We start from the raw sequence: 57,671 nt of genomic DNA, 5'->3' as shown, positions 1-57,671 counted from the left end.
ATTACCAATGAGTATAAATTTGCAAGTTTTCTTAAAGCCGCTTGAAGCTTCTTACAAGGACTATTGGTAAGGACCTCACCAAAAAAATGGCAGCATTAATCCTGAATACATCTTATTGAGTATCCTCCTCTTTTTACCGAACCACCAATACTTGCTTCCGAAGAACTTGAATATAGGGGAACGTCATAATTGCCATACAAGGAAGGACTTGATGACCAAAAAATAGTATAGATCCCCATATTAATAAACCGTGCATCTCCGGTATACCTGGAACCAGCCCCAAGAGCGGTAAAGCCACTTGTATTATCAGCTTCAGTATTTCCACTATTCCAATGATCATAACCAGCCTCTTTCATTTTACCCCCTGCAACCTCTTTGCCTCCTAAGCTTTCAAAAAGACTTTCCCAGTCTTCCTTGGTTGGAACATGCCAGCCGTCAGGGCATACCTCACCATTTGTAACTACATATCCATTATATAGGGCTCCGTAAGGATCTTCGTATGCCGTCTGGTCGTTGTCATAATAGCACATAGCTCCGGTAGTAAGCTCATACCACGTTGTTTGATCTGTAACAACAGGTATTGCATCCCCATTTTGATACCTGGTTACCTTTAAGTTTTCACTCATCCAGTTTTGCGTACCAATTACTACAGTGCTGTAAATATTCCCATCTGCATCCTCAACCGTACCGGTGGTGGAAATCATAGTAGCAAATGACAGCTCTTCTCCATAGGCTGTACCTACATTATTCGTTGCATATGCTCTAAGAAAGTAGGTTGTGCCAGGGGTTAGTCCGGTTAATATTCTGTAATAGGTCCCGTTTCCCCCGCCATCTGCAGTTTTGTAATCGTCTATGGTGGGAGTCGGAGTTGTACTCCAACATAATCCCCTGGCCAATATTGTGGCGCCTCCATCTGAAGTAATATTTCCCCCTGCTTCAGCAGTAACGTTAGTAATATTGTAAATGGATGTTGTTGTTACTTCAGGTAAGGTAGTGACCACAAAATCAGACTCGGACTCAGTTGTAAGGCCGTTGCTGGTGACCGTTAAGAAACCTGTAGTAGCCCCTGATGGAACTATTGCAGTTAGTAAGGTGATCGAAGAAGTAATTACCTCTGCCGCAACATTGTTGAATTGTACAATATTGTCCTGAGCATTTGAGCTGAAATTATTACCCAAAATCGTAACCTCAGCACCCTCCGGACCCATTACAGGTGAAAAAGACTCGATGATGGGAGAGCTGATAACAGTAAAATAATCCTGCGATTCTGCTGTAAGACCATTGCATGTAATACCAATACTCCCTGTTGTTGCTCCAACTGGCACTGTGACCTTGAGAGAAGAGGCCGTAGCCTCGACAACATCTGCTAAGACCCCATTGAACTTTACCTCATTGTCCTGAGCATTTGAACTGAAATTATTACCCAAAATCGTAACCTCTGTACCCTCCGGACCTATTACAGGTGAAAAAGACTCAATGACGGGGGTATTGATAATGGTAAAATGATCCTGCGATTCTGCTGTAAGGCCATTGCAAGTAATGCTAATACTCCCTGTTGTTGCTCCAACTGGCACTGTGACCTTCAGAGAAGAGGCCTCAGCCTCGACAACATCTGCTAGCACCCCATTGAACTTTACCTCATTGGCCTGAGCATTTGAACTAAAATTATTACCCAAAATCGTAATCTCCGCACCCTCCGGTCCTATAGCAGGTGAAAAAGACTCGATGACGGGGGAACTGATAACGGTAAAATGATCCTGCGATTCTGCTGTAAGGCCATTGCAAGTAATGCTAATGCTCCCTGTTGTTGCTCCAACAGGCACTGTGACCTTCAAAGCAGAGGGCGCAGCCTGAACGACATCTGCCAATACCCCGTTGAACTTTACTTCAATATTTTGAGGACAAAAATTACTGCCTGCTATTGTAACTTCTGTTCCTGCTGTTCCTTTTTCCGGCAAGAAAGATTGAATTATTGGCGCATAAATAACCTTAAAACTATCACTGGAGACCGTTGTTTGTTGATTATGAGTAACTGACAGTAACCCTGTTTCAGCGCTATCGGGCACCTTCACAGTAAGCCTGGAAGAAGAAGCATCCGTCACTTCGGCAATAATATCACCAATACTCACTATATTCCTGGAAGGAACATTGCCAAAATTCTTTCCAATAATTACAAATGTTGACCCCTCGACCCCCTGTTTCGGCTCAAAGTCCTGAATTATCGGGGAGGGCATTTGTTCGTCATCCCTACAGGAAAATAACAGAAGAAAACATGCTAATAGAAAATATATTTGTTTTAGTCTCATCTTAATCATTAAACTTAGTTAGTGTCTGTAAGAAAACTCTTGTCGTCATCGCGCCTGCCCAGGGCTTGCCACGGGGAGGAATCGAAGCGATCCCCTCTTAATACACGCCAAAGGAGGGGGGATTGCCGCACTTCGTTCGCAATGACGATAAGTCGTGAGTTTTTTTAGAGGCACTGGTTAGAAGGATATAACTGCCCACTTAAGTTCTTTTTTCAAAAAGAGTTTAGAGCAGGCCATAGTTATTAACGAGCTCCATAAAACAAGAACTGTGACCATGGCACTGCTTCCTAACCCAAACTTACATTTGTTTCTCTCTTAAGCATGAACCCCAAAAGCCAGGTAATCAGACGGTTGCAACATATATTAGATTCAAGATAAAATCCTTTATCTTATTATTTCCGATACTTGTATACTTTTCGGAATTTCATTGACTATTGATTTTATATTCTTGACTTTTGAAACGTCTTCATGATTATTGCCAGAGCGCTTTCGCTGCCCCGTTAAAATCCCAAAGCATGATCTGGTATAATTCTCCCATTAATATGGAAAGTAAAACTGTTTTTACTTGTGCCATTAATCCCAACATCACGAACACGCGATACCTCCCATGGTTTTCCCCATACAAATGCACCCACATGATAAACTGTAAGCACCCCACTATAAGCCCTACCATGATCCAGCCATAAATTGTTCCTCCACTATTGAGCAACAGAAGTGCAACAATAAATACACCTACTATTATATCTGTCGTTAGGTGTGCATACTTCAATCTATTTTCGGATGAAGGTTCACCTCTTTTTACAATGCTCCGAGCAAATATGCCGTATAGTTGCCCGCTTCCATATTCCGACATTTGCTGCAGAAAAACACTGCACAACACAGAGCATATAACTCCAATCAAACCCAGTGAGAATTGTAAAATGATATCAGACATAAAACGCTGGATTACTCTGCTACACCTTTAAAAACCATCAGTATCCAAACAAACCAGGTCAACATAAAAAAAACAAAGACTATTACCCCTGTTAAAAACTTAGTATCTGATTTCATCATCTAAAATTTTCTTAAGCCAAACAATTATATTTCAAAGTTATAATCCCATCGCCTGAGGAACAGGTAATATTTTCTCTTTCTCAGGTAATTTATATTTACCAGCAACAAAAGCTTATTGCCCTCAACCGATTGGTTAAGCTGCGAAGATTTTTCTTTGCTTTCCTACCATTCCCTTGTCATAATTAATTCTTCTATATCAGCATCTTCAAACCCATATACGGCGGCAACAAATTTAAAATCTGCACCAATAGATTCTCTCGCTACCGTTTCAAGTTCGGAACCATGTTCATAGAACTCCTCTTGTAAGTCATTGAATTCCTTTGTAGCTACATGCGTCAATACATACAAGTCTTTCAAATCATTAGGTGCCTGCTGTTCAATTTGCAAACAAAGATCCAAAAGAATTATCTTCCCTTTGTCTACAAGGTGTTTGGGGAAATAATCATCGTCATACATGTGCTTTATAAATACATGCCTCCCAACTGCGCTATTAATAGGGCCACTGTTATCTTTTATCATTTTTTATCGAGGTTAAAAATCAGTCACTACTTTTTCTTCTTTTTCTTCTTGTATGCCCACTCATAGCCGAATCTTAAGTTAAGCTTATCCAGGTAGTAAGTAGTTTCAGAAAAGTTGTGAACATTGTAAAGTAGTTGTATATAACCCTTGCAGCTCTTAAAGACGCTAAAATCCTTCTTAATCCCAACTAAAGTACTCCATCACCATTGCCTTTGGCCCTGGAGTTTCTTCATTCAATAATAAAGGTGGACTTTACAATGCCTTCTTCTTTACAAAAAAGCGTGTTGGCCTTGCCAGACACTCCTGCCACTTGGCATAAAGCCTGCGCATTTCTTGCTCATTATATCTTTTCATGCAGGAAGTAATTTCTGGAAATTTAGGTTTAACAGAGGGATACATTTCAACGCCAACTCTGCAAAACCCGATTTCCCAGCTACCAAAGGACCCATTTCGTTCCCACTCGGATTAAAGCAACAATTTACCTCGTTTATGCTCATCATAGCAACGATTTCCTTGCCCGCTATTACTATATCTCCTTAAAACAATTGGGAATCTTCTCACCCTCTGATTCCCAATCGTCTTTTTAAAATTAATAATGCATGCTCTAATTCACCTTGAATGCTGCATTGGTCAATCTGTTCACCCTGTCGTATTGATAATTATAGAATGCAGACTTACCTGATCCGGTCAGACTTTCAATATAGGGAGTGGTAAATTGTTGGCTACTAATGTTGCCATTGAATTGCGGTACATTTGCCAAACCATTGCTGGTATCATAGAAATATTTGAGATTCAAAAGGTTTTGATAGTCAATGCTGGTCAACCACCCACGAATATTAAATTCATTGTTAACAGTTTGTAAAAAGTTGACACCGTTGTCTTCAGAATGCATATTCTTTTTTACTACCTGCCCAAGTTCATTGTAAACAACGTTCTCAACCAGTATTTCTTTCCCAAAAGAAATAGATGCAAGTGTAGTAGCTTTTTTGGTAGTACCAGGATAGGTAGCCACATCTACTAACAGATCAGAGTCAGAGGTAACGGTAGAAGTATAAACTACTGCTCCATTGACCTCGTAGGTTATGGTCGTTCCTGTCCGCCTGATAACGAACTCATCTGTTGCTTTCCTGCTTGAGAATGAAGCTTTAAACGAACCATTTTCCAAAACATAATAAATTGCATTTCCGTTTGCGTCAGGTCTCACATAAAAGGCGTAGTCTATTGTATTATAATGAGCATCCACATTACTGTCACTCAACCCGGCTACGATGTACTGATCCGTTTTCGGAAAAATAAATTTCACCCAACCGTCTGATCCTGCCGCCAGTTTCTCTTCTGAAGCCGCGCCGGAGGTTCCCCAACCGCTCGTTGATGTTTCATTTCTATTAAGTACTCCGGGATTATCAGCATAAGTATTAACCAAATCCACCCATGTTGGGGTACATAATTTACTAAAAACGCTGGTGACGCGCTTTGCATGATCGTATTCGGTCCTTCCTTGGCTGGTGATATAAGCCCCCTCCTGATAGTTTTCATTATGGGTGGCTACGCTTTTCAGCACGTTGCCTGTAAAGTCGAATTGAAATGAAGTTCTATCTATACCTTTCATGATATTATCACTCACTCTTTGCACAACCCGATGAAATTCATCAACATAATTTACGGCTTTAACAAAATCATTGCTAGCCAGAACGCGGGATATGGAGGCCGTTGTTTTGCCCATAACCTGAGTATTATAGCTATTCAGATCTAGAGTGGGCTCGGCCTTGAATTGATACGCCTCCCCCCAGGTATTGACAATATCATAACTATCATAATAGGTGACAGTAAAAACTTGGTTGATATCCGTTAATACCGGGTAAGTATCATTACTATAGCCATAGTAAACTGCTTCTGTATGATAATGTTCATGAAAATCGTTGGATAATTGATAAAAATCATCCACGGCAGTCTGGACGTCCTCTCTTGTACCAGAAACTACTACTTCGCCTTCAAGTATCGCCCTGCTTAGTTGATCGTACTTGGTAAAAGTCCATCTATTATTTTTACGCTGATTCCCATCCTGGGCCAAAACCAGCCTGTCGAGTGGATCATACACCATATAAAATGGATCCTGACCTGGTATTCTTTTCTCTACAATTCTGCTGCGATTGTCATATTTGTAGCTATATATCTGCGATTGCGCAATGATGTCCTGTGCTACAATCAACAATGAGAAGGCCGTGCACAAAAGCGCTTTATTAATTAAGCAATTAGTTTTCATATTTAAATAGTTTTGAAACAAAAATCAGTTAGCAACTTTTGGTGGTATTACATATAGTAACTGGCCCAAATCGTTAAAGACAAAGTACGTATCCAGATAATCCCCGGCACCTAGCACCCTTCTTTTTAGAACGGTGTTTCCTTCTCTGTTGCTGAATTCCAGACTTACATTACCATCCTCGCTCTCCACCTCTACCACGTTCAGTACTCCCTCCTCATAGGTTTCAGTAGATGACGGCACATCGTTTGTTACTGTCCATATCTTTACATTATCTGTCGAGGTGTTTGTTCTATAAGTTGTCTTTACCGTATTTCCCGTCCCAATTTGCCAGTTCTCACCAACCTCACCGACTTCTAATACCCGATCTAACGGAGATGCTTCAAACACTTTTTGAGCATAAGGAACTGAGGTGTTGGGAATATTGTCATTTTCACCCTGATAAAACTGATATAATTCATTATTTACATCGGTCATATCAATATATTTATACAAACCGTCTGTTGAGTTTCGGACAAAAGGAAGATATTGCTTCTCTTCTCTGCCAAACGCCCCATAATCTTGTACTGCAACTATATCCTTTTTCATAGGTGAAGCCTGCTTACTGATAGTCTGGATAGGACGCCCGATACCATCGAAATATTGCCGTGACACCGATACATCTTCTATCGGGGATGACTTAAGGGTAGTTACATCCTTTATTCCCTCAATTTGTGCGGCATAAGTAGTAACCGAGTTTACATCAGCACGTGTATCAATATTAATTTCATTTGAAAGCAGCCTGGTGGGGTTTGATCCTTTGGTAACAGCAGATGCCATATATATGCCCGACTCATCTACAGTGATAGTTGGGCCGGTTTCCCCCGAAATTAATACCCCATCCTTGTACCATTCATAGGGTTGATTAGGATCAAAGTCGTAGTAATTCTCGATTTTAATAGTCGCATTAAGGATCAGTGGATGATCAGTGGCCATATACGACACCTGCAAGTCTGAGCCAAAGACAATAAAGTAAGTCCCTATACTACTCCTTTGTGTACCTGCTTTAAAGGTGGGCGTAATGGTGTACAACCCCGGTTCTTTTAAACCGTTGTAGCACGCAGATGTTTGGTTTGATAGGATCCTTCCGTTCTTCTTCCACTCTATTGACTCAATGTACGTATCTACATTACTGGTATAGCAAAGGTTAACCGAAGATTTTCCCTCGCCCAGTATCACTTTACTTCCATGCACATAATCACCACCATTAACAGTGAACTTCTGTTCAAACGGTGCTATGTAGATCATACCCAGTACACCTTGATTCTGTGTTCCTGCTGAATTAAAATCCATCAGGTAGTATCTGCCCGGCTTGTAAGCCTCCAGCTCAGTGCTGCCGCTTACTACTTTTCTGCCACTGTACGTACTGATCCACCATGGGTTTGTGGCATCTGTGCACGTATGAGACAGGGTATGCGTCATACCGGGAATATTGGTAGATATTCCAGATGTCATTACAGCGCAACCGGTTTGTTCAGAACCTATCAGCACGGTAGATGTCACCACCTCAGCAACTTGAAGACCTACTTCGTATTTGACCCGCGCGTATATTCGCTGGCCCTCTGTGTTAGCGACATAAGTATTTCCTGTACCAACCAAGGTATAGTTATCGTGCGTTCCACTGTACCACCTTACGGATTGAAAGGGAAAGTTGCTGAAAATGCTCAATGTTGAGTTAACGGGTATATTACCGGTAGTTCCGTTGGAGTGAATATACTGTACCAATCTGGGCAGGTAATAAGATCCTATTTTTTTATTACGGTCTTCACCAAAATTGGGATCATACTTTCTGCCGTAAAGGAAATAATATCCTGCGCGAGCATCGTTGAAAGTAACAGCAGCGTTAGCATTCTCTGTTGTTCCGTTATAGGTAGTTTTCGGCGACTTCCAAAAAAGATCAAGATAAGGGGGATCGTACCCTGCGCACGCACCGGCAAGCCCTAGCTCAACAGCCATTCCAGGGATAGCCACTGTTACTCCGTTTGTTACAGAAATGCAATCGTTCTGATCAATAAAAATGCTATTGGTAGAAACATAACTGGTGTAGCCGTCATGTTCAAATGTTACGCGGGCATACCATTTACCTCCCTGGTAAGCTATAACAGAGGTTAATCCATCAAAGCTATTATCCTGCATCACATCGTTATTATACCACCTGATTTCCGTTATGTAAGGCTGTGCTGCCGGATTGTAAGTCAAATTGATGGTTGAACCGTAAGCATCACCCGTTGAAGATAACTGCAAACCATGCCCAGGCAAGTAAGTACTTCCTGCCGTCATTGTTTCATCCTCAGGGTTACAGCTTCCGTTGGGCTCTCCATTTTCACAGTAGCACTTACTGCAAGGGTCAGGTATGTACCGAACATCTAATTGATACCAACCGGGTGCCTCAGCCACCACTGTGGCTGGTGCATCTCCCCCTCCGCCACTTCCGCTGGGGGTTGTCCAATAGGTATCTAATATCTGGCCATCAGGGCGCGTACAATCGCTGTAGACAGACCAGTTTTGCCGGATAGTGGTGGGTATTCCCGGTATGTACACACCAGGCCCGCTCTCTTTTACGACACATGCTGCAGGAGATTCAGGAGGATTAGCAACCCAAATTTGTCCGGTTGCAACTTTGTAAGAGTACTTACCCTCATAATAATATGTAACCTTTGCCATATAATATTTACCCCCTACTAATGGAGTATACGTATTTCCATCGAATTGATTAAACAGAAATATCCAACTGGTGCCATCCTTCCTGTACCAGGATATCGAGTAGATCATAGAACTGGCGTTGCTGTTAACCTTCAGCGTTACATCAGGTGCATATAAAAATCCATTGTTTACCTTCACCAGGCTTTGGCTTAGCGGAGTGACATAGTAGCTCCCTGTTTGCGCCCATTTATCCTCAGGGTTACAACTTTCTGGTGGAACTCCATTTTGGCAAGGGCACACTTTACACTGATCTGGAATATAATTAAGCCATGTCTTATACGTACCGCCTTTATCGGAAGTAATATAATTTGTATTGCCTTTACTGCCACCATAAGTTCCATCAGGAAAGCGCCAGTCATGATTTAATTCCTGTCCATAATCATAAAAATCACTAGGATAAGGGCAACTGTTCCAATTTACTTTCAGCTTAAAGTTTAGTCCTGGGATAGCGATATTAGGCCCTGAATAATATTGTATACAGGCTGTTTGCGCGCTCAAAAAACTTATCGAGCAGACAAACATTACCAATGTTAATAAATGTTTAACTTTCATTTTCTTGTGTGTTTTGATGAATTACTCCGGGTGGGAACTTACTCTTTGGTAACTTCCTCCCTGAGTTTATATTCCACTGATGATACTATATCTTTATTTTGATTTCTGATGGTAACCAATCTTCCAAACTCATCATATTCATAGTAAATGGTTTGATGATTAGGATTGGTCGAAGAAGTAATTCCCATTCCTGGTTCATACGTATAAGTAGTCACCAAGCTGTGTTCAGGGTATACACGAATTTCATCAATACGTTCTGCACCTAGCTCATTAATAGTTGCAACATAGGGCACATCTGCCTTGAGCATCCACTCTCCGCTCAGGTAGTACCAGTAGCTCATTAGATAAGTCTGCCCATCTGCAGGCGGAGTGAAGGAAAGCGTATGGCTTCCAGATGAGAGGTACCGGTTGCCCGCCCTGGCACCAGAGGCATCCAGAGTGGCTCCCTCAGTTTCCTCAAAGGATTCATAAAACAATTGCTCCTGACGGGCGTTTACTGCACTCACAACAGGCAATGTCTCGTTATATCCCCACAAATAGCTTATGGGTGCCTCATCTTTAATCGCGTAAGTCATTAGTTGGTTGTATTGATTGTATTGGTCAAATACCTGTACGGTCTCCAGCATACTATCAAAACGCTGATAGCGGTTTGCTGTACTATATGTTTCACCGGAAGGCACACTGGCCACGGCTACTGAATCCAACTGTAGATGGCCGTACACATTTTTGCTAAAGTAGCGCATGGTACCGCCTACCAATAAAGTTTCTCCATCAGGGCCAAGTCGGTAATAGATGGTAGCTATCGGAGACCACATTTTTATACTATTCATATCAGAAAGCACCGAGGCATTATAAGAAATACCTGTTGTACTAAAATCGTAAGGGTACCAGTACTCTTTTACCAACGGGTGATACAAATTCTCCCCAAGCACAACCGACTTTTTATCAGATTTAATGTACTCCTTCTTCACATGGTTATAAGAAGTATAGTAGGTCTTCTGCTTGCTTTCAAAAGGTTGCGATGCTAATGGCTGGTTGCCATACTGATAAGTGATAACACTGTCCACTTTTGGCGCCTCTACAATGGCCACATAAGACCTACGGGCTGCATAGAGTGTAAACGGGCGGTCTGTTTTATCTTCAAAATTGGACGGTTCCTGATCCGCAGGGTTATTAGCTTCATTAAAAGCAATTGGATCAGTATACAGGTTGGGGGTTAGTGTCAAAATCTTGTGCTTAATACTGGAATTAATGTTAAGCCCGGAATACTTCGTTATATCCTCCCTAACTAGTTGGTTAGTCTCATTAAACGTTTTCATCGCATACACTAATCCATGCAAATGATCCATGCTGATAATGGGAGTAATCTCGTCATTATAAGTATAATCCGGTGTAATCCAGTTTGTTCCTATAGATGCTAGTATATTTTCCCCTAATTGATCGGGATAATCGGCCGGAGTGGTCATATAGTACTCTGTTTTTCCTCTGTTGCTTCCTTCATAAATCTCCTGAACCGTCACTTTGCTATACCCGATCTCTCCACCCTTTGTCGAATGAATCATAAAAGGGTTATTAGACATATTTACCGGACGGAAGTTAAGTGGCTCCATAGTGTGTTGTTTAGAGAACAAAGGCTTAAAAGGTTGATAATTAGCCTCATAAGTGTATTGGGTTTTTAACTCTTTCAAATCAGTAGGATAATGAGGTTTAGCTGTTAATTCTTTTACTCTTAGTCCGCCAATATCATTTCCCTGATTATCTTTATTTAATTCATATTCAATTTCAAATGCACCACTCTCGGGTAAGACAAAGTGCTTTAAATTCCCTATACGAGCTCTTTGCAGGCTGGGAGAACGATCTGCTCCACCTCCGGCACGATAGTAGCCATAGTTGGGTACATCCCAACCGAAAAGGTGATAAGGATAACTTGTAGCGTCCCAGGAATTGCCATGAGACAAAGCTGGCTGTGTTGAGCCGTCAAATGCAGTATAGGTAATCTGGGGGATTCCTGACGAGCATCCGTTTTCGTTAAAATAGCCCCATGCATCCTGTTGAGGTGAAAATTTTCTAGGGAGAATTCCCCTATAATACTCAAATTCATAAGGTGGGTAAGTATTGCCGTTACTACCAACCTGCTCAATACGCGTCAGAAAAAGACGAGCAAACTGTGAGGGAAGCATCCTGGTATAAAATGTAACTGAGTCCAGATGTTGATCATGCAAGAATTCAAACTCAGTCATTGCTACTATTTCACGATCAGCCCCTCTATCCAAAGATTCATACCCGAGCAAGTACATCCTTTCATCCCATGAACCTGTCTTTGCCTTTTTTACATCATAGGTAAATTTCAGTTCCTTGACCTTTTGACCATTCTGGAACAACTTAATTCCGTCCAGATATTTCGCACCCGGGGTTTCCGGATGTTCGGTATTAGCCTCAAAAACCAACCGATCTCCTGTAGAACTTTCAATTCGCTCCAGTTGTACCAACTCATGCTTCAGGTAGCTCACAGATAAGCTGGTCGATATACGCTTCGGAGGTAGCCACGCCTTTGCCCAGTTTCCACTTGATGTGAAATAACTACGACCATTAAGCGACACTTCTTTAAAATTCGATATTGACACACTCTCGGAATAGCTTTGTTGAGTAACAGCTACATCGGGCTCTTTTCTGTATACAAAATCTATAAAATCATTATCTGCCAATCGTTCGATCTTCGTAAGGTACCAAGCTGTAGTATGCATATCGCTCGTGGGCGAGAGTACATTTTTATCAATAGCATGCTCTTTGTGCAAATGCGTTTTTAAGTGCATTTCTTTGTAATAATATTCGTAAGGAGCCAGATTAGATATGGTGCTAAAGCCGATATCCGGATTACAATCAGAACCTATATCTTCACACAAAAGATACGGCTGATTATTTTCCTGAACTCTTATATAGTCAAGTCTGGTTTGATTAAAAATCTTCACAGGATCCAGGCTGTTTTTTGCCAGTTGGCCTACGCTTGTCCGGGAGCCATAGGACTGGAGATCAAAAGATGAAGTATTTGATAAACTCCAACTTACTTCCAGAGCTTTGGAATCAACAGTACCAGCAAATGTGTATTTACATCCCTCATCAGTCGTTACTTCAAAACCAATAATAGAGTGTTCCGGAAGTACATTTCGCTCAGAAAGAAAAAAGGGAGTTACATCCAGCCCGGGAATCTCAGGAGTCACGTGAATACTACCATCGGCATCAAATACAAAAGTCCCTGAAATTCCTCCATTTCCCTGGCACGAGGGAATGAAAAACTGAAACAAATCCGGTTCGGAATCCACCACGTACGTCTCAGGGTCGATAATCTGATCAGTTGATAAATCTGCATCAGGGTACTTTGTACCGTAGATGTCTGCCTTGCGCATATATTCTGCACGCAGGCTGCCAGCCATATTTTCCCAGTTTTTTAACGTATTGCCCGCCCCTCTGATGTAGCCCGTAAGCTGAGCAGTGGCCATATAGTAATCTGCTTCTACCCTTATATTTGATACTAGCTCATCGGCTCCGCCTCTGACAGTCCGGCTGATGGCACCGGTTCTCAGGGCAAACCCCTGCCCCACGGGCCCTGCGTACTGATCAAGCTTAATGCCGGACGAATATGACAATTCAAGACCGTAAGAAATGTTTCTGCCTTTTAGGCTTAACAAGGGTATATTTAGGTTGAACTTCCCGGTGTAATGATCAACATCACTTTTATATTCACTGGTGATACCGGCCGCGGTGGGTGATGGAAAAGACTGCCACTTATACTCCTTCGCATAGGTTCTCTGGATTTCTGTAAATCGCTGTGCCAGCAATGACGTGCTTTGTAAGACAGCAAGAACCAACACCAGGCTTAAGCCAAGGATTTTCTTTGGGGGTACTTCTGGATATTTCATTGTAATTACAGTTGTTTTTAACATTGTTAAGCTTAGCTAAGATCTTTCTTAGCTTATTTATTTGTGATTCGAAATTAGTATCGAACCAAATGACACTCCGGTAATAATCTCCTTCATTCATGTAAATTTGTAGTCAGCAAACTTCTGTAACAGGAAAAGCGTAGAAGCCGGAGCAGTTTCGTAGAAATCAAGTTGTCCATAATTGGATATTCATCATTAAAGACTGCCTAATAAACTTATGTGCTGAAGGATTTGGTCCAACCGGCTATACGCGGCAGGGCACATTTCAAACCAATATCATTTCCTTTCCTCGGTTGATCTAAAAAATCAGTGGAATAGAATCAACTGGAGCACTAATTCCTCCATAGCTATAGGCCTGAGTAAGATGACACAGTATCGCGCACTGTACCTTCCACGAAGCATTACAATGAGTCATCGTGCGACATCTGGTTAGCTAAACGCTAGATACCAAGGTTGACGTATCCGCATATCACAATAATTATCGATCTTATCGGAATGTTCAGGCTCTGAATCACAGGTACTTTGCCGATCTGTATATTTTCAATTGCACCAATCTCACACCTCCTGTTAGTATTATCTATAGTCAGCCAGTCCAGCCATGTTTCGCGATCAGTATAAATAATTAGCAGCGCTATAAATAATCCGCTGCACGCGCTGGCCAATAGATGCCAGTCCGTACTGAAAAAATACCCCGTCCCGGTCTCCTCTTTAGGGAAAGAGCCTTCCGTACCTCTTCGCAAAGACACATACTCTAATATGCAATGAAGGGTGACTTCTATTAAACATATCGCTACCCCTGTGAAAATGGTCATCCAGACTCCCATAAATACTAATTGATATTACGGAGATCCCGTTTACTTGCGATTCTTTTTCTTAAGCCGTAGTTCGTAACCAAACCGCAGATTAATTTTGTCAAGATAAAATGGCAAATCATTAAAAGTGTATGCATTATAAAGTAATTGCACATACCCTTTACAGCTTTTAAAGGCGCTAAAATCCTTCTTAATCCCTACTAAAGTACTCCAGCCCCACTCTTTCTGTAATTCATCGGTTGCTGTTTGTTTTACCAGCAATGACGAAAACCCTCGGCCATACATACCATCACCAACCATTATCACGCTCAATCCCTTACTCCACTTATACTCTCCTATTCCCCTTAGGCCATGTCCTTCTTGTTTAGCCTCAGTTTCAAATTTATGGGTATCTACCGCCAGACGATAAGTCCAGGCCGCTCCGAAAATAATTCTTTTATTGACTTTATAGCTCATTGAAGGACTCATATCCAACCACAAAATGCCTGGCTTTTGTATCTGAAATGTAGCTGCCAGCACTATTCTTTCCAGCGCCGGTTCATCAGCAAGGCTATGAGGCCGTTTTTTTGAAACATCTTTCAAACTGGATAAGTCACTATATTTTGACTTCAGCTTCCTAACTCTGTTCATAGCCTCCTGAAGGGCCTCGTGTTTTCCATTAAAATGATCTATAGCCTGCTCCCTCACCTTATCTTTCATTACCTGCTGAAGCTCCTCTGAGTTTTTGGGTAGATCTACGCCCTCTACCCCTTGCAAATCCATACTTTCTGCTTCTCCTTTAAGCGCTTCAAACTCCTTGACTTCTTTTATTTCAATATTATCCTGCAGGTTCATTTCCAGCATCTGCACATCAGATAAGTCTGTAGCGGGTAGTTTTTTTATGCCATCCAGACTCGGAACATCAGCCGGGATTCCGTCAAGGCTTACATCATCCATCCCAATATCACCCAATACATTATCGTCTAAACCCATTTTATCCTTTACTTGTGATAATTCCGCCTGAGGCAGTTGACCCGATATTTCATCGGGTAGTTTGCCGGCAATTTCAGCATCCACCTGCCTGACTTCACTTTCCACCTTGTCAATCGGTGCTCCTGCCTTTTCCCTGGTGGCTCCTTCAATACTCATAAGACTGTCCTTTGCGCTCTGCACGTGGGAGTTTAAGTTTGCTTTCTCCTGTTGAAGGCTATCCACAGCGCCCGGCTTTTTTAACCGCGTGGAAATACTGTCGTTAATAGCTGTGTCTGTTCGAACCAAACTTGCAACAGAGTCTGCCTGAGTATGCAAATGTTGTACTAAAGACAAATTATCGTTAACCATTTGTGGTTTTTGCTGCGCTCGGGCTTTGATAGCAGCTATGGTAATGAATACAAATACAACGTACTTCAGTTTCGACATGAGAGTTCTTTATGAATTTCCAATTTCAAAGGCGCTTACGAGATAGCCAGTCACTGCGCTTTTTCAAACGTTTTTCTTGTGTAGAATCAGTGTTGGCTATCAAGTAAAAATTCGCCGCCCCTTAAAGGACCCGGAAACTACTTCCATAACCTCCAGGTCAGTTTTTAACTTACTGTGCTTATTAATTAATGCTACCTCTTGTCATTGATAGAATCAACCCCTATAGCCATTCCTCCACAAGCACTTGATCCTGGGGTACACTTAGGAGAACCCAACAATGCCTTCTCAAACTCTCCTAGCACCTTTTTCTTTTCAGCATCAAGTTGCTGAACTACTTCGCTAATAACCATCATGGCGTTTGGAGTTTTACTTTGGATATTATGCTCATCCGAAAGGGTTTGTCTATTACCAGCTCCTACAACATTATCCAATCTATTCCTTACTTGTTCCAAAGTTACCGGGCTGCCATCATCATTAGGAGCCATCAAACCCATATTTTGAAGAGCTTTTTCCTCAGCCCTAATCGCTATCAATTCCGGCGTATATGTCTCAATCGCTGCGGTTACTGACGCTTCAGTTAGTGACAAACCACTTTCACCAAGACTTAGTAGTTCTTCAGAGTTATTAACATGATTAACGAGATCTTGTTGCACCTCACCAACAACGGCTATTTGGTCATTCTTAGATAAATTCGGGGCATTTTCTTTAGCCTTATCGCGTAGTGCTTGTTGATAGGAGCGAGCGTCAACCCTGCCATATGCATGGCTCGGGAGATTCCAAAATCCACTCCACGCCCTAGATATTAAACTTGAGGCCTCCTGTTTATAAACTTGCCCATACTTTTCTGCAACCTTTGCCCCAAAGTATTGCCCAACTATTCTACCCAGTATAGCTACTACAGGGTTCCGGCCGTCAGGATCTATCATATTCACAGGATTGTTCATTACATAATTATATGGGCTCCAGGAAGAATATTCTTCCGCCAATGGATCTATAGCATGCCAACGAGCAAGTTGCGCATCGTAATGTCTTGCTCCATAGTCATGCCATTGTGTAGCGCTATCCAACTCCTTTCCATTATACAGATAATCGTTTTTGGCTCCCTCCCGGGTATAGCTCAGGTCTGTTATTGCTTCTCCGAAAGGGTAGTAGTGGGTCTCCTGTACAACAGGGGATTGCTTATGCTCGACCTGAAGATCGTCAAAGTAGACATCCTGTATGAAGTTATTTTCGTTGGAAAGGTAGATGTACAAGTAGCCCGGCTGAGTAATTACTGCCTGCAGATGTAGCCGCTCATGCACTGATGTGCCCGAGCCATCTTCCTTACTTGCTTCGCTGATACGGTCATAGCCCATGTCCACCAGATTATAATTTCGGTCAAAATACAAATAGTTGAGGTAAGCAGCCGGCGGATCTCCGTCCGCAGTACTATTATCTACTATAGGGCCGAAGCCAAACAAAGCCTCAAATGTCTCATAAATTATCTCACCCTCTCCCCCGGGGTCAGCCGTTATACCAAAAGCCGAAGTGATAGCAGAAAGCATATTACTGGCTATATTTGTGGCGCCTCCTGCATTAGCGAAATATTTTGCATACACTTCCATACGCACCGTATCTCCGGGAAATACTGCCAGCGATTTGGCCAGCCCGATGGTTTCTCCATCTACTCCACTCAGGCGCCCGGAATAGCTGCCGCCTGTCGTATTGTTATAGAGGGTGCTGTTTACTCTTTTTACAGCTCCATAATTGGCAAAATCATTGTCGGTGGCGTCTTCATAATCTGCTGTAAAAGAATCAGTTTTTATATCCGGGGTGATCACCATCCGGTTGTTGCCCAAATGGTCCTGAAGGAAGTATTGATACCCGGCCTTGACACCTTGTTCATTTTGCTTAGTAAAAGCGATTTTTCCAAAAGACCCTAGAACCTCTTCGGCAACTGCATCACTATACACCACATTCCCAGAATACTTTTTTAGGCTAACCCGCTTACCACTGCTACCCAGCACCTCATGTTTTATCTTTGTACCGTTGGACAGATAGGTATACACCACTTTCCTTCCATCATTGAATATTACAGTATCCGGGAGGTTTAATATATTGTAATAAATGGTATCAATCTCCTTATTCAGGTCTTTTACCATATTACCATTGGCATCGTACATAAATTCTTCCATTGCCGATACCCGGTCATTAAAAATATCACTGCTCCCCATATCTTTCACTATTTTAAGCTGATCACCTGTATAGGTGAAGTAAAGATCATCCAGTATTGAGGCTGTACCATTTATCAGCCCCTGCCTTTTCAAGGTGTTGATATTTCCGTTCTTGTCGTAAGTAAGACTATTTACATCATAGACCCCTGAGGTAAGGGTGAGGCCCTGGCTGTAGAGTTGGATTGAAGTAGTCCATAAGCATATTGCTAGCAGAATTTTATGATTTTTCATTTTAATTTCTTTCAGTTGATTACATTTTCAGGAAGTATAATTCTCACAATCGGATTTTTTCCTAAGAAAAGTGTTGTCGGTGCTCATGTTATGTCCTAAGTAATGGTATGACCTAAACAAAGGTAATACTACTAAAATTGTAGGCTCAGGTAAAATTTGCTCTTTAGCAGGTAATTTTCGGTAACATTTTCTGTGTTCTAAAAGCTGAAACCTGAGAAGTTAAATTAATAGACACAAGGACAAACTTCCTACGTCTCAATCATTATTAACTTCATTGTTGTTTGTCTATTACTATGGCTTGTAACTGAATCAGAACAAAAACGTTCAAGGCAAATGCCTTGAACGTTTTTGTTCTGATTAGTTCATATGAGGTGACAGCAGACGCGGAAGAGGAGCGCCTGATTCCAACAATTGATTTGTGAATTCTTCCCTCCTTTTTTTGTCACTTTCTTCCTGTTTCTTTTTCTCTTCTTCACTTTTTATTTTTTCTCCATTTATTCTCATATATCCTCTCCATCTTTGCCCGTTTTCTTTATATCTACCATCACTTGTGCCGACTCTCCATTCCGTCCAGGAGCCATCTGCATTTCTTTTTCTGACCATGGTGAACGTTTTCTCTCCATAAACTTTTCGTACTTGGTTACCATTTTCATCAGTTTGTGTTGCTCCTGTTGAATGCGTCTTAATGTCAATTCGTTCATGTTCAGTACCACCTCTTCGATAGCTAATAGCTTCTGGAGGTGCGGCTGCCAGTAGTGTGACATGGCCCTTGTAGCCTTGATCTTCGCCTGTCTCAACTATATCCCCAACTTGACCAGAGGTGATATCAGTATCATACTCTTTGTAAGTACCATCCCCCTCCTGAAACCATTCGCGGGCACTGTTCCTATTTTTAAAAGCAGTATTGTCCCTCCCATTAGCAAAACCATTTTCTCGTAGCCATGGCCCCGCATCGGAGTTCATATAAGCAGTAAAAACTGCTTCCTGGCAAACCATGTGATCCGGTACTACCCCGGCTTCCCACCTTCTTGAATTATCAGGATCAGCATACCAAGGCTTATAAGTAATGTCAACTCTCGGTAACAAATTTTCGCTGGACCAATCTAATGCAGATTGATTGTCCCTTCCATCGGGATCAATTATATTTATTGGATCACTCAAAGCATAACTATAAGGACTCCAAGAACTATACTTCTCAGCCAAAGGATCTATATTATGCCAACGTGCCAGTTGTGCATCATAATGCCTGGCGCCATAGTCATGCCATTGGGTAGTGCTATCCAGTTCTTTACCGTTGTATAGATAGTCATTTTTGACGCCCTCCCGGGTATAACTCAAGCTTGCTATGGCTTCTCCAAAAGGATAGTAATGAGTCTCCTGTTGTATAGGTGATTTCTTGTGCATTATCTTGAGGTCGTCAAAGTATACATCCTGTATGTAATTATTCTCATTGGAAAGGTAGATATACAAATAACCTGGCTGTGTGACCACTGCTTGCAAATGAAGCCGCTCATGGGCTGAAGTGAGGTCATCTCCCAGGTCAACCGTGCTGATACGGTCATAGCCCATATCAAGCAAATTGTATTCCTTGTCGAAATATAAATAGTTAAGATATGCAGCCGGTGCATCTCCATTATTGGTGGAATTATCAACAAGGGGCCCTGCTCCAAATAAAGCTTCAAAGGTCTCATAAACCCATTCACCCTCTCCTCCGGGATCAGGCGTAATACCAAAAGCCGCAGTTATAGCCGCAAGCATATTACTTGCTATACCCGTACTTCCTCCTTGATTAGCAAAGTATTTAGCATAAACCTCCATTTTTACCGTATCCCCGGGAAACACTGCCAGCGATTTGGCCAGGCCTATAGTTTCTCCATCCACTCCACTCAAACGCTCAGAGTAGCTGCCGCCTGAGGTATGGTTATAAAGGGTGCTGTTTACTCTGGTTACCTCTCCATAATTCGCAAAATCATTGTCAGTGGCACCTTCATAGTCTGTTGCAAATGTATCGACTTTTGTATCCGGAGTGATCACCATACGGTTGTTGCCCACATGATCCTGTAAGAAATATCGATATTCTGATCTTATCACCTGATCTTCTTCTTTATTGAAACTGAGTTTTGAAATTGAGGTTATTCCAATAATAACATCATTGTCGAAATATTCAGCAATTCCCGAATATCTTTTTAGCTTAACTGTCTTACCACTACTATCCAGCACCTTTTGTTTTATCTTGGCACCATTAGACAGATAAGTATACACTACTTTCCTTCCATCAATGAATACAACTGTATCCGGAAGATTCAGTATATTATAGTAAATAGTATCTATCTCCTTATTCAGGTCTTTTACCATGTTACCATTGGCATCATACATAAATTCTTCCAAAGCCGATACCCGGTCATTAAAAATATCACTACTCCCCAGATCCTTCACTACTTTAAGCTGATCACCTGTATAGGTGTAGTATAGTTCATCCAGTGAAGAGACTGTGCCATTTATCAGCCCCTGTCTTTTCAGGGTATTGATATTGCCATTTTTGTCATAGGTAAGGCCATGTACATCATAAGCGCCTGATGTCAGGATAAGGCCCTGGCTGTAGAGTTGAACCGAAATAGTCCATAAAAATATTGAGAGTAGAATTTTGTAAATTTTCGTTTTCATTGCTTTGCAGTTGATAATATTTTAAAAGGCATAATCAATCGCAAGGTAGGAAGGAGGGTGCAGTATGATCGGGAGATTTTTCCCTCAGGCTTGTAAAATCTGTAGCGTGCCTCCAGATAAACAATAAAGAAAGAATGGAGTTGCCTGCGAAAGTCAGCGGCCTTACATCACTCATGTTTCCCTCCGGATCCAGTTGAATCTCAAACAACTCCATAATTAAGCACTACAACTCGTACGCCCCAATATCCAAGCTGCAGCCATGCCTTTCTTCCAGGCTATTTGGCATAACAAACTGATGATCAATAGCTGGTAGTCCCACCGGAACGGTCACCCCCGCATCAATGGCTACCGAGCCGGCAGCCAGGTGCAAGTCATCGTTGTCGAGATCTACAAAACTGAGATCGGAGTTGCTGGCCATAGCTGCCTGTAAGGTAGCAAAGTCATAACCCTGCAGACACGGATCTCCGTCTGTCTTATCATTGTACCAGGCGTTGGTAGCCTTCGCTACCAGGTTGTGAGAAAAATGGTCCACTACACCTCTGTACCTGAAAATGGTGATGTTGGTATCACTGGTCTCATCGGGGCGCGGGTTATGATAGGCCCATATGTTGTTAAAAGCATACAGCTTCTCGTTACACGTGTTCAGGTCTGTAAAGCTTTGTCTCCATACTGCATCAGGATCTCCGGTTAAATAATACCCTCGCAGCAGAAAAGTATTATTATAGGCATATATGGTTCCCTGCCTCAAGTCATCTGAGGGCGTTGTATTATCTCCATCCCCACCATAATGTAAGATATTTCCTGCTCCCCCTTCAACGCCCACTACTATGTTTCCAGCTACAATTGTCCTCCTGAATGATGCCTTTTGCGCCAGCCAGTCGTAACCATTCTGAGACTCCACAAAATCAAAATGCCTTGAAGCAGGACCCTGCAGTTTATTATACATCACTACTTCACCCGCACTGCGGCTCTTTAAGTTAATGCCCAGCGACCCATCCCTGATCGGACCAATCAGATTGCCCTTTACTATAAGACTATCAGCCTCAAGATAGACATTGTGATGTCTGTACCCTCCGTATGTACCATTGTTCCTGATCACATTGTTGTACAATTTAACATTGGTCAGTGGATTTTCAGGGCCGTTATAGGCACCAAAAACACCATTGCCATTTTCCTGAATAATACAATTTGACACTTCTATATCCGTTCCTCTCATCCAAATTCCTGCTGCACCGGGACTGTAAGGTTCCAAAGTAGAGGTACCCATTACTTTATACTTCTGATTACCATCATTACTATATTGATGGGCACCCTGTATTATGAGGTTTTTAACCTGGATATGTTCGGGATGATTATCCCATTCGTTAGCTATCACAATCACGCCCAGGTAAGCTGTTATATCATTAAAGTACGTATTAACATTTACAGGACGCACTGCTGCATTTGTACCATCCAGAACAGGCAAGTTGCCATTGCCATCAGGAACTCCGCAAATACAGACTGGGTTCCCGGCTGTGCCCCTGGCCGTTGTTAAAATGATCCTTTCATAATATGGATCCGGTTTGGCGTAAATTTTAACTACATCCCCGGGACCAAGGTTTTCAAAAGGCACGTCTATGATATTTTCGTACGCTTTCCCGGGACCCACTTCAAATACTGCGCCCGAACCTGATGGCTCACAAACAGGCGCTGCAATAAAACCCGCCGGCATACTCACTGTCTGCGTGGAAACAGATTCAGTAGAAGTTGAGGCTAACAGGAGGTCATCGTCCTGTTTACAGGCTTGCAAAGCGCCTAGGAAAATAATTAAAATACTAAAGAATAGATTTTTGGTTTTCATGATATTAAAGGTTTTAGTTGATTACTTTCTGTTCGTAACTAAAGCCAATCCATATTTGAAAGCCAACCTGACAGGATTGAAAAATGATGTGCTGAACACAGGTAAAGCCGCAGAGTCTGACAAAAGAGTTTTTAAATACCGAAAGGTCTACCCTACTTCCAGATAAGAACCTCCGTCAACTCTACGACTTCCTATCCACTTATGCTAATACCCCTGTATCTCTATAAGGAGTGTAGACTCCTCTTCGCAAAAAAGAATTTCGCTATAGAAATTATCAGGGAAGAGCTTACATTGAAACTCGGGTCCAAATTCGCATATCTATGATGGACAGACATTGATAAATCTCCCAATTACTGGTAAAAAATGTAATGTACCTTGTGCTATGGATCAAAAATGTGTGTTATAAAATTCCGGGTATGTATTAGCATTGTTATTGAGACCGAAGTGCATCATTAAAGAACTTCGACTATTACTCGCTCCATTTTTTGCCTACTGCTTTTGCGTACTGCCTATTATTCATCCTTGACGATCGAAGCCTTGTCGTACTCATTATTTTTAAAGAATGAAGAACCTTACGAAGTGGATTCTACTTTTAAGCATTCTATATTTCAACGCACATTAATTTAAAAGACTATCCGTCAGTTATTTACACGTTTTTGGGAATTATTTACCCATATAAATTCACTTAATATGCAAAATTTACAGTTTGAAGAAAGGCGCTATAGCGGTTGTAAATGGCAATTAAACTATTCTCCCAAACGGAACTATCCAAAACCACTGTTTTACTTATCAGGTATGTATCCTTAGTAAGTATTATAGCTCATATCATTTTAGCCTTTCTTTACATGATAGATGGAGAAGTGAAGTTATGCGGTATCATAACTATCTTTTCCGCCATTCTTACTGTAACCTATATTGTGTCAAGTCCAAAATGCATTTCTTTCAACAGGTACTACTTAATCGTGGGGCCGGCAATTATACCCATCGCAGAACTTTCAACAGGTCCAAATGACGGGTTGTTCTTAGGCTTTAATTATGCTCCCATATATGTTCTGATTGTAATTTTACTATTGTTTTCAACCTCATACAGTAAAACCAAATTTCACATACTCATCGGACTAAGCTTTATATATATGCTGGTATATGATAAAATGCTGCTACTAGTAGCTTCTGAAAAACCTGAAATTGATTTCGTTCTTGATGAGTACATTTCATATAAAGCTCCTTTGGTATTGATGTGGATCCTGATACTCCTTAGCCTGGGATACTATATGGCTACCTCTAAGCACGCCTTAAATAAAATAAATAGTCTCAACGCAAAGCTTCTGATGTCAAACAGGCAGGTTAATGAGCTTAATGCAGTTCTCAGAAGTAATCTTGCAGAAAAAACTCAAAAACTGTATACCAGAAATAATAAATTGCTCATTTATGCTGATGTGATATCTCATGAGATCAAAGCGCCCCTCGCCAGAATCATGGGCTTACAATACCTGGTGAAAAATAATGGCTATAAAAATAAAGAAGAACTTGATGATATGCTCTTCCGGCTTAGTAATGAAATTAGTGAACTTTGTGCCGCCTTATCCAAAGCTGAAAGGGAAATAGAATTAGAAGAGCAGAATTCAGAAACATTAACAACTCCTCTCACCGGCTCAAAATATGTAGCATAAAATGCTTGAATAGAGCTCAAAGTTCAGTCCTCAAACTCTATTGGTTTTTAGCTCTCAAACCATGTATCCTGGCATTTTCCCTTTCATTTATCAGCGCCTTAATTCTTAACCTTAGCTCTCTTTCATTAAAAGGTTTGGTTATATATGCATCAGCTTGCACCTGGAAAGCCTTTAATTCATCCTCAACACTCACTTTGGCGGTAAGTATGATGATTGGAATATGCCTTGTCCGACCATTTGTCTTTAGTTTTTCACACAGTTCATAACCATTCATACCTGGCATCATAACGTCACTGATGACCACATCTGGGATTAACTGTGTTGCCATCTCATATCCTTCTGTACCCGTCTTTGCCTCCAACACGTGATACTCATTAATTAGTATATTTTTAGTGGTTTGCAGTAGTTCATAATTATCCTCTACCAATAGCACGTAAGGCTTTACACCTCTCTGAACTATCTCTTCTAAAGCATCCTTGTTTTTTGCTTCATTCAGATACTCCTTTGCTTCGTAGTACTCTCTGTCCGACCATTTGAATATCTGCTTTTCTATTAACTGCCCCATATCCTGATCTATTATCTCCTCCTCAGACAAGTAGTCAGAATTCATTTGTAACTTAACTTCAAACGTAACGCTACTGTTCTCACTTTTAACACTCACGCCTCCCATATGCAGCTCCATCAATTCCTTCACCAGGGCAAGCCCTATTCCTGTTCCTTCATTTTTCAGGTTAATATCGGACGTATTGCTTTGGTAAAACCTGTCAAACAATTGGTCGAGTTTATCTTGTGGTATACCAACCCCGGTATTTGTCACCCGGATAATTGCATACATTGCCTCCTCTGCTACTTCCACGATTATCCGCTCATTATCCGGTGTAAACTTCACAGCATTTGACACCAGATTTGATACTGTTTTATAGATCTTATCCTTGTCAAAGAACAGTATGACAGGAGGCTCTTCCACTCTAAAATCAAGTTTTGACCCATTAAATTCGATCAGTATGTTCTTTTCATACGCCAAGGGCTCGAATTGGCTAACGATCTTTTTTGTAAAGTTAACAAGATCTCCCTGTGAGGCTTCAAGTTTTAATTTGCCGGATTCAAGCTTCGAAAGATCAAGTAATTGGTTAATGAGGAGTAGCAAATTTTTCGCATTCCGCATCATCGTGAAGCTATCTTTTAAGGCTGGCGGTTGGTGCTTGTGTGTTATTTGCTTGTTGATCAAATTCATCAATATGGTAAGTGGGGTTCTGAATTCATGAGAAATATTTGCAAACAATCTGGACTTTGACTCATCCAACTCCTTTAGTTGCCTGGCCTGGCGATCCAGCATTTTTGTACGGGCAGCTACTTCACTTTCAAGTTCTGCCTTCCTCATTCTTAAGGTTTTTAAACGATATCTGTCAACGGCTAAAACCAGGCCAATGGCTGATGCAACCATTGAAACGATAAACCAGCCAGTCTTCCAAAATGGCGGATTGATGATTACGGCCAGTGTTGTTTCATTGTCATTCCACACCCCTGAAGTATTCATGGTTTTTATCCTAAGTTTATACGCACCCGGATCCACATTTGTATATGTGGCAACTCTATGCTTTGCATCGGTTAGAATCCAGTCATCATTAAAATTTTCCAGTTTATATGCATACTGTATTTTTTGTGGTGATCGGAACTCGAGTGCTGCAAACTCAAATGAGAACGTGTTTTTATCGTATGGCAGAATAATACTCTTATCTGAGATTGAACTTCCAGACCCAGTAGTATTATAAAATTCTGCAAGCTTCTGTTTTTGATGAAAAATTTCGAAATTAGATACAATTACAGGGGGTACATAGTCATTATATACGACACTGTCGGGATTAAAAATAACAAGACCCTCGTCTCCTCCAAAATACAAGTTCCCATTTTTGTCCCTCCAACACGCATCCATTGGTTTGGTGTCAACACCTCCGAATTCATCATAACGATTAAACTGATCAGATTTTGAATTGTATTTAAAAATGCCATCTTCATTGGTAACGATCCAAAGGTTTCCATGTAGGTCCTCTATAATATCTCTAACATAGGTGTGAATAGCAAAACGTTCAAATAAAGCTGTTTCCCTATTAAACTTATCCAGACCTTCAATGGTACCTATCCAAATGTTTGAATGGCTATCTTCATATATTTTAATAACGTAGTTGCTACTTATGGTGTTGACCGCTGTATCAGACAGATGATAGCCAACAAATTCATTCACATTCTTATCGAAAATGTTTATCCCTCCACCAAAGGTAGCTATCCAAAGCAAATCTTTCGAATATTCGAAAATTTGGGTGAGGTTATTGTGATTAAGGTCACTGTTAGCGGCATTAAAACTTGTAAAATTATCTGAGTCTTCCCGATACCTGTTTAACCCTCCATTCCAGGTTCCAACCCAAATTGTACCGTCTCCATCCATCAATACATCCTGAATTGCATTATCATTGATACTACCGCTTCTATTTTGAGGGTCCACGTGATACTGTTTTACGGTTTCCTTTTCCAGATCTAAAACAAACAATCCTCTGTAACAGCCAGACCAGATTTGCTGATCACGTCTGAACAAAGTACATATAGGTTTTTCGGGAAAATTGACTTTTTGAACTGAGTGACTGTTTATGTCTAAATATGAGATACCAGTATTGGTTCCTATCCAGACTTTATCTTCAGTTTCATAAATAGCATTGATTGACTTTACCGGATAATAGAAAATATTACTGTCATGAAGGTCCATTTTATTCAATATTCCTTTCGACCAAAACCAAAGCAGATCGGACCGGTCAAGATACACCCCCCTTATGTTTTCATCCTCTGCATAAATAGCAATTTTACGATCTGTAACAGGATCATATTCTATTAGCCCTCTATTGGAAGTCATCCAAAGCATACCGCGGCTATCCTTTTCCATACGATAAATCTCGTACTCACCAAGGTGCTTCTCAAAAGAATCCGATTGCAACCTGTACAACCCTTGTCCATATGTGATCCAAATAACCCCACTATCATCCTGAATGATCTCAGTTATTCTCCGTGAGCCTTTCGGTGCTGCCCGGTAAGTCGTAAATGACCCCATGTCAGGGTTAAACTTAACAAGCCCACCATTTACAGCCAGCCAGAAATTTTCCTCATTATCTTCAAATATCTTATAAATTTCATCCCCATTGACAGCTTCTGTATTATGCGGTCGAAATTGATATTTTTTGAACGTACTATCGGACTTGTTATATTTATTTAAACCACCAGAAGTAGCAACCCAAATAGTCCCATTTTTTGTTTTATGTATATCATTTACTTCATTATGGCTAATGCTTCCCTGCTTTGAGTTATGGATAAAAGTTTCAAATGTTTCTGATTCAACATCTAGTATGGATAATCCTCCTCCATAGGTGCCGATCAACAGCTTTCCCGGCTCCAGTTCCTCAATGGCCAAAATATAATTATGAGGCAAGCTTCGCGTTTTAGAATTCTTTTTGTAAGATACAGTTTCATAGCCATTGTATTTAAACAGTCCGGTAGTGGTACCTATCCAAAGAAATCCGTTGCTGTCAAAAAAGAGTTCTGTAATGCGTTTGCCTGCAATGGCTTCTTCCACCTCTACAACCTTCTCAAACCTATATATATCATTTTGTGCTTCTGAAAGGGCGCACACAGTCGTAAAAAAAACAAAAGCCGACAACCTTGAAATGATACCTGATGCAGTAAAGAGATTCATACTAGATCTCATGGGTTTGCTTACCTTTAATTCTTGGGGAAGAATCCTACCTGGTGTCTGTAAGAGCCAATGTCTGCGTTACACTTGTCCCAAAAATGCTCTTCCCCAAGGGGCTCCGCTTTTGTGACTTCGTCCCACCCTTTGGTGGGAACGTTTTCTTAAAGACACTTAGAGTTTTTTACAAAGACTACCTATAACTTAACTCTTTTTCAAGAAATTTCAAACAAAGAATCTGTAATAACGACTAAAAATCGTAGTTTAATATGGTTTGTAACAAGCCTATATGACATTTATCCTTACTCTGATCTTTAAAGGATCCCACCCTCTTCACTGTCAATCGACAAAGGCAATTCGACATAAAAAGTACTCCCTCTTCCGCTCATACTTTCAAACCATAACTTTCCTCTTATTTTCTCTGCCAACATCTTTACTATATATAAACCAAGTCCTGTCGAAGGCTCTCCCCCTGTTGGCCTGGCGCTTAATTTCGAAAACTTAGTAAAAGCCTTTCTTTTGTCCTCTTCTGTAAAGCCAATACCTTCATCCTTTACACTTACTCTACAGAAATTCCTTATTTGCCCGACTTTTACATATATGTTTTTACCAGGTTGTGTATATTTAATCGCATTGGATAGCAAATTTTGTATTATTTGAGTCACCGCAGCTTTATCAGCTAAGGCATAAATTTTTCCTGGTTCATAATCAGCCTGTAGCATTATATTTTTCTCGAGTGCTTTTTGCGCAAATTCCACTACAGAGCCCTTTATAACCTGGATGATGTTAAACCTTTCAATTTTAAGATTAATTCTTCCTGATTCAATGAGTCCTGCTTTTAACATATTTGAAGTCAATGATGAGATATGAGCAGCATTGAACTCGATTCTTCGACCTATATTTTCAATATCGGATCCATTGTATTTTACAGCATTCTTACGGAGCTGCACCCCTAAAACCTGAATAGACATCAAAGGATCTATTACATCATGTGCAAAAATACCCAGGAACTCGTCCCTTTCTTTGTTCAAAAGCACCAACTTCTCATTTTTGTCGCGTAACTCATCATTTGTAACTTCCAACTCATTTTTTTGTTGTTCGATTTCTTTTTTTTGGAAACTAATCTCTTCCCGTTGATTAATGATTTCCCTGGTTCGCTCTCTTACTACCTTTTCCAGGTGCGCCTTTTGTTTTCTTAGTACAGAGGTCCTGGTCCTGATCATTAAATAGACTATGCCACAGGAAAATATAAAAACCGATAACCTAAACCACCATAATTGCCAAAAGGGGGGTGTTATGTAAACCATAATATAGCGTTCTACCCAAGTACCATCCAAGCCAGCGGCCCTGACCTTAAAGGTATATTCACCCGGATCAATGTTTGTGTAGCTTGCTGAATGCTTGTTTCCAACTTCATTCCAGGTTTCATCAAACCCTACTAACATGTAGGAATAGTTAGTTTTGTATACATTCTGGTAATTGAGTAAAGAAAAGCTAAACCCAAAATTATTTTGTTGATATGGTAGAGTGATACTTTCAACTTCATTAATGTTTCTTTTTAATAGACCTGCCGGACTTGGCAAAACTGACTTATTGAATAATTGAAAATCTATAAAGGCCAATGGCGCCCTTTGGGTACTGATATTCGTTCTGGCCAGGAATACCTGCTGCGGATTTATAATATTCAATCCTTTGATACCACCGAAATACATATCTCCGTTATTCGCTTTGGCAAATGCCCCTTGTGTAAACTCATTGCTTTGTAAACCATCGGTAATATCATAATTGGTAAAGGTAAAGGTTTCAACATCCAAAAAGCTAATTCCCCTATTTGTGCTCATCCAAAGATCATTTTGCGCATCTTTTAATATCCCATAAATGTAGTTATTGGATAAACCATCACTCTCCGAATAATGAATAAAAACTTGTCTACCGCGATCAAAATAATTAAGGCCTCCACCGTATGTACCGATCCATAGATTACCGTTAGAATCTTCACTTATAGTCAGCACATAGTTATTTGAAAGCGTAGTACTATCTAATGGATCAGCTAAATACCGTGTAAATGTGTCGTTATCCTCGTTATACCTGTTTAATCCCCCCCCTGTCCCTATCCAGACAGTACCGGATTTGTCCTCATAAATTGAAAAAATTGTGTTGTTGCTAATCGTGCCGGAGTCCTCATTATTATAAAAGTAATGTTTAAACTCCCCCGTTTTCTTGTTGAATTTGTTAAGGCCATTCCACGTTCCAACCCATATATCGCCATACTTATCTTCGGTAATACAAAATACATCATCATTACTCAAGCTGGCGGAGCTCCCCGGATCGTGTTTATACGATCTAACAAATTCCCGATCCTTACTCAGAACTTTTAATCCCTCATGATAAACCCCTACATAAAGATTATCATCCTGATCTGCATAAATACACTGCACTACAGCATTAGAGCCCTTAATACCTTCTAATTTAAATTCACGAAATATTCCCTGTATCCTATAAAAACGAGACAATCCCTTGGCTGTCCCTACCCATACAACTCCGCTCCTATCCTGGCCAATTGCCCAAACTGAATTGTCCGGCAAACTCGCCGGATCGAAGATATCATGTTGATAAAGTGCAAACAGTGTTTCTTCCTGGCTAAGTTTACTAACTCCTCCGCCACTGGTACCAATCCAAATATTCCCCATCTTATCTCTATATAAAGCCATTATGAGATCGCTACCTATACTGAAGCGGTTGCCGGACTTCGGCCTGTAGAATGTACTTCTTTGGGTAAGGAAATTATAGTTTAATAAGCCATCTTCAAAAGTCCCTATCCAAAAATCTCCTTTATAGCCTTCACAGATTTGTGTAATAGAAATATTATCACTTGCCTCTGTATAGATACTAAACTCTTTAAAGATATCTTTTGAATAATCATACCTTGAAAGAGGACCTTGTATAGGCACCAGCCAGACATGCCCCTTACTATCACCATATATGCTCCAGATGTTATTATTTGAAATGGAATTCTCGTCTGCAGGATTATGTATGTATTCTTTAAAAGAGTCCGTAGTGATATTATATATAATCAGCCCATGTTGCTCCGTTCCTATCCACATATTATTCAATGGATCGGAATATAGAGCGGTAATATTCTTATGAGTACCTTCTGATATTTTTGTCATATAAGGTATATGAACGACCTGATCATCCTTGATAAGGAATATCCCATCGCCTCTTGTCCCTATCCAGACTGTATTATTTTGGTCAACCTGAAGAGCCGTATATTCAGATGCTTTAATGCTGTTTACATTGTAGCTTCTAAATTTTTGTTGATCCCGATCCCACATGGATACACCTCTCCGTGTAAGTATCCACATGTTTCCGTTTCCATCTTCATCTATGCTCACAATATAATTACCAACAATACTGGATGAGTCTGCAGCACTGTGTCGGTATGCTGTAAAGCTATAGCCATCAAACTTATTGAGGCCGTCCAAAGTGCCAAACCACATAAAGCCTTTGCTATCCTGATAAATACAGTTGACAGTTTCTTGTGACAGGCCTTCTTCTATGGAATAATTCCTAAACCAGTAAGATCCCTGGGCTTCTGCTTCTGTAAAAAGAATGCTAAAAAACAGAAATACAAAAGCACTGGCGTTATTGATCAACCTACACATGGACATGGAAGACAGTCACTGAAGAATAGCACTAATTCTTTACTATCGAGCAATGAAAACAAAATCTCCAAGGGGATCATTATGTCCAAAGGAGCCGAAGCGAGGTGTGAGTGGCAACTTTTCCATATTAACACCAATCTCCGCTAAGGTTAGAACATTATCTTCGCCACCATTGGTTTTTAGAGACTCAATTAATTTTGCTGCGAAGGGGGAATGTTGCCCTCGTATGCCATCAGAAACGTATTGTTTTCCCCCGGAAGTGAGGTACTTTCTAACCTTAGTGCTGAGTTTCCTGACGAGCATCTGATTCACACTAATTTCATAATTATTCTGAACTTGTACGTTTGACTTTTTCTCCTCTGTTATAACTGAACCTACTTCTCCGATAGCCCCACCAAAGCACGAATCCATAATAAGAAATAATCGTCTGCAGGGATTATTATCTAAAATTTTAGCCAATCGTAAATGTGAGATGTAGGAGCTTCCTGTACGATCGTCCTTTTGGGAATCATGGGCTATGTAATACCCTTCCTTGAGCACTTCATCATAATTTCCATGTCCGGCAAAAAAAATCAGTAATTGATCATAAGGACCGTATTGCTTTTCATTGTACTCTCTGATCTTTTTCCAAATATCATGGCTTGTGGGATTTTTGAGCATTTCTACCTCAAAACCATACTTTTTCTTCAACTGATATATGATAGAGTCCGAGTCCTGAATGGGATTTACCAGGTCATTAAAATTTTGATACTTATCTGTAGCTATTACCAGGGCAAAATCCTTACGGCTCCCTAAAACCTTTTCTGGAGCCTCATCACCTATCTTAACATTTTTTATCTCTGAGGTTTTAGCTCCGGATTCATTAGTTACCACTAGTTCCAACATATGCATACCTTTAGGTAAAAATAGCTTCTCCTCTATTTCAATGCTCTGCTGACCGTGGGAAAACTCCAGGACTTTTTGTGAAAGAATGCTTCCATACTCAGCATCACGTATCAATAATGAAATATCGGTTACAGGTAGGGTTGAAAACACATAAGATCTGATCGTCATCGATTGATCTTCACTATGAGTATAATCAAACTTCGGCACTACCCAATTGATCTCTGGTAATGATTTTGTATCTGGCAGCGTCTCAGCGCTCAGATCCAGGTGAACATAATTTGTCCTTGCATTCTGTGCTATTACACATGTATATGCTACGGTTAAAAGAATAGCTAACATTAATACCCTCATTCCTATCTAGTGTTTGTAAGAAAACTCTAAGTGGCTTTAAGAAAACGTTAAGGTCAAGGCTTGTGAAGTGCCAAAAAGCGGAGCGTACTGGGGTACGCGAGCATTTTTGGGACGAGCATAACGCAGACATTGACGTTATCTTAGAGACACTATCTACTTATAATTACTTTACCATTCCAACTTTTCGAATTCGTCTGATCAATCACCTGATAATGATATAAACCATCAGGTACCGGATCACCTGAAATATTTCGTGTATCCCAATTGTATTCAAATAAACCTGGTTCGCGACTAACTACCTGTTCATGGTACACACAAACACCTTTCTGATCATATACCAATACCTGTATTTTACTGGCATCGTCACCTAAGATAAACTGAACAGGTATAAACACACTTTCGGATGCAGGATTTGGATAAGCCATCCCAAACTGGATTTTGGTGGCGCCTATATCACTTTTTACTTCTGAATATATTATCTTAAGTTCTCTGGATGGATCGGAGAAGGTATAACTACCGGTTGCACTCATATCAATCAGAACTCCGGCCTCCTTATCTTGTAGTAAAAGTGTAACCCCTGACTTTAAAATCCTGTCGGAATCCCACTCTATAGACACTGGACCATTACCATAATTATGCTCCACTTTAACATCCCAATGATGGAGGGGTTTTGCAGTAACAATATCCCTTGTAAAATATCTTGCAAAGTGATCCGGGTGCTCAACTATGAACTCCAGATATTTGAGGAATCTGGGCATACTCACCATATCTAACCTATCCCCTCCGTCACTTGCATCAATACTCATTCCAACACCTCCTATCCTGCTCTTCATCTTTCCTACGGATAGCTCCAGTGGAAGAAACCATCTGTCACTACCAATTTCTTCAGATTCTAACTTTGTGTTGCTCAACCTTCCTCCATTTCCTCCACTGTTATTATTCCTGATATCAACAGGAATAGTAAGAATGACCTGATCATTTTCTGAAAAAACAAAGCCGCCTCCAAATTTGGGTAAGATATCACTTTCTATAAAGGACAAGTTTTCAGCATCATAAACCATTAGCCCTCCCACACCTTCCGGGCTTCCATTATAACTGAGTACCTGAGACCAATTCAGGTCAAATGGGTAAGGGCTCCCCACCTGGTTCCAACCCTTTTTCAATTTCATTATAAAGGGGTTAGATAAGTCATAATCTGGAGCCAACCCCTCACCAAACGATAGCTCAACAGTATCAACAGAAATGAACCAATAAGCATTTTGCTTAACAAAATTCTCAACTGCAAGAGCATCATAATAAACGTATGCTCCATTCCTGTAGTGCATAAATCGCCATTTCGCTTTATCAGGAGCGCCAACTGCTTTAATGATATTGTCCTCTATTCTATTGCTGGCCAGATCATACGGTATAGAGATCATTCTATAATTAGAGATGTCTCTGCCAAAGTTTGTTAAGGGTATTTTCACATTTTCAATAGTAGCACGAATTTTATCATCTTTCTTCACCTCCCATTCAGCCATATCACGTGCTATGATAATATACTCGAGCCCAAACTCATCAAAAGCATCTTGTGGTATCTCTACATTATGTTCATTGTTCTCTACTAAAAGCGTCAATGTATCATATTCCTGCGCTGCAACACCTTTATAAAGAAATAATACATCCTTAATACCACCAACACCGCCGCTGACGCTAAATGACATGATATTCGTTTCTTTAGTATACACCGGCTCGGCTACTTCAGGGGAATTAACCGTACCATCTGCATTGAGCGTAGACGTTATCCTAATTTGCGAGGACGTAGATGCCCCACTTTCATTAGCGGCCTCCAATTTAATATAGTAAATTTTATTTGGCAGTAAGTCCTGATTTACATAAGTTTCCAGAAAATTCCCTGAAATAGTTTTTGGACCGTATTGCGGCAATAGTTCTGTAAAATTTTCATCGGTGGCAACATATAAGAGGTAGTTATCTACACCCACCGCATCATTTTGCCATGACACTTTAAAACTCACGGAAGTATGTTCTGAAAACTCCGTGATAGCTGGTGGTTTTGGTATTGTAATTGTTGAAACAGCATTAGAGTTCCGGGAATTACCACTGAGATTTTGTGCTACTACACGATAATAATACCTCACTCCGGGGTCCAATCCTTCAACCATATGCGATGTACTGGTAACTATCTTATCTGTATATTCCGAAAGTGTTGAATTAAAATCAATGTCCCTCGACACAGTCAATAAATATCCGACAGCGGAAGGAACTGGCTGCCAGTTGGCTGTAAATGAAGTTTGCTGAATACTATTTGCATTAGCAGCCACAGGGTTATCCGGAGAAGTTAACACTGGATTGTCAGAAAAAATCGCATATGCAGAATTTCCACTTTCGTTTAGTGATCTGATCCTAAGATAAAATTCTGTGCCCGGGGCCATGCCTGAAAAGGTCCCAAGTTCTTCGACTTCACCCGAAGCCATCACCAATAGATTGGTAATATCAGAAGAGAAGTCAGAGGAAGTAGAAGCATCTAACTCATAACCGGCCGCTCCCTCTACAAACGGCCATTGAACGTTAAACCCATTCTGACCTATATTACTAAAATTTACACTTACAGGTTCGGCAGGAATGGTTATAGTGGTAACAGTATTAGAGTCTCCGGATGTACCGCTCTCATTGATGGCTCTCACTCGATAATAATAATTTTTTCCTGCAGCAAGTCCATTTATTGTTTCAGAAAAAATATTTCCTGTGGAGAGGTTTTGGTATACTATGTTTTCAAAATTTAAGTCATCGGAAACATCCAGTTCATAATCGCTAGCTCCTGTTACAGCGGTCCATTTAGCCAAAAATGAATCCTGTGTGATTGAAGATGGGGTAGCTGCAAGTGGGTTAGCTGGTTTTGTTAGTGCTACGGCATTGGTATAACCAGATTCACCAGAATAATTGATAGCGCTTATTCTTACATAATGTGGAGTACCTGAAGCCAAACCAGTCACTGATCTTGTTACTTCTGTTATACCTGTCCCTGGTTGCTCTATGGTATTGTCTGTGAATATTATATTGCTAAAACTGTTGTCGATAGCTACATCCAAATTGTATGTAGTCGCTTCCTTGGCTTTATCCCAACTAAGTATGAAACTATTCTGACCTATATCAGTCACGGTAATAGATGAAATATCAGGAGGAATCATCAATACCTCCATGACGTTCGAGTTTTTTGATTTAGCGGACGAGTTCACTCCGCGAACCCTGTAATAGTATTTTTCACCGGCCGATAAGCCTGTTAGATCATATGAAGCCAGCGTAAGCCCGGCTGTTTGTAGCAAGTAACTACCAGCCACAAAATTCGCATCTGTTGCTACATCCAACTCATAACTGGTGGCATCTGCTGTTGCATTCCAATTAGCAGTAAAAGACGTTTGGCCGACAGGCCCTGCAGCATCTGCCACAGGCGTTGAAGGTAAGGTAAAAACACTACGCCAAGATGAATAGCCTGAGGCGCCACTGGAATTGACTGCCCTTACTTTATAATAGTAGGTCGTAGCAGGAGCCAGCGCAAGTGAATTAACCTCATATGAGGTTCCTGATATTAACGTGTACGTGCCCTGCGTTACCAGCGAAGCATCTGCCACAACAAGTCCATAAGTAACACTGCCTGTACCACTAGCGGCATACCAGTTTGCTGTAAATTTATCCGATTCTATCCCTGAAGCCAATTTAGTTGTAGGGGTATTCGGTTTTGTGAGAGCTGTTATGGTATTTGAATTTCTATAAGCCTCCACAATATCTTCATTCACAGCACAAAGCCTCACTGCCCTTACATAAAACGTATAACTGGTATTACCTGACAATCCGGTTATATCCGCTGTTAAAACACCCGGCCCTACTGTGGTCTCCAAAGAATATGTTGAATTGGATGAAAGCTTTTTATATATTTCATAACCTCCATTTTCATTAGTAGCTTTATACCAGTTCAAAGTAACTTTATTATTGTAAATATTGGTTACGTCTTTCATGTCGAAAGTCTCAGGGGCAACACAGCCAGCTACTGAAGTCGCACTTTTTGCAAAAAGCCCCTCATGTGATAACATTAATATCACTGATATGTAAAAAAATAATCTAATAACCTTAGTCATATTAATTGTTCTATTTTTCATCCGGAAGTAAGGCATCAGGTATAGTGTTATCCACGTTGCCTTTTGGCTGTAGGAAATAATATCCAGCGCCTGCCATAACAGCCATTGGAATAATTTTAGCTATCAACGGTATCTTTCTTTTTATCCTGAAGCGTTCGGTATAAACCACCTCTTCTTTATTTTTGGCATCACTTACTTTAAACCAGTAATCTTTTCCAGGGCGTACATATGCTGGTACTATCAGTGTATAATGACCTGCATTAGCAATATTGGGATAAGTGAGAATTTTTTCATCTCCTTTATATAAGTCAAAATTCAGGACATTTTGAGGATGCCCTCCCGTCCAGGCGATTTTATACTCCCTGGTCCTTTTCAATACTTCAGTCTCTTCAAATCCCTCCATATTTACAAATGGAATGAAAAGTTTCGATCGTACTTCCAGAGCTACCTTGCCATTAAATTTATCTCCAAGATCCCTGCTGGGCTGCCAGATAATTTTTTTACTATAACCTGGTTTTACCTCAAGGCCCACATCTCCTGATAACTGCTCAAGTGGGTTTAAGTAATTGTCATGAGATGAATATACTTTTATAGTGTAACGCCTACCAACTACTGAATCCTCGATATCATAATGAATAATAACTTCTTGATTAAAAAGCTCTATGTTGTTAATGCGTAATTCCTGAGCATGAACAAAAAGTGTAAATAGGATTAAGCATAAAGCAAAACAAAAACCAACTTTCATAACCTATTGTAATTTTCCCAAATACAAAATTAGATATAGGCCTTTGGCTCTCTTAGGTAATTTTTTCCCTATTTCATGTATTATTGCTTAAATTCTATGTCCTAGCTGTTTTTGCTTTTTACCTGCCAACCAATAACACTAATACTTCTAATCAGGTAGTATTACACAAGCATAAGCGCATGATCCTGTACATAGACCAACTTTCTGTTTCTACTGTCAAACTCCTAACTAACTAATAAATTCAGGAACAACATCTGATGAACAGGTTGTTGTTATTACTACTTGCCAAGGTCAAGTGTTAAAATTTCGAGAGGCTTACAGAGGGTTGTTGATGACTTTTTGGAAGAATGCGTTATTGACAGTTGAAAATTTGCAGTAAAGCTCTGCAGCCATATATATTATATATAAAATGGATATATATATATGGATTTTATAGGTATTAAAGCGCACGAAAATACGACTACAAAAGCCACTCCTTCATCAAGACTCATCTCTCATTTCGTATGACGATGGAGAAGAGCCAAAATACTGTTTATAACATTTACTAAAATATGAGGGGTCTGAGTACCCCAAATCATACGCCACTTCTGCTACACCAATATCTTTTGACCGCTCAAGTATTTCTCTGGCACGTTCCATCTTCATAGCCTTTATGAGGTTAATTGCAGAAAATCCAATCAAAGTCCTTAACTTTCTATGTAACACCATTCTGCTCATACCCATTAGGTCCTGAAGCTTAACTACAGAAAAAGTGGGATCAGAAATATTTTCCTCAATTATTCCTTTTACCTGAAGTAAAAAAGCTTGCTCTTTATCCTCTACCTGCAAGTTCGCTGGCTTTAGCATTAACTCAGCTACCACTTTTCTTCTTAAGGCATCACGTGTCTTTAGAATATTGCTACACCTAAGCACCAATTCTTCAATATCAAATGGTTTGGTAATATATTCATCAGCACCTTTTCCTAAGCCATTAAGTTTATGCCTAATATCATCTTTCGCTGTGAGCATAACAATTGGGATATGATCAGTGTCCATCTCTCTTTTTAAGCATTCCACTAGCTCTACTCCACTCATTCCCGGCATCACCCAATCCGTAATAATAATATCTGGAATGGTATCCCGGGCAATTTGCAAACCCTTTTCTCCACAATCAGCAGTTAAACAATGATACTTCTCATTTAGATTTTCTTCAATATAGTTTAAGAGCTCGGGATTATCTTCTACAATCAAAATTGTATAGTCGTTTTTACTATCATTCATAATCTAAATTAACAAAAGACATAATTCTTAAAGGAATTTCTTACATGATGAAAACAATATCACAATACATCATGTTTCAAATTTGAAGGTGATAGGTTGATTGGATTAACTAAATATAGTAAAACTGCTCAAATAAAATGCATTTATTTTCATGAAAATTACTTCCTATAGCCTATAACTAAATTCCTCCTATGAAAAGCCCCCACTCCTCCAGTGTGGCTCATATTTTAACCAGAATTATGCAATAGAGATCTATTCCGCATTAAAACTGACAGTAATCTAAGCATCCCGTCAGTCGCCGGGACAGGCATTACTTAAATTTTGCTACTCACCGTAGTGGTGCTATGCCTCCGTTGCAAAATTCTGCGTGAGTACTTATCTAACAGCCACTTTGTCGCTCATAACGAAGTCTATTGCATAATTCGGGTTTAATTAAACGTGTTTGCCATTCGAAAAACAGATACAACCTCATTTGCTTTCGTTCAGAAGGAATATAAGTAAGTATGTAAGAGATGTGTGTATAATAGAGTAGCCTCAAGGAGAAGGGTATGCAGACAGTAGTAAAACTACAGGATTGGGGGGGGTGAGGTGTTTTATATGAGAGTTACAATATGATCGCTAATTACTTCCCCATAAATATTGCTTGATCGTTTGAAGTCATTTTGAATGCGAAGAATTAGTATCGGACTATTTTTCTGCGTGGGGACCACATTTAAAAACTTGATACAGTTTTTGAGTTACAAAACTTTGAGGGTGGTCCGGGAACCCAAACAGTTCCTCATCCATCACATACTCAGCAGATCCCCAAAAGGAATCTGCAGCTTGAGCTTCCATCTGCTTCAGATCCCGGGTAACATCTTGTAGAGACTCTTTTGCTGCAGGAAATTCATCTTCCAGGGCATAGCTGGTAAATATTTCCCTTAGTTCTTCGGCCTTAATCCTTAGATCCTGGATGGTATCAAATTCTTGGTCAAATACTGATCCTTGATGAAACAAAAAAGCCTCTCGGATTACTTCAAGAGGCTTCTAACTTTCATTGGGTTTCAACTTGAATCACCGTGGTGACCCCGATGGGATTGCTCATTCCACAACTCATGCCGCACAACCTTTCACGTTCCCAGAAGTTATTTCAAATGACTTAAAACAAAAAACCGAAGCATTTCTACTCCGGCTTTTTATGTGATCCCGCTGGGATTCGAACCCAGGACCCTCTCCTTAAAAGGGAGATGCTCTACCAGCTGAGCTACGGAATCTAAACTCCTCCCTTTAATGAAATCGGGGTGTTTTGACTACCCCGTTTTCCAATGGAGATGCAAAGGTAATGTCTCGGATATAAAATGCAAAGCTTCTGTAAAAAATTTCTTAAAAAAGATCAGACCATCCCATAAATATGCCTTTCCTGTAATCTTATGGCACTTTCATCGTTTATTTAAATTCGTACTTTTATCTTTGAGCCTGTTAAAAAATTAATTTAACATTTATGAAGATCAGCATCATCTGTATATTATTCATACTGGTATCAGCCCAATTGCCTGCCCGGGACCAGACAGACAACGCCCAGTTGCAGGCAGATTCACTATTTCAGGCCAGAAAGTATACGGAGTCATTTGAAATCTATCAGCATTTGTTGCATAAAGAGCGATTGGTTTCTCCTTCCATGTTATTAAAAATGGCCTTCATCAAGGAAGGTCTGGGTGACTATACCCAGGCATTGTACTATCTGAACTTATACTACCTTCATACGGCAGATAAAAAGGCGCTGACAAAAATGGAAGAGCTGGCTAAAAAGAAGGACCTTCGGGGGTACGAATTCAACGACCTGGAGTTTTTTAAGACCATCTTCTTTAAATACTTTAATGAGATCGTACTTGTTCTGCTCACAATATCGCTCCTGCTCATGGTATTGATACTGTACAGAAAGAAAGCAGACCAACGGCCTGTTGGATTAGCCATCTCAATAGTTGTGGTACTCGGACTGCTCTTTTATACCCTTAACTTCGGCAAAGATTACAATCGGGGTATTATTACCCAAAACAACACCTACCTGATGGAGGGACCATCTGCAGGAGCGAAAGTGGTAACCATAATAGGTAAAGGTCACCGCCTGCCCATCGGAGGACAGAAAGATGTATGGACACAGACAGAATGGGAAGGGAAAGAAGCATACGTAAAGCAGGATAAGATCAGGAAGGTATCTTTCTTTTAGTACTTCATTGTAACCACTCCCCTGTATATTTGATTAGAATATTTGATCATATAATAGTAAACGCCTGAGGCCAAATCATCTCCGGTCCACCTAAAATCACGATCGGAACTGCTAAAAACTTCACGGCCCCAGCGATTATAGATCACCACACGCTCAAACTTCCCACCGCAATTATCGACAGGCAGGATGTTTTCCTCCTCCTGGGTCTCCACATTCAATTTATACATCCCGAAATACTCATTGATGTTGTCACCGTTAGGAGTAAAAATATTGGGGGGCAGAAAAACATCGCTACCACCAGGTATGTCTTTGACATGCACTATGAGTATTAATTCGCTTGCCATGGGATCTGTACAATGAGCATCCTCCAGCCTAAAGGTAAGAGGAATAAAGACCTCGGACTGCCCGGCCAGAACAGAGCAATCCGTTACCCAGCTAAAACGCGAAGTTGTCGTACCTTTACCACTGGCATCAGAAAAATTATAGCCGGCATTTTCATCTCTGTTCAAAAGGGTAAGGAATATTGAATCCGCCTCCTGATCAACGCCCTTTAGCCTCAGGTCTATCTCTTCTCCTACAATGAGATGTATACTATCCGGGCTCACTGACAAATCATTCAAACTGCTGACTGACAATTTCGGGGCTGTATTTACAGGCGGTGAAAGCACGAAATCAACTGTAAGTGTATCTCTGTTAGTGATCTCGCACTTATCAAAATCTTCGATCATAAAATACACCCTGAATGAATCTTGTTCAGCGAGATTAAACCGTTCACATAGCAGGTTCCAGGTAAAGGTAGAATTGAGCTGAGTAGGCACTTGGGGAGGCGTAGATTTACCTTCTCCACTCACACCATTGTAGTTGATGCCGAAATCTGAAAATTCAAAGCCGACCGCAAGGGCCTCAATAACAGCAAAATCTCCATCCATATCGGTTCCGCGAACATCGAAACTGATCACTTCATTAAGGGGGGTTTCTATCAGGTGGTAATTTTCCGGGTTGGCACCCAGCTTATTACTATAAATAACGGGTTCGCTGTTGTAAGGAAGTATAATTTCCAGAAACAGGTCTACTACTACAGGATCTTCGTAAAGACAGTCATCCTCATCCTCCAATACCACCCGGAGCTCAAACTCTGTTTTACCATCAAAACTTACCTGCTGACAGTCGTAATTCCACTCCAGCCAGGTCTCATTTTGACCCGCTATATTGGTCTTTTCCACTACTGACATCCCATAATCGGCCAACTCAAAATCAACAGATGTAACTGTCATACCCATAAAGTCATTGTTAGCATCCTGGCCCAGCAACTCAACGATCTTTAGTCCCCCGGAAGCTTCATTAACAACTACAGTGCGCTGAATGGCCGTTGAATAGCCGGCATCTTTATCTTCTTTATGGCGTAAAACAGGGATGTCGTTATCAGGTGGTGTAATTGCCACTGTCAGCCTTACGGTGTCTTGTAAGGGTTGTGGACAGGTATTATCAAGCCCGATAAAACTTACCTCAAAAGGCAGGTCTCTTGTCGGAGGACAATCAGTGAAGCATACTTCAGCATCCAACCTGTCACCGGACGGAGATGTATCCAGAATGGTAATAGTGAAATTTTCTTCATCATACCCCACAGGGTCAAGCTTCAGGCTTACTTTCCCGCCTTCCGAGTCCTCCACGGTAAAGCGCACACACTTGCTGTCATCTGCCAGGAAGTGGAGCACATCTCCTTCCTGGTAAGTGGTGCCATCTTCAAGTTCTATAGCTACATCAGGTTGATTACCTGCAGGCGGACAGTCGATCACCACCATCTGAAAATCCCTGCGTACCTCTCCGATTTTTTCTCCGTCCCTGAACTCCTCGCATTTCACAGCAAACACAAATATGCCAGGCTCCGTTGGTGTTACGCGCAGCAGCCCGTCTTTACTGATGGTCAGATCGGGATTACCATGTACAATATTGTTAAGACTATAAGTATCCGACCAAATGGTATTGGGGTAAGGAGCCGTTGACGGTGGTTGAGGGTGCGGGTCGGCAGATGGGGTATTTAAGGGCTCCACCAGGGTATACACCAGAGAATCTCCGTCCACATCCTTGCCTTTAAAATCTGCATAATAACCCCTGTTAACACAGGCATAGTCACTCAGTGGAGGAAAAAGCTGTGGAGAACTATTAATAAACCTTTCACCGTTTCTGATCAGTGGAGGTATCTCGAGGTAAAATGTTTGCCCGGCACCTATGCCTCCCGCATTGGGATCTTCACTGACGATATTTACAATGTTATAATTCCTGCAACAACGCTGCCATACAATATAATAACCATCAGGGTCACCGAACTCTTCCGGATTTAGAGAAATCGATGAGCTGAACAGCATCCTGGTAGTTTTGACAGTAGCATCATCAGCACAAGCCGGAATAGTGTATTGCACCAGTTCTTCCGAAACAAATGGCAAAGCCACCTGCCGCATGGGTACATTATCACTTTTGCGAAAGATCCAGGCTATAGGAGTAGGTGAATACTTTGCCCCCGGATTGCCATAGATCTCATCAAAATAAATGATGAGGTTGAGGCGATAATTATTACCACTTACATATATCAATTCAAACTCACCTCCTACGATATGAGAAGCAAATGAATTACCTTTGCTGGTCAATATCAGGAGCACGATTAACAGGAACTTCTTCATACGCAGTTCAATGTAGTTAAATCATCAATTAAAGTCCTGATTGATCGATTGGAGAACATGAAAAACCTGTATCCGCATAAAGCTAAACAGCTAAACATTGGGTTGAGGCATCTCATATGACCTTAATAAATGGATTTACACAACATGAAGATAAAAAATAAAGTTTTAAAAGACATACAAATTGAAGGGATTGCAGCAGAAGGGAAATGCATAGCAAGATATGAAGGGCAGGTGATATTCGTTACGGGAGTAGCGCCGGGAGATATAGCTGATATTAAGGTGATCAGAAAAAAGAAATCTTTCTTAGAGGCTATCCCTGTAGCCATCCACCGATTATCTTCGCAGCGGCAGGAACCTTTTTGTTCGCATTTCGGCACTTGCGGAGGCTGTAAATGGCAGCATATCAGCTATGAATCTCAGTTGCACTACAAACATCAGCAGGTAATTGATCATCTGGAGCGAATCGCGAAGGTGCCCATACCGGAAGTTTCGCCAATTATCCCTTCATCGGAAACCACCTACTACAGAAATAAGCTGGAGTTCACCTTTTCCAATAAAAGGTGGCTTACCAAGGAAGAGATCGATCAGAGTGATGACCTGGACAGGGATGCATTGGGATTTCATATACCTGGTCGTTTTGACAAGATATTGGAGATTGACCACTGCTACCTACAGCCAGACCCGTCCAACGCCATTCGGCTTGCAGTGAAAAAATATGCAAAAGAGCATGACATAACTTTTTTTGACCTCATCACTCAGCAAGGCTATTTAAGAAATTTAATCATCAGGACTGCATCCACCGGTGAGGTGATGGTCATACTACAGGTAGCAGGTGATGACAAAAAGGTACTTACTGGTATCATGGAGCATTTAAAAGAAACTTTCCCCGTAATAACGTCTTTGAACTATGTGATCAATACCAAAGGAAATGAGACTTTTCACGACCTGGAAGTGGTAACCTGGCACGGACAGCCTTATATCCTGGAAGAAATGCCGTTGCCCGACCAGCCCGGCAAAACGGTAAAATTCAGGGTAGGTCCCAAATCTTTTTTTCAAACCAACGCCAAACAGGCTAATGAGCTATACAAAAAGGCCTGGGAACTGGCAGGCCTGACCGGTAACGAATTGGTTTATGATCTGTACACCGGCACTGGCACTATAGCTAACTATGTGGCACAAAATGCCAAGAAAGTAGTGGGAATAGAGTACGTAGAGGCTGCCATAGATGATGCAAAGGTAAACTCACAAATCAACAACATTACCAATACAGTGTTTTTTGCAGGAGATATGAAGGACCTTCTGAATAGAAATTTTATCGAAAAACAAGGGCAGCCTGATGTGGTCATCACCGACCCTCCCCGGGCAGGCATGCATGCAGATGTATGTGAGGTACTACTAAAAGCTGCCCCTCAACGTATTGTGTATGTGAGCTGCAATCCGGCTACTCAAGCCAGAGATATAGCATTGTTGGATGAAAAGTATAGCGTGACAGCAGTAATGCCGGTGGATATGTTTCCTCATACACACCATGTTGAAAATATTGTGCTGTTAGAAAAGAAGTAGCTGCTTTTTAACTACTCCTTCGGCAGCTCGATGTAAAAAGTGGTTCCTTCATTTTCGACACTGTGGAGCCAAATTTTACCCCCGTGCCATTCAACAATGGTTTTGATAATGGACATCCCCAGGCCCACCGAAGGCTCACCCTTCAGTCCGGGCCTCCGCGCCTCTGTAAATCGTTCGAAAAGGCTTTTATGATATTTCGCCGGAATGCCTATTCCATCGTCCGCCACTGACAGCAAAACGGTATCTTTTCTTTCCTCAAGGGCAACTGATATCTGTCCTTCATCCCTGGTGAATTTAATGGCATTAGAGATCAGATTATTTACCACCTGGTTAATTTTATAGGCATCCATTTCCAAAAAAATGCTTTTCTGAGATGTGGTAAATTTAAATTTTTTATGCACTTCCCTCGCAGACCCATTGTATTGCTCCATGATCTCCCTCATGGTGTCTACTATATTTTCCCTTTCCTTGATCAAGATCGAATTTTTCGACTGAATAAATTCATGTTTCACAAACTCCCTGATCAACCTTATGCTTCTTTCTGTAGTTTCTTCTATCATATTTACCATTTTTTCCAGCATAGGATGGTTGTGCCGCTCCAATTCTTCTGTCATCAGAGACGCAGCGCCCTTTATCTTCGTCAGGGGACCTGCCAGATCATGTGATAAAATTTCCAGAACAGAATCCTTTTTGGAGGCAAACTTTTTCATTAAGTCCTCATTCTCTCTTCGCGAGGTAATGTCCTCCACAACACCTACTACCACGGCTTCTTTATTATTAGAATACCAGGCCACTTTAAGCCAGCGCAATTCCTTCTCGGCTGAGTTAATACGAAATTCCAACACCTTCCTTTTGCCCTTTTTAATCCCCCGGTATGCTTCTATGACATGTTCTCTGTCGTCCGGGTGTACCATCTCAAGTATACTCTCCGGTTTGGTTGATATCTCCGCTATGGATCTATTGAATATGATCTCTACAGCAGGATTAATATAAAGGAGCTGCAGGGAAGCGTTGTTAAAAGCGAAATAACCGTGATGCGCATGGTCAGCGGCTTCTTCAAAATAAGGGAGGACATGAGACAATTGATATTGCATTTTAGGCAGGGTCAAGAATTTCCTTCGTTTTTTAAACAATCACATCAATCGAAAGTTAACCGATTAATGTAATTTACTGCGAATAATTGCTATTGCCAGGATGTGCTGATCATTTAAGAAAACACCAATGTCTGCATTATACTTGTCCCAAAAAGTGAAGCTCCCCGACAACTGTGCGGAGCTTCACTTTTTGGGATTTACACCTGTATACCATTGCACTTCGGTGCGCAGGCGCAAGCCCTTGCTCTGCCAAAGCAGCTATACGAAGGCGAGCTTGATATTGATGTTTTCTTAAGGCCATTTGGAGTTTTCTTATAAGCACTACTTATTTTTAAAGGAAATATGATACCGTTGAATAAGATTAAAAATATATGGCAAAAGTTTCCTTTTGAAGCTGTGGTATGGCTATCAGCTTTGGCCTATTTTGCGATAATGGATCCGGGTGCTGAAAATCACTTCACCATCTGCCCACTTGGAGCGTTTGGGTTTGACCACTGTCCGGGATGTGGTTTAGGCAGGTCCATATCTTTGATATTTCATGGCCGGCTCCGCGCATCATTTCAAATGCATCCGTTAGGATTATTGGCAATAATAATATTATCTTACAGAGCTTTTATGCTGATTTACAACACATTTAAAACAAAAATCGATTAATAATTATGGCCAATGCAATGGATTTAATGCCTGAGCTTCATGGAGAGGAATTAGCGCACGTTCAAGCACTTATCAATAATATGGACGATGCCAAAGCTGCAAGGTTCATCAATGCCTATAGGGCAAGGAGAAAAAATCCCCAAGACGTACTGATTTTTGCAATTATCGGGCTTCTGGTAATACCAGGTCTCCAACGATTCATTCTAAATCAAATAGGAATGGGGCTTCTTTACTTTTTCACTATCGGATTGTGCTTCATTGGCTCCATTATAGATCTGGTGAATTATCAAAAACTTGCTTTTGAATATAATCAGACTGTAGCCGATGACATAAAGTTCAGCATGGGCAGCTAAGCTACTTATCAGCGCTGCTTTGCCTTTGAGGATTCGGACTTCCCCTGTTTTTTTGGTATATTGTTTAAGTTGTCATTTTATTCATTTTTTGAAAAAGCCGAATTATACCAGGTTTATAGCAATAGTATTTGCTTTCATTGTAGTTTACGTACTATTACTAAGCGTTCTTATAAAAATAGAAGAAGGCGACCCAAGAGCCAATATTAAATCATTTGATGATGCCCTTTGGTTTTCTATTGTCACCCTTACAACGGTTGGTTATGGAGACTTACATCCTGTGACAGATCAGGGTCGGCTTTTCGGATCCATATTTCTAATTTTCAGCCTTGGCTTTTATGGGATCCTTATCGGACAAATCACTAATATTATGAACACGGTTAAAGAAAATAAAAAAATGGGAATGCATGGGACCGGTTTCAATAATCATATAGTTATGATCGGCTGGTCAGATTTTGGTAAAGCTGTTGTTGATCAGTTGATAGCAGCCGGAAAAAATGTCGCCATTGTCACCAAGGATAAAGATAATATCGATATTATTCATGAGTATTATTCGTCAAAGCAAGTATTCTCACTGTTTTCAGACTACAATAATTTTGACCTGCTCCAGAAATTAAATATTCAGGGATCCTCCATTGTATTTGTTAACCTGCAGGATGACACTGAAAAATTGGTATACATTCTGAATATAAAAAAGCACTATGAAAATCTGAACTATGTCGTCACCCTTGATAACGCCAACCTGAAAAGTACTTTTCAAAGCGCAGGGGTTACTTATACCATCTCCAAACATGAAATAGCATCTAAGCTACTTGCCAGCTATATATTCGAACCGGACGTAGCTGTATATAGCGAAGAGATCATAGCTTTCCCACAGACCGATGAACACTATGACATCAAACAATTTATGGTCCTGGAAAATAACCCATATCAGGGGCAGTACTATGACAAAGTATTTTTCGATATGAAAAAGACTTTTAATGTAGTGCTCATTGGAATTGTGAAAATAGAAAATGGCAAGAGAACATTATACAAAAACCCGAGCGAAACCATGTCCATTTCTAAAGGTGACTACCTGATCATGATCGCCAATAAAAACTCCGTAAAGAAACTGAATAAGTTTTTTGCTATCGAGGAAGGGTATATATCCTAGTGGCTAGTCCCTGGTGGCTGGTCGCTGCAGATTGACCCTGGCTACTGGAAACTGAGAAACTGAAAACTGCAAATTGCGAACTGCAAAAATACGCGTTTCCCTTACCTAAAAGTAGGTGAATTCCCTGAAACAAATTCCGCTCCTTATAACGATATTGTAGTTAGAACCAAAAGGAGTAGTTGTTATGAGGAGTTATATAAAAATATTGTTTTTGGCGTGTCTGGTAGCAGGGATATTTGCCTTTCACACACGTCCGCGACTTTCCAATGCCTTTAACTATAAGGGTAAAATTCATGCGGTGCAGCATGCATATGCTGATAAATTCGAAAAACCGGAAGGAGTTTCGACCGGATATGACGTATATATGGGCTCAACCAGCTCCAATGCAGATGCCTACTCGTTAAATTACATCAATTTCAACATCAACAGCAACAGTATTAAAGGCATTACTCCCGGAGTATATCACTTTAGCAGTTCAAGTAATCAGCCGTTTACATTTTCAAAGGGCAAGATCTTCATTGATCAAACTAATGCTAAGGAGGCATTCTATGTGACTGCGGGCGCTATAAAGGTGTCGAAATGGGGAGAACGGCACATCATCGAATATCAGTTGAAGCTTAACAACGGGGAAAATCTTAACGGCATTTTCAAAGGTAAGATAGAAGGAATAGACAGACCTTCTTAAAAGCGGAGAAAGCCTGAAAACCCGAAGCTGGAAGTACTCATCCTTGTCAGCCTAAGCAAATTTTCGGAGAGGAACAGAGAAAATATCCAGAAATTTCCCGAACTGAGGCAGAAGCCTGATTTTATGCGGCATCACAGATCAGGGCAATTTCTGATCTCCGCTCTGCTGCGTCAGGCATGACGAAAAAGAAACAGCCCCGGGAACCACCCCGGGACTTTTCAACCTAAACCCAAATACCAACTTCACGTACCTAAATTTGAACTTCGTCAAGATTCATAAATTCTATTTGACCACTCTCATTAAGATCAACGGCCACAAGGGCGTCTTTATTGACCTTACCGGACAATATTTCTTTTGAAAGTTCATTCAATATTTCCCGCTGAAATACCCGCTTCAATGGCCTGGCTCCAAATTGAGGATCAAAACCTGTTTTAGCTATATAATTCAACGCCTTATCTGATATTTCAAGCTTCACACCAGCTTCATCTAACCGCTTTTGTATCTGCTTAAACTGGATATCCACTATCTTTCTGACATCCTGCTTGGAAAGCGGCCTGAACATAATTGTTTCGTCTACACGGTTTAAAAACTCTGGTCTGACAGACCTCTTCAATAGTTCAAACACTTCCACCTTCGTTTTTTCGATCACGTCTTCTACGTTCTCGTCATTTAAGGCTGCAAAATTATCCTGAATTATCGAAGAACCAATATTTGTGGTCATAATTATAATAGTATTTTTAAAATTAGCCACACGACCCTTATTATCAGTCAGTCTCCCATCGTCCAACACCTGCAGGAGAATGTTGAACACATCAGGATGCGCTTTTTCTATCTCATCCAGCAGTACTACGGAATAAGGCTTCCTTCTCACTGCTTCGGTTAGCTGGCCACCTTCATCGTAGCCCACATATCCGGGAGGCGCTCCTACCAGCCTGCTCACAGAATGCCTCTCCTGGTATTCGGACATATCTATCCTCACCATGGCGTTTTCGTCATTGAAAAGGTATTCTGCTAAAGCTTTTGAGAGCTCCGTTTTACCTACACCGGTGGTTCCCAGGAAGATAAAGGAGCCAATCGGCCGCTTAGGATCCTGTAGCCCCGCTCTGCTTCTGCGTACAGCATCGGACAAAGCTTTTATGGCTTCCTCCTGCCCTGCTACGCGTTTGCCTAATTCCTGCTCTAAAGATAACAGTTTTTCCCGGTCACTTTGCAACATTTTTGATACAGGAATTCCAGTCCACCTCGCCACTACCTCGGCAATATCCTCACTGTCAACTTCTTCTTTCATTAAACTTTCTTCCTTCATTTCAGAAGTTTTTTTCTGATACTCCTCCAGGTGCCTTTCCGCCTCTACCAGTTTACCGTATCGTATCTCGGCCACCTTGCCAAACTCACCGGCTTTTTCCGCCTGTTCGGCCTCGAATTTTAGCCTGTCGATGTTTTCTTTTTCCTGTCTAATGTTCTGAATGATAGCTTTTTCGTTCTCCCATTTCGCTTTCAGATCATTCCTTTTCCCGGCCAGGTCGGCAATATCTTTGGTCAGCAACCTTTCTTTTTCCTTATCCTTCTCTCTGCGGATAGCCTCACGCTCGATCTCCAACTGCATGATCCTACGGTTCAGCTCATCCAGCTCTTCCGGCATAGAGTCCATCTCCAGCCTCAGCTTAGAAGCAGCTTCATCCATCAGGTCAATAGCCTTATCTGGCAGAAATCTGTCAGAGATATACCTGTGAGATAACTCAACAGCAGATATTACGGCATCATCTTTAATACGCACCCCATGGTGCAACTCATATTTCTCTTTGATACCTCTTAGTATGGAAATTGCATCCTGGGGAGATGGTTCATCTACGGTTACCGCCTGAAAACGCCTTTCAAGCGCTTTATCCTTCTCCACATACTTCTGGTATTCTTTCAACGTGGTAGCGCCAATAGCATGCAGCTCACCTCTTGCCAATGCCGGCTTCAGGAGGTTCGCGGCATCCATAGCGCCTTCACCTCCACCAGCGCCTATCAGCGTATGTATCTCGTCAATAAACAAAATGATCTGTCCTTCAGAATCTGTTACTTCTTTGATAACCGCTTTCAATCGCTCTTCAAATTCACCTTTATATTTGGCCCCGGCTACCAGTAAGCCCATGTCCAATGAGATAATGATCTTGTCCTTTAGATTTTCAGGCACATCACCATCTACAATTCGCTGGGCCATACCTTCCACTATTGCCGTTTTGCCCACACCAGGCTCACCCAGCAAAATAGGGTTGTTCTTTGTTCTTCTCGATAAGATCTGTAATACGCGTCTGATCTCATCATCACGGCCTATTACAGGGTCTATCTTACCTGCTTTGGCCTGCTCATTCAGATTGATGGAATATCTTTCTAACGAGCGATACTTTGATTCTGCATTTTGGTCTGTCACTTTGCTACCTCCTCTCAATTCTTTAATTCCCGCTATCAACGTCTTACGCTCAAAGCCCACATCTTTTAGCAATGATGCAACTTTGTCCTTTCCTTCGAGTAATCCCAGTATTATGTGTTCAACGGCAATAAACTCGTCTTTAAACTCCTTTAATTCCTTTTCAGCGCGCTGTAATGCTGCTGCGGAATCGTTGGATAGATATGGCTGCTGCCCACTCACCTTCGGATAGCTTTTAATGATCTCATCCATTTTGCCGTCCAAATGCTGCTTGTTGACATTCAATTTCTTTGTAAGAAAAGAAATTACATTTTCATCAGATGTCAGAATGGCTTTCATCAGATGACCGGGTTCTATAGCCTGCTGCTGGTTAGCGCCAGCTATCTCGGCAGCTTTCTGAAGCATTTCCTGTGATTTAATTGTATATTTATCGAAATTCATAATCTGTTAAATTTCCTTTTTCCTGGTATGATCAAATAATCCGCCAGTTGAGAAAATGAAAGAAAAGAAGAAAATATGACAGGATAATAGCGAAAAAATACTATTTTAGTGTCATTATGTCAGGCCTAACTACTTATTGTCATGAAAAAGCTTACACAGTTATGCACCGGTCTTTGCCTGCTACTTAGCAGCTCCAGTTTATACGCGCAACTGAATTTACCAGCCGATGAAGGGCTTAGCAACCGAGCACAATCAGAATATGCGCAACTATCTGATCAGATGAGATTTGACAATTATAAAGCTGCAAAAAAACATCTGGCATGGCTACTTAAAAATACTCCTGAACTACATGAGAGCATCTATATCAATGGCATTAAGGTCTATCAACAGTTTGCAGACGATGAGGAAAATCCCAACGCTCAGTTACATCAGGATTCCGTACTTGTGCTGTATGACCTACGCATGAAGTACTATGACAACGAGAAGAGTCTGATCGACAGAAAAGCCTCTACAGCATATAAATACTACCGGACACGTCCTGAAAAGACCGAAGACCTTTTCAGGATATTCGAAAGAACCTATGAACTCAATGGCAAAGATGTAGGAGTGAATAACCTGGCCACTTATATGGATGTAACAAGAAAATACAATGAAGTTAAGCCCCTGGGCACAGATGAGATACTCAGCAGATACTACAGGGTGTTGGACGCAATTGATCAAAAGGAGCAACAAGGTGGCAACGGTGAAACTTACGAGAAGATAAGGGGCATTGCCACCAAAATATTGCTGGAGATTGTACCTATTGATTGTGATTTTATACAAAAAGAACTGGCCCCGCGCATGCAGAAAGACCCTAGTATGGCAAAAAGAATAGTGTCTTTGTCTTTGTCTCAAAGCTGTACCGGCCGTACTTTTTTTACCGATGCAGTTAAGTTACTCATTAAGGAAAATCCGGATTATGCATTGCTCCGATTCTTAGCCATTAAAGAAGCTGAGAAGGGAAATATGACTGAGGCCATCAAATATTTTAATGAGGCGATCAATGCCACCAATGACAAATCAAAAAAAGCACAGGTTTACTACGATATCGCTGCCAGGATGAGTCAGAATAATAAACCGGAGGCGCGGAATTATGCTGAAAAGGCCTTGCAGACTGACCCTGAATTCAAAAAGGCTTACAAGCTTATAGGCGACCTCTATTTCAACAGTTTTAATGACTGCAAAGAAGAAAAAAGTATGGTGAGTGACCGGGCAATTTACTGGCTGGCCTACGATATGTATCAAAAGTCAGGTGATCAGGAGGCGATGAACAACGCTGCCGGACAATTTCCCACTATGAGCGATATCTTTACTGAAAATAAGGAAGAAGGAAAAACCATATCCATAGGTTGCTGGATCAATAAAAGCACCACCATCAGAAGACGAAAAGAATAGTTTAACGTGAGTTCGATACTTAGTGGCTTTCATAAAACGTCAATGTCCGCGTTACACTCGTTCCAAAAATGCTCTCGTACCTCAGTACGCTCCGCTTTTTGGAACTTCACAAGCCTTGACACTGGCGTTTTCTGAAAGCCACTTAGAGTTTTCTTACAAACACTAATTAATTAATGATCGTCTGTCATATCTTCAAAGGTGTCGTCACCCCAATACATTCTGAATTCAAGATCTTCCTCAGCTATATCAGCCAGCCTCGCTTCTTTATCAATAGCCTCTTTCAGATTTTCATGCATCAGCCACTCATCATTAGCTCTGGCGGCTGCCACAGCTACCAAATAATGAGTAATGCCATGTTCAGGGTTGGCCTGTTCAAATTTTTGAAGGTCCTCCAGCCCACCTACGACATCGCCAGTCAGCAATCGTGCGATACCCCGGTTGTACTCTATTCCTTCTACATCTCCGGCTTTCTCAAAATATTTCAGGGCTAATTCAAAATCGCCCATGCGCGCATGGTATACCCCCAGATTGTAATGCACCCCTTCACTCTCGCGAATCTCAGCCGCCTGGTCAAGATATTCTTTTGCCTCGTCAAATTTGCCGGTGCTGATATAAAATGCACCGAGATTATTGAGCAACACAGGGTCTGTAGGTTCCGCTTCATATGCTTTCACGAAATACCCCTCCGTCTCGTCCAGCTTAGCCTTGATCTTAAGTTTCAGTTTCTCAGGGTCTTCTACGTCCTCTTCCTTAGCTTTATATTTAAATTTAAATTTGTCATTATTCAGATCAAGTTCGCCATCTATATCCACCAGGTCTCTGCTGAAGCCGACCCCTACTATTGCATCATCGCCCCCTACCACGTCTATTTTATCCAGATCAACAGCCGTAAGAGCGCCCAGATCGCTATATACCCGCATGTCTGACGGATAAACTTTTGTGTAGGCAGTCAGCAATGTCAGTCTTCCCGTCTCGGCATCATTCCTCACATAAGCCTGCAGGTATTCTTCCTGGGTAAAGGCATCCTGAAGCGCTGATACAGGCATATCACCTTTTTTCACCATGGTGTTGACGGAGTCAATCTGCTCAACCATATAACCCTCTCTGAATGCGTTTTCAGCAGAGGCAATAATAGTCGCTCTTCGCAAAGGACGCATATACTCTTCTACTACTTCGGGATCACCTACGATCTTATTAAGATCATCTTCTAATTTCTCTAAAGATTCTCTTGCTGAAACCGCATGCAGTATCCTGGTTTTCTTTTCCTGTTCCAAACCGGAATTCCTTACCCCTTGCACAAAACCGAACCAATCCTCAGCGGTAGTTTCTACGTTAATATTGGTATTGCTTAAATATTTACCGTATCCCTCTTTCTTCAATGCTCTGGTAAGCCATTCTTTGGCCACCTCGGTCCTTTCTATAGATAATTCCCGGTTACGTTCCACCGGTCCTTCAGGTGATGCGAAACCACGAATAGTTATTGTGGCTTCCGGATGTGCCTTGAGATAATTTCCTATTACTACCACCTTGCCCTGGTGTTCGTTTACCGGAAAAGTGGCAATATCAACGGGAAAGTCAATTTGAGCTACCACTTTTAAAGGGGCTGACAATGCCGGTGTATAATCAAACTGCTTTAGCTCATACTGCCCTTTAATCGAAAATAACGTACCTGTGGTGATACAGCATTCCGCCAGACCGTCCATGTCATTAAATTCTTTTCCCTTTCTACCATCTTTGTAGCTGTATTTATGCACTATCTCCAGATCATTGCCGATCATATCTTCATCGAACAGGGCACTGGCAGTCACCTCTATAGTGAATCCGTTTCCAGGAGCATCACTAAGTTGTGAAGAGGGAATTTCTATAGGTGCAAACTGAATATCGCCAAGTTCAGGCCGAATGATATATTTGCCATCATGCTTAAATACCCGGTCTTTGGGCATGGTGATCGTAACCGTAAATCGAACGCTATCGCCCTGTACTTCCAGAGGCTTCGGACTAACCTCCGCATGAGGGTCCTGAGCGGGCGCCATTAAAGGTAGCAGAAGCACCGCCAATAAAGTTGCTATATAGTATCTGTAAGAAAACGTCAATGCCTGCCGTACGCTTATCCCAAAAATGCCCTCGAACCCAAGTACGCTCCGCTTTTTGAGCACTTTGCACCTAAGTGTCATAGCACTTAGGTGCGCAGGCGCAAGCCCTTGCTCCGCCAAAGAGGCTTCGCGAAGACGAGCTTGACCTTGACGTTTTGTTACAAGCACTATATAGTTATTTGGTTTCATAGTACATTTGCTTTATTTCAACATGCTTTATCCCAGATACATTTTGATATAAATACAAGGATCATTCCCTGAGAAAAAATACTGATACGGGCACTTGTGGGAACCAAAAGAGCATTTTACTTCTCAACACACTGTGGAGAATGGTTCTCAAAGTTTAACTTTATCCATCAAAACATTTATGGCAAGAATTAAGATCGATCTCCCAGCCCATGTGCAATTCCAAACCACTGTCACTGTTAGAATAAGCGACCTTAACTACGGCAACCATGTGGGCAATGATAGTATACTCACTATCATTCATGAGGGGCGTATGCAATTCCTAAGGCATCTGGGATTTAAAGATGAATTAAATCTCGAAAATGATATTGGCATTATCATCGCAGATGCAGCCGTTGTATATAAGGCGGAGTCCTTCTATGCTGACCGGCTGAACATCGAGATCTCTACGGATGACTTTAGCAAGTACGGATTTGACATGTACTATAAAATTACAAGGGAAGAATCCGGCAAGGAAGTAGCCCGGGGCAAAACAGGTATTGTATGTATGGATTATAAGGAAAGGAAAATAGCCAACATTCCGGAACGTCTATTAACCGCACTCCGTGACCAGGAACTTTAAACTATCCGTTGTGATTTATATATCTTTGCAGATATGATCGAACAAGTGGAAAAAAGAGATATTCGGCAGCTAAGCCTGGACCAGCTCACAGATTATTTTGTAAAGATCGGTGATAAGTCATTCCGGGCAAAACAGGTATATGAGTGGCTTTGGAAAAAGTCTGCCAAAGATTTTGACCAGATGACAAATATCTCGCTGGATACCAGGGAAAAACTCAAGCAGGAGTTTACCATCAACCACATTGCCGTTGACCAAATGCAGCGCAGTAATGATGGCACTATAAAAAATGCCGTTAAGCTATTTGATGGCATGATAGTAGAATCCGTGCTGATACCTACTGACAAAAGAATAACCGCCTGCATTTCCTCTCAGGTGGGCTGCAGCCTCGATTGCAATTTCTGCGCTACCGCCAGGCTTAAACGCATGCGTAACCTCAACCCTGATGAGATCTATGATCAGGTAGTAGCTATCAAAGAGCAGAGTGAGCAATTCTTCAGCCGCCCCTTGACCAATATCGTGTTTATGGGTATGGGTGAGCCACTTCTTAACTATGGCAATGTCATCGAAGCCATTGAAAAAATAACCAAACCCGAAGGGTTGGGCATGTCACCCAAAAGGATCACACTTTCTACTGTAGGCATTCCCAAGATGATCAAAAAGCTAGCTGACGATGAGGTGAAATTCAATCTGGCCGTGTCCTTACACTCCGGCATTAATGAAACGCGCTCAAAGGTAATGCCCATCAATGAAAAGAATCCGTTGGAAGATCTTGCTGATGCATTAAAATACTGGTACCACAAAACAAAAAGCAAAGTCACCTATGAATACGTAGTATGGAGAGGCGTAAATGACAAAGAAAGAGATGCTGATGCGCTTGTAAAATTCTGCAAAATCATTCCTTCAAAAGTTAATCTCATCGAATACAATCCTATTGACGAGGGTGAATTCCAGCAAGCCTCAGAAGATGCGCTGAATATGTACATACAAAAACTTGAAGCAGCCGACATAGTAGTGAAAGTAAGAAGAAGCCGGGGCAAAGACATTGACGCAGCCTGCGGCCAGTTGGCTAATAAGGGTTAGCTATTGAGTTTCCTGTTTCCAGTTTATAGTTTAGAGTTTCCTGTTTCCA

The 57,671-nt window shown here is 41.1% G+C and carries 33 protein-coding genes and 1 tRNA gene; 11 read left to right on the top strand and 23 right to left on the bottom strand.

The window, feature by feature from the left end; translation table 11 throughout:
- Window positions 1-95: 95 nt before the first annotated feature.
- From C900_RS28925 to C900_RS24250, 11 genes are all read right to left on the bottom strand, one after another.
- The gene (locus C900_RS28925; RefSeq protein ID WP_009582994.1) at window positions 96-2,306 is read right to left on the bottom strand and encodes an IPT/TIG domain-containing protein; all 2,211 of its coding nucleotides are present in this window, start codon (window positions 2,304-2,306) and stop codon (window positions 96-98) included.
- Between the two features lie 472 nt (window positions 2,307-2,778).
- The gene (locus C900_RS24300) at window positions 2,779-3,240 is read right to left on the bottom strand and encodes a hypothetical protein (protein ID WP_040497474.1); all 462 of its coding nucleotides are present in this window, start codon (window positions 3,238-3,240) and stop codon (window positions 2,779-2,781) included.
- A gap of 281 nt (window positions 3,241-3,521) precedes the next feature.
- Window positions 3,522-3,878 (bottom strand): DUF5713 family protein, encoded by a 357-nt coding sequence (locus C900_RS24295; protein WP_009582992.1) that lies wholly within the window; start codon window positions 3,876-3,878, stop codon window positions 3,522-3,524.
- Between the two features lie 604 nt (window positions 3,879-4,482).
- Window positions 4,483-6,141: a hypothetical protein gene (locus tag C900_RS24290; protein ID WP_040497473.1), complete on the bottom strand. Its 1,659-nt coding sequence runs from the start codon at window positions 6,139-6,141 to the stop codon at window positions 4,483-4,485.
- A gap of 24 nt (window positions 6,142-6,165) precedes the next feature.
- Window positions 6,166-9,432 (bottom strand): DUF6443 domain-containing protein, encoded by a 3,267-nt coding sequence (locus C900_RS24285; protein ID WP_009582989.1) that lies wholly within the window; start codon window positions 9,430-9,432, stop codon window positions 6,166-6,168.
- Window positions 9,433-9,470: 38 nt separating this feature from the next.
- Entirely contained in the window at window positions 9,471-13,349 is a 3,879-nt protein-coding gene (locus tag C900_RS24280; protein WP_040497472.1) for an RHS repeat domain-containing protein, read from the bottom strand.
- Window positions 13,350-13,810: 461 nt separating this feature from the next.
- On the bottom strand, window positions 13,811-14,194 hold the full coding sequence (locus C900_RS24275) for a hypothetical protein (protein WP_040497471.1): 384 nt from the start codon (window positions 14,192-14,194) through the stop codon (window positions 13,811-13,813).
- A 30-nt stretch (window positions 14,195-14,224) separates the two neighbouring features.
- Window positions 14,225-15,580 carry a hypothetical protein gene (locus C900_RS24270; protein ID WP_040497470.1) on the bottom strand — a complete coding sequence of 452 codons (1,356 nt, stop codon included), beginning with the start codon at window positions 15,578-15,580 and terminating at the stop codon, window positions 14,225-14,227.
- 191 nt (window positions 15,581-15,771) lie between these two features.
- Entirely contained in the window at window positions 15,772-18,024 is a 2,253-nt protein-coding gene (locus C900_RS24265) for an RHS repeat-associated core domain-containing protein (protein ID WP_009582985.1), read from the bottom strand.
- Window positions 18,025-18,381: 357 nt separating this feature from the next.
- Window positions 18,382-20,688: an RHS repeat-associated core domain-containing protein gene (locus C900_RS28920; protein ID WP_009582984.1), complete on the bottom strand. Its 2,307-nt coding sequence runs from the start codon at window positions 20,686-20,688 to the stop codon at window positions 18,382-18,384.
- A gap of 223 nt (window positions 20,689-20,911) precedes the next feature.
- On the bottom strand, window positions 20,912-22,528 hold the full coding sequence (locus tag C900_RS24250) for a hypothetical protein (protein WP_040497469.1): 1,617 nt from the start codon (window positions 22,526-22,528) through the stop codon (window positions 20,912-20,914).
- On the opposite strand from C900_RS24250, the gene C900_RS30095 reads away from it, so the two are divergent.
- Both C900_RS30095 and C900_RS24245 read left to right on the top strand, forming a co-directional pair.
- Complete coding sequence (locus C900_RS30095; protein ID WP_009582981.1) at window positions 22,527-22,694, top strand: hypothetical protein; 168 nt, start codon at window positions 22,527-22,529, stop codon at window positions 22,692-22,694. The two genes, C900_RS24250 and C900_RS30095, sit on opposite strands and share 2 nt — an antisense overlap.
- A gap of 568 nt (window positions 22,695-23,262) precedes the next feature.
- Entirely contained in the window at window positions 23,263-24,198 is a 936-nt protein-coding gene (locus C900_RS24245; RefSeq protein ID WP_040497468.1) for a HAMP domain-containing histidine kinase, read from the top strand.
- A 37-nt stretch (window positions 24,199-24,235) separates the two neighbouring features.
- Here C900_RS24245 and C900_RS24240 read toward each other — a convergent pair whose 3' ends face one another.
- From C900_RS24240 to C900_RS24205, 8 genes are all read right to left on the bottom strand, one after another.
- Complete coding sequence (locus C900_RS24240; protein WP_009582979.1) at window positions 24,236-27,934, bottom strand: hybrid sensor histidine kinase/response regulator; 3,699 nt, start codon at window positions 27,932-27,934, stop codon at window positions 24,236-24,238.
- A 308-nt stretch (window positions 27,935-28,242) separates the two neighbouring features.
- Entirely contained in the window at window positions 28,243-31,599 is a 3,357-nt protein-coding gene (locus C900_RS24235) for a sensor histidine kinase (RefSeq protein ID WP_009582978.1), read from the bottom strand.
- A 36-nt stretch (window positions 31,600-31,635) separates the two neighbouring features.
- Window positions 31,636-32,829, bottom strand: a complete 1,194-nt coding sequence (locus C900_RS24230; RefSeq protein ID WP_009582977.1) for a caspase family protein — start codon at window positions 32,827-32,829, stop codon at window positions 31,636-31,638.
- Between the two features lie 149 nt (window positions 32,830-32,978).
- A complete protein-coding gene (locus C900_RS28915) occupies window positions 32,979-36,962 on the bottom strand; it encodes a fibronectin type III domain-containing protein (RefSeq protein ID WP_051053008.1) in 3,984 nt (1,327 codons plus the stop codon).
- Window positions 36,963-36,972: 10 nt separating this feature from the next.
- Window positions 36,973-37,707: a Ser-Thr-rich GPI-anchored membrane family protein gene (locus C900_RS24220; RefSeq protein WP_040497466.1), complete on the bottom strand. Its 735-nt coding sequence runs from the start codon at window positions 37,705-37,707 to the stop codon at window positions 36,973-36,975.
- A gap of 480 nt (window positions 37,708-38,187) precedes the next feature.
- Window positions 38,188-38,967: a response regulator transcription factor gene (locus C900_RS24215; RefSeq protein WP_009582974.1), complete on the bottom strand. Its 780-nt coding sequence runs from the start codon at window positions 38,965-38,967 to the stop codon at window positions 38,188-38,190.
- 687 nt (window positions 38,968-39,654) lie between these two features.
- Entirely contained in the window at window positions 39,655-39,963 is a 309-nt protein-coding gene (locus C900_RS24210) for a hypothetical protein (protein WP_009582973.1), read from the bottom strand.
- 184 nt (window positions 39,964-40,147) lie between these two features.
- Window positions 40,148-40,220, bottom strand: a tRNA-Lys gene (locus C900_RS24205).
- 227 nt (window positions 40,221-40,447) lie between these two features.
- Between C900_RS24205 and C900_RS24200 the strand changes: the two genes are divergently transcribed.
- On the top strand, window positions 40,448-41,173 hold the full coding sequence (locus tag C900_RS24200) for an SH3 domain-containing protein (protein ID WP_009582972.1): 726 nt from the start codon (window positions 40,448-40,450) through the stop codon (window positions 41,171-41,173).
- Here C900_RS24200 and C900_RS28910 read toward each other — a convergent pair.
- On the bottom strand, window positions 41,170-43,851 hold the full coding sequence (locus C900_RS28910) for a T9SS type B sorting domain-containing protein (RefSeq protein ID WP_009582971.1): 2,682 nt from the start codon (window positions 43,849-43,851) through the stop codon (window positions 41,170-41,172). The genes C900_RS24200 and C900_RS28910 overlap by 4 nt on opposite strands.
- Before the next feature lie 144 nt (window positions 43,852-43,995).
- On the opposite strand from C900_RS28910, the gene rlmD reads away from it, so the two are divergent.
- Window positions 43,996-45,414, top strand: a complete 1,419-nt coding sequence (gene rlmD / locus C900_RS24190) for a 23S rRNA (uracil(1939)-C(5))-methyltransferase RlmD (RefSeq protein ID WP_009582970.1) — start codon at window positions 43,996-43,998, stop codon at window positions 45,412-45,414.
- An 11-nt stretch (window positions 45,415-45,425) separates the two neighbouring features.
- Here rlmD and C900_RS24185 read toward each other — a convergent pair whose 3' ends face one another.
- Window positions 45,426-46,508 (bottom strand): PAS domain-containing sensor histidine kinase, encoded by a 1,083-nt coding sequence (locus C900_RS24185; RefSeq protein ID WP_157494184.1) that lies wholly within the window; start codon window positions 46,506-46,508, stop codon window positions 45,426-45,428.
- Between the two features lie 342 nt (window positions 46,509-46,850).
- Here C900_RS24185 and C900_RS24180 point away from each other — a divergent pair, with 342 nt between their 5' ends.
- The 4 genes from C900_RS24180 (at window position 46,851) to C900_RS24165 (ending at window position 49,350) form a co-directional block, all read left to right on the top strand.
- Window positions 46,851-47,162: a DUF2752 domain-containing protein gene (locus C900_RS24180; RefSeq protein WP_009582968.1), complete on the top strand. Its 312-nt coding sequence runs from the start codon at window positions 46,851-46,853 to the stop codon at window positions 47,160-47,162.
- Between the two features lie 5 nt (window positions 47,163-47,167).
- On the top strand, window positions 47,168-47,515 hold the full coding sequence (locus C900_RS24175; RefSeq protein ID WP_009582967.1) for an NINE protein: 348 nt from the start codon (window positions 47,168-47,170) through the stop codon (window positions 47,513-47,515).
- 88 nt (window positions 47,516-47,603) lie between these two features.
- Window positions 47,604-48,665 (top strand): potassium channel family protein, encoded by a 1,062-nt coding sequence (locus tag C900_RS24170; RefSeq protein WP_051053006.1) that lies wholly within the window; start codon window positions 47,604-47,606, stop codon window positions 48,663-48,665.
- 184 nt (window positions 48,666-48,849) lie between these two features.
- A complete protein-coding gene (locus C900_RS24165) occupies window positions 48,850-49,350 on the top strand; it encodes a hypothetical protein (RefSeq protein ID WP_009582964.1) in 501 nt (166 codons plus the stop codon).
- Window positions 49,351-49,600: 250 nt separating this feature from the next.
- Here C900_RS24165 and clpB read toward each other — a convergent pair whose 3' ends face one another.
- Entirely contained in the window at window positions 49,601-52,207 is a 2,607-nt protein-coding gene (gene clpB, locus C900_RS24160; RefSeq protein ID WP_009582963.1) for an ATP-dependent chaperone ClpB, read from the bottom strand.
- A 141-nt stretch (window positions 52,208-52,348) separates the two neighbouring features.
- On the opposite strand from clpB, the gene C900_RS24155 reads away from it, so the two are divergent.
- Complete coding sequence (locus C900_RS24155; RefSeq protein ID WP_009582962.1) at window positions 52,349-53,641, top strand: tetratricopeptide repeat protein; 1,293 nt, start codon at window positions 52,349-52,351, stop codon at window positions 53,639-53,641.
- 170 nt (window positions 53,642-53,811) lie between these two features.
- Here C900_RS24155 and C900_RS24150 read toward each other — a convergent pair whose 3' ends face one another.
- Window positions 53,812-55,923: a tetratricopeptide repeat protein gene (locus C900_RS24150; RefSeq protein ID WP_040497464.1), complete on the bottom strand. Its 2,112-nt coding sequence runs from the start codon at window positions 55,921-55,923 to the stop codon at window positions 53,812-53,814.
- A gap of 178 nt (window positions 55,924-56,101) precedes the next feature.
- Here C900_RS24150 and C900_RS24145 point away from each other — a divergent pair, with 178 nt between their 5' ends.
- Together C900_RS24145 and rlmN are read left to right on the top strand one after the other, a co-directional pair.
- Window positions 56,102-56,542 carry an acyl-CoA thioesterase gene (locus tag C900_RS24145; RefSeq protein ID WP_009582960.1) on the top strand — a complete coding sequence of 147 codons (441 nt, stop codon included), beginning with the start codon at window positions 56,102-56,104 and terminating at the stop codon, window positions 56,540-56,542.
- 33 nt (window positions 56,543-56,575) lie between these two features.
- Window positions 56,576-57,622, top strand: a complete 1,047-nt coding sequence (gene rlmN, locus C900_RS24140) for a dual-specificity RNA methyltransferase RlmN (RefSeq protein WP_009582959.1) — start codon at window positions 56,576-56,578, stop codon at window positions 57,620-57,622.
- The last annotated feature ends 49 nt before the right edge of the window (window positions 57,623-57,671 follow it).

Source organism: Fulvivirga imtechensis AK7 (assembly GCF_000331535.1).
GTDB lineage: Bacteria > Bacteroidota > Bacteroidia > Cytophagales > Cyclobacteriaceae > Fulvivirga > Fulvivirga imtechensis.
Note: the sequence above shows the minus strand (reverse complement) of the source record. Positions and strands in the feature narration are given on the sequence as shown.

Bases quoted from the DNA above. Each gene is read 5' to 3' on its own strand.
- C900_RS28925 (WP_009582994.1), bottom strand. From the start codon at position 2,306: ATGAGACTAAAACAAATATATTTTCTATTAGCATGTTTTCTTCTGTTA.
- C900_RS24300 (WP_040497474.1), bottom strand. From the start codon at position 3,240: ATGTCTGATATCATTTTACAATTCTCACTGGGTTTGATTGGAGTTATA.
- C900_RS24295 (WP_009582992.1), bottom strand. From the start codon at position 3,878: ATGATAAAAGATAACAGTGGCCCTATTAATAGCGCAGTTGGGAGGCAT.
- C900_RS24290 (WP_040497473.1), bottom strand. From the start codon at position 6,141: ATGAAAACTAATTGCTTAATTAATAAAGCGCTTTTGTGCACGGCCTTC.
- C900_RS24285 (WP_009582989.1), bottom strand. From the start codon at position 9,432: ATGAAAGTTAAACATTTATTAACATTGGTAATGTTTGTCTGCTCGATA.
- C900_RS24280 (WP_040497472.1), bottom strand. From the start codon at position 13,349: ATGAAATATCCAGAAGTACCCCCAAAGAAAATCCTTGGCTTAAGCCTG.
- C900_RS24275 (WP_040497471.1), bottom strand. From the start codon at position 14,194: ATGGGAGTCTGGATGACCATTTTCACAGGGGTAGCGATATGTTTAATA.
- C900_RS24270 (WP_040497470.1), bottom strand. From the start codon at position 15,580: ATGTCGAAACTGAAGTACGTTGTATTTGTATTCATTACCATAGCTGCT.
- C900_RS24265 (WP_009582985.1), bottom strand. From the start codon at position 18,024: ATGAAAAATCATAAAATTCTGCTAGCAATATGCTTATGGACTACTTCA.
- C900_RS28920 (WP_009582984.1), bottom strand. From the start codon at position 20,688: ATGAAAACGAAAATTTACAAAATTCTACTCTCAATATTTTTATGGACT.
- C900_RS30095 (WP_009582981.1), top strand. From the start codon at position 22,527: ATGATATTAAAGGTTTTAGTTGATTACTTTCTGTTCGTAACTAAAGCC.
- C900_RS24250 (WP_040497469.1), bottom strand. From the start codon at position 22,528: ATGAAAACCAAAAATCTATTCTTTAGTATTTTAATTATTTTCCTAGGC.
- C900_RS24245 (WP_040497468.1), top strand. From the start codon at position 23,263: ATGGCAATTAAACTATTCTCCCAAACGGAACTATCCAAAACCACTGTT.
- C900_RS24240 (WP_009582979.1), bottom strand. From the start codon at position 27,934: ATGAATCTCTTTACTGCATCAGGTATCATTTCAAGGTTGTCGGCTTTT.
- C900_RS24235 (WP_009582978.1), bottom strand. From the start codon at position 31,599: ATGTCCATGTGTAGGTTGATCAATAACGCCAGTGCTTTTGTATTTCTG.
- C900_RS24230 (WP_009582977.1), bottom strand. From the start codon at position 32,829: ATGAGGGTATTAATGTTAGCTATTCTTTTAACCGTAGCATATACATGT.
- C900_RS28915 (WP_051053008.1), bottom strand. From the start codon at position 36,962: ATGACTAAGGTTATTAGATTATTTTTTTACATATCAGTGATATTAATG.
- C900_RS24220 (WP_040497466.1), bottom strand. From the start codon at position 37,707: ATGAAAGTTGGTTTTTGTTTTGCTTTATGCTTAATCCTATTTACACTT.
- C900_RS24215 (WP_009582974.1), bottom strand. From the start codon at position 38,967: ATGAATGATAGTAAAAACGACTATACAATTTTGATTGTAGAAGATAAT.
- C900_RS24200 (WP_009582972.1), top strand. From the start codon at position 40,448: ATGAAGATCAGCATCATCTGTATATTATTCATACTGGTATCAGCCCAA.
- C900_RS28910 (WP_009582971.1), bottom strand. From the start codon at position 43,851: ATGAAGAAGTTCCTGTTAATCGTGCTCCTGATATTGACCAGCAAAGGT.
- rlmD (WP_009582970.1), top strand. From the start codon at position 43,996: ATGAAGATAAAAAATAAAGTTTTAAAAGACATACAAATTGAAGGGATT.
- C900_RS24185 (WP_157494184.1), bottom strand. From the start codon at position 46,508: ATGCAATATCAATTGTCTCATGTCCTCCCTTATTTTGAAGAAGCCGCT.
- C900_RS24180 (WP_009582968.1), top strand. From the start codon at position 46,851: ATGATACCGTTGAATAAGATTAAAAATATATGGCAAAAGTTTCCTTTT.
- C900_RS24175 (WP_009582967.1), top strand. From the start codon at position 47,168: ATGGCCAATGCAATGGATTTAATGCCTGAGCTTCATGGAGAGGAATTA.
- C900_RS24165 (WP_009582964.1), top strand. From the start codon at position 48,850: ATGAGGAGTTATATAAAAATATTGTTTTTGGCGTGTCTGGTAGCAGGG.
- clpB (WP_009582963.1), bottom strand. From the start codon at position 52,207: ATGAATTTCGATAAATATACAATTAAATCACAGGAAATGCTTCAGAAA.
- C900_RS24155 (WP_009582962.1), top strand. From the start codon at position 52,349: ATGAAAAAGCTTACACAGTTATGCACCGGTCTTTGCCTGCTACTTAGC.
- C900_RS24150 (WP_040497464.1), bottom strand. From the start codon at position 55,923: ATGAAACCAAATAACTATATAGTGCTTGTAACAAAACGTCAAGGTCAA.
- C900_RS24145 (WP_009582960.1), top strand. From the start codon at position 56,102: ATGGCAAGAATTAAGATCGATCTCCCAGCCCATGTGCAATTCCAAACC.
- rlmN (WP_009582959.1), top strand. From the start codon at position 56,576: ATGATCGAACAAGTGGAAAAAAGAGATATTCGGCAGCTAAGCCTGGAC.